We start from the raw sequence: 57671 nt of genomic DNA, 5'->3' as shown, positions 1-57671 counted from the left end.
TCATGGGACGGGTTGCTTCCCATAATGGCGACCCATTGCGCTTGAGTGATTTCAAACTTGCCCATATAAAAATCTTCGCTAATAACAACTTCATGTTGCGGCGCCTCATTGTCTTCATGCCCCGGCTCGCTAGAGTCGCTGCCCATCAGAAACGACCCAGCGGGGATGCGAGCCAACACCAATGGCGCGGCGTCTTGCGACAAGCCAGGCAATTCGACGATCTTCTCTTTGGGCGGCGCAGACGAGCGCCCTCCTGTGCGTTGAGCGGTTTGACAAGCGCACAAAATCAGCAAGCAGCCGATTGCAACAATGGGCGTGTTGAGTTTCATTTATCGTCTCCAAAAGCGTTTGGTTTTTATTTTTTAACCGCCTCTTGGTACCAACGCAAGAGTTTGCTCATTTCCTGATTGCGGTTGCCGCGTTCTTCCACCAATTTCCGGTTGGCTTGTCCCCATTGCTTGCAGGCTTTGGGATTTTTGAACGCGCGGATCATCGCTTGCGTCAGCTGCGCCTCGTGGTTGGGGCGCACAATCATACCGTTGTCGCCTTGCATCACCCATTCGTGCATCGCGGGCAAGTCTGAAACGATGACGGGCAATCGCGCAGCGAAGGCTTCGAGCAATGATAGCGGCGTACTGTCGCTGGACGGGACGCTGATATAACAATCGGACGCAAGCAGCGCGTCGATCATGTCCTTACGGTCAAGCCATCCAGTAAAGGTAATAAACTCCGCCGCGCAAACATGTTCCGCCAGGCGGTGTAAGTCGTCCGTCATTTCATCGTCGCCGATGACGACCAATCGGCTGCCGCGCATCTGCGGCAAGGCGCGAGCAAATGCGCGGACGATAACGTCTATATTGTAAATTGGACGCAATCTGCGATTGCTAATAAAGATATATTCTTCTTGCTGGCGGTATTTTGCGCGAACCTCCGGGGCGAGTTCCCGGTCAAATTCTTTGAGCCGGACGCCCCATTGTAATTCACGAATATCCGCGCCGTTTCGAGATAGATCGTCCGCCGTCTCACACAATGATTTCGCATCGGCGGTTATCACGTCCGCCTTGCGTAAGGCATAACGCACGATTCCGCGCACCAATGCATTGCGATGGACTTCGATCATTAAATCGGACCCCCAGGCAGTGAGAAAAAAAGGATGGAACCCACTCAGTGCGCCCCAGTAGCCGTAGCCGGTCACATTGTGAGCATGGACGATGTCGGGTTTCCATTTTTTGATGAACTTTTTGACTTGCCGCGACGCCCGCCAATGGCGCAAGACGCCGCTGCGTTCTTTGGGAGCGACCTGATGGACTTCACAATGAATGCCCTCGACGGGCGTATCGGTCAAAAACGCGACTTCGTGTCCATTTTTGACAAACCAATCAATCATAAAATGATTGTGGACCGACTCGCCGTCGCCAATATAGCAAATTTTCATTTCGTCCCCACATAGACAAAGGCCCGCGCCCTGGTCTTCCCCGTTGCAACCCACACCCGTATACGATGATAGTCAACGCCATTATCTTCGTAGGCGTCAATTTTCACCAGCGCCGCGTCAGTGATCTCTTCCAGTATTTCGCCTTCGATTTTTTCGCCTGTTTTTGAAACAATCACCGGGTAACCGTCTATCGGCGCCCCAAACTGGTAATCATGCAGGACGGCCTCGCGGCCAGCGGGCTTTGGTTCCCCCACAACATTAAAGTAGACGCGCGCATCGCGCAATGAGCCGTAGACGAACAGGCTGTGGGTCAAGGCTTCGCCTCAAGCCGCACCGCAAGCGTGTAGTAATCCTGACGGGTGAAGCGATAGCCCATCGCGGGCGGATTGCTGGTCATCATCGGCGGCGTCACCATGATGTCAGGCAACAGCGGCGTTGACGACGAGCGCCAATCGCCGAGTTTCTGCAACTGAAAGCGCTGGCTTAGATATTCGAATTCTTCCGCTATGTCTCCACTGGTGTTGTGCAAAACAATGATGTCGCCGACTTTCGGTTCTTCTACTGGATAATACAACACCTCACGTTGCGACCAGAATTGCATCTTAAACGGGATGGGGTAATGCCCGTATCGTTCATTGGAGAGCAGACGCGCATCTTTCCAGACATCACTAAAATACGTTCCGCATTGGGCGATGTCGCCAAAGGCGCCGCGTTGCATCAATAACACCGCGCTGGTCATGATTAATAGATTTGCTGCAACCAGCCCCGTCACAATTGATTTTGAATAAGGCATTTTGATCTTGCTTATCACATAACCGATTCCCCGCCCCGCCGCGACGCACCATAATGGAAGCAAAGGAAGCAGGTATCTGTATTGAAAAGATAAAAACGCGCTCTGGGCAACCAAAAACACAAGTGAAGTGATTAACGCAAACCAAGCGAAGCGTTTTTGTATTTCAGTCCCTTTTGCGAAAACGAACCAGCCAATCACGCCAATGACGAATAACAAATGGGTAATTGCCCACGGCCAATATATCAGGAAGGTTTCGAACATGTTGTAATACAACAGCGCCGTCAGCCAGAAGCCAAACGACCCGCGCTCAACAAATTGCTCCGTATGTCCAAAGCCGCGATAGGCGATCCAACCCACAAGCAGCGCCCACGGAACGACGCTAATAATCCAGATCAGAATTGACCCAAATTTCTTATTCGAAGTTGTCTTAAGTTGTAAAAAGATCAGTACCCCAACCCAGGGGATAAAATAGAAACCTTGGTAACGAACCAACGATGCAATTCCCGCAACGCCCAGCAACCATGCAGCGGAATTCGCCTTGCCTTTCAGCCCGCGAACAATCAGCCAGCATCCCAAAATGAACCAGGGAAGAAAGAAAGCATCGGTCATCACCCGAATCGCCCATCGGTTTAGGATGGGTGACAGAGCAAGAAATATCGCCGCCCAAAAAGACTCGCCCTCATCGTCGAGAACTTCGCGGGCAAGAAGGTATATCAACGGCATACAAGCGGCGGAAGCCAAGATCGATACAAGCTGCCCAGCGATTAAAGAAGACGCCCCCAGCGACTCAAACAACCACACGGCGGCGGAATATCCCGGCGGAAAGAACACCACCGGGCTGTCCCACACATTTAATTGTATAATACCGTCAGTATATTCCGTCTGGTTGAATCCGATGAGAAAATATCGAACCAGAAGCGATAGGAACGTCAACGCAACGACCCCAGTCCAGCCGAAAATCTGCTCTGGTGCGTTTGTTTGCGTGTGAGTCGTTTTGGGGCCAATGCTTGACATTCGATGACGCTCTAAGTACCTTTTGGGTTGATTCGCGTTGCTTTAAGCGGCGCGTTTTGTTTTCTAAGCCAGGGGCGCATTTTTAAATAATCCGTCACCGCCAGCCGCTGTGCTTCGTTAGGGAAAGAATACTCTAAACCAAGCGGCGCCTGAATGTTACTGTAAGCCGACTTCGCCCTTGGCCCAACGCAAAGCGAGAATAATAGATGACAAGTCTTGAACCCTTTTTCGGTGGTTTGATTAGTTTTGGATATTTCCTGGTTGTACTCGGCCTGGCAGTAATCATACACGAATGGGGCCACTTTATCGTCGCTAAACTGTGCGGCGCCAAAGTTGAGCGCTTCGCCGTCGGGTTTGGCAAGTCGCTTTTCACCTACACATGGCATGGCACCGAATACGCTCTCTGCGCCCTGCCCCTGGGCGGTTACGTTAAAATTACCGGCATGGACCCCGAAGATGAACTCACCGGGGCCGATTGGGAATACCTGCAACTCTCTCCCTGGAAACGCATGGCGATTGTCGTCGCCGGGCCGCTGATGAATTTCGTATTAGCGTTCATTTTATATGTCTTCATCCTCGGTTGGTTCGGCGAAGCCTACACCGCAACCACCACCGTCGGGCATGTCCCCAAAGGCTCATGGGGATGGGAACTCGGCCTGCGCGACGGCGACAATATTCTCGCCGTCAATGAACGCCCGGTCACTTCATGGGACGAAGTCAGCGCCTATCAACGCAATTCTGACTCCACCCGGCTGTCCGTCAAAATTGAACGCGACGGTCAGCAGATGACCAAAGCAAAAGATATCCCGCCGGGATTCTGGGACGCGCTGCAAGACGTAGAAGCCCCCGAATTTGAACAAGGCATTCTGGTCACCCGCATTCTGCCTAACACGCCCGCTGAAAAATCGGGCTTGAAATCCGGCTGGGTCGTCACTGAAGTTGACGGGCAAACCTTTGGCGCCCTCGATCAATGGACGGATTACCTAAGCCAGCGATTAGAAAAAACCGAATCGGGCGAATATGTTTCTAACCCCATCGCCCTGAAAGCCATTGATTCGCAGGGCGAAGAACATCAAATCGAAGTGACGCCCGATGTATTGCTTCCCGCAGAAGACGCGCTTCCATTTGAGCCTGTAGCCCGAATCGGCGCGGTTTTTCAGGGTGAAATCTCACTCGAAGATTACCTCACGCCCTCGACGGGACTGATCGGCGTTGCGCCGAAACTGCCGCCGGTGATCGGAACCGCCCAAGAAGGCAGCCCCGCCGCCAAGTCGGGCTTGGATTCAGGCGCCCGCATTGTTGAGATCAACGGCGAAGCCATCGACGACTGGACGGACGTTCTGCTCACTATTCAAAATTCGCTGCAAACCGAAGAAGATGGGACCGTCACCGCCAAGCCGCTCGACATCACCTGGCTGACCGCAGACGAAACTATGCGGACCGAAGCAATCACCCCGACCGTGCGCAAGACGCCGATCCTGACGCCGTCCAGCATCAAGACGGGCAAAGAATATAACATCGCCCAAATCGGCGTTGACCTCAAACACGACCGCCGCCGCCTGGGCGTGGTCGGCGCCGTAAGCGAAGGTTGGAACCGCACCGTCGGCGTCTCGACTATGATTCTCGACTTCATCGGCAAACTGTTCACTGGCGGCGTCTCGCCCAAACTGATGGGCGGGCCGATTGCGATCTTCCAGATGTCGGGCGAATCCGGCCGCTGGGGGCTGGAAAAGTTTTTGGGCTTCATCGCCATGTTGTCGGCGAACCTCGGCATCTTAAACCTGTTCCCCATGCCGCCCTTCGACGGCGGACACATTATGTTTTATCTCTACGAAGTCGTGCGCCGCAAACCGATCACGCTTCGTCAAATGGAAAACTTCGGCAAGATCGGGTTCATCCTGGTCATGCCGCTGCTATTATTCTTGGTCTTTAATGATCTGAGCCGCATCAACTTTTTTAGTTGGATTGCAGGACTTCTAGGACTCTCATGAAACAATCATCTGGATTCTTCCCGACTCTGCGCGAAGCGCCTAAAGAAGCAGAAGCCAAAAGCCATATTCTAATGTTACGCGCCGGCCTCGTCCGCCAATTGGCGGCGGGCCTTTATATTTACCTGCCGATGGGGTGGCGCGCCTTACGCAAGATCGAACAAATTGTTCGTGAAGAGATGGACGCCGCCGGCGCCATCGAAGTGCTGATGCCCAGTATGCAACCCGATACGCTCTGGAAAGACTCGGGCCGTTTTGAGTTGATGGGGCCGGAAATGATGCGCCTGCGCGACCGCAACGAACGCGAGTTCGTGCTAGGGCCAACTCACGAAGAGGTCGTCACCAATCTGGCAGCGAATGAGATTCAATCCTATCGCGACTTGCCGAAAAACCTCTATCAGATACAGACCAAATTCCGCGATGAGATTCGCCCGCGATTCGGCATTGTCCGCGCGCGTGAGTTCATTATGAAAGACGCCTACTCGTTTGATTGCGACGATGCGGGCGCAGAGAAATCCTACAAGGCGATGTACGACGCCTATGCGAATATTTTCCATCGTTGTGGATTAACCGCTGTCCCCGTCGAAGCCGACACCGGCGTGATGGGCGGTTCGCATTCGCATGAGTTTATGGTTCCGGCGGATATCGGCGAATCAGAAATTGTCAGTTGCAGCGACTGCGACTATCGCGCCAACCGCGAACTGACGGAATGCGCAACGCCGGACGCCGTTTCTGACGACGGCGCCCCCGCGATGGAAGAAGTCCATACGCCGGAGCAACGCACCATTGAAGACGTCTCCGCATTTTTGAAAACCACGCCCGACAAGATGATTAAGACCATGATCTTCACGTCGGAAGACGGGCCGTTCGTCGTCTTGCTACGCGGCGACCACACCGTAAACGAAATCAAAGTCGCGAAAGCCATCGGCAAGCAAGTTGAACTCGCCGAACCGGAAATCATTCAAAAAGTCACCGGTGCGCCAGTCGGCTTCGCAGGCCCAGCGGGTCTCAAAGGCGTTAAGATTTACGCCGATTATTCCGTACGCTCTATCGGCGCGGGAACCACTGGCGCCAACAAAGGCGACTACCACCTTCAAAATGTCGTTCTCGACCGCGATTACAAAGTTGACCATTGGGTGGATTTACGCCTCGCAAACCCGGATGACGTCTGCCCCAAATGCAGCCAGGGCAAACTCAGCATGGCAATGGGCATCGAAGTGGGGCACGTTTTTATTTTGGGAACCAAGTACAGCGAAGCGCTGCACGCCCAATTCACCGATGAAGACGGCAGCCGCAAGCCGATGGTGATGGGATGCTACGGCATTGGCGTCAGCCGTACGTTGGCCGCCGTGCTTGAAGAAAACGCCGACGATAACGGCATCGTATGGCCCGTTTCGACCGCGCCGTTTCATGTGCATATTTTGAACTTGTCGCCCAAGAGCGAAACCGTCACCCAAGCAGCGAACGATTTGGAACAACAACTCACGCAAGCGGGATTCGAAGTGTTGGTTGACGACCGCAACGAACGCCCCGGCGTAAAATTCAAAGATTCCGATTTGATGGGGCTTCCCTACCGGATCGTGGTCGGTGAAAAGTCGCTTGCAAACGGTCAAGTTGAGTTCGTTCAACGCAGCGTATTAGAAAAAGAGTTGATCGCGCCCGACCAGGCCGTCGCCCATATTCAGACTTTATATAACCAAGAGATGGAACGCCTGCGCCCCTGACGCCGCCCGCATGATTGAACTGACAACGATAGCGAATTGCCCGTTTCAACCCAGCGACGGCGTGGTATGCGCACTGGGTTTTTTTGACGGCGTCCATCGCGCCCATCAGCGCATTATCCAAACCTGCTGCGAACGCGCCAAACAACGCGGCGGCGTCTCCGTCGTCTTCACCTTTCAAAACCATCCCAGCGATGTGTTGCAACCAAACGCGCCCACTCCATTACTGACGCCCTATGCGCTCAAAAAACGATGGATCGAAACGCTGGCGCCCGACTATCTGGTCGCTGTCCCGTTTACAAAAGAACTCAGCCAGACCCGCGCGGAGCAATTTATTCAACAATCGTTGATTGATTGTTTTCATGCGCGAGAAATCGTGATCGGGTTCAATTTCACTTTTGGACGCAACCGCGAAGGTACGCCGGAAGCGCTAAAACAGAAAACACCAGCTGCGTTTGAGCACGTTACGATCATTGAACCCATGTCTCACAACAACGAACCCATCAGCAGCAGCCGTATCCGCCAGTCAGTCAAAAACGGCGACCTCGACCATTCGGCGGATTTATTGGGCCACACAGTGCAGATTGCGGGCAGCGTGGTTCAGGGCGATCTTCGAGGACGCTCGATTGGCTTCCCAACGGCGAATATTGATTACAGCAACCAACTGCTGCCGCCTAACGGCGTGTACGGCGTCCGCGTAATGAGAAATCAGTTTGACGCAGAGCCGGTATGGGGCGTGATGAATATTGGAGTGGTACCGACCTTCAAAGACACCCCGCAACGCACGGTTGAAATCCATTTGCTAGATTTTAACGATGATTTGTATAATGAATATCTGATTGTCGATGTGTTGATGAATATTCGGGCCGAGCAAAAGTTTGACGGCCCTCAACAATTGATTACGCAAATCCACGCTGATATCGCCGCATTCCGTCAATGGATCATAAACAACAATTAAAGAGTAGAATCAATAAGTAAATTTTATTTAATTAACAAAAAGCCCGGAGCGTGAATCGCTCCGGGCTTTTTTATTGGTATGGAAACAAAACCTACGCAACCAAGCGCTTGATCTTGCGAAAGGCCTTATACATCGAGTTGTCTTCGAGTTGATGGATGCGGAAGCGCAATTGTTGAATGTACTCGTCTTTGCGCACAACCGGATTGCCGTCCTGATAGGTAGCGGAGTAAAGCGCATCCACAAATTTTTCTAATGGCGCCGGGCTTTTACGAAGATGTTGGTCGCCCACCAGCGTCATCATGTCTTGCCGATTCATCTGGTCGAAGTGACCAAGCGTGTGAATCATTTCCCAGAAGACGAAGTACGGGTTGGGCAAAGCCTGCAATGCGTGGACGCCCTTGGGACGCTCCAACTGGTCGATGATGTTTTCCTTGTGCGCGGTGTGGAAAATTTTGTAGTTATCATAAAACGCCATCGGATTAATCTTGATAATGCCGACCGGCTGAGGCAGATCGAGAATCAAATCCAGCGTTTCGAGGTTATCTTCTTCGCGTTCCAGCGGGTTATAACCGATAAAATCGACTAACACCTTGGCGCCGATTGCTTGAATGTTTCTGATGGTCTGAATGGTTTGTTCTTTGGGATGGCGACGGTCGTAATACTCGCGCTGCGTACGCTCACTGCCGGATTGGATCCCCATGATGATGTAACTCAGCCCCGCCTCGCCCAACGGCGCCAACAGTTCGGGGTCGCCGACGTTGGGGTGGGTATAGCCAAAGAACGGCAACGCAACTTCGGTCGCGTAGCGCGGGCCGAATTCATTGACCCAGCGTTTATTGAGCGGCAGCACGTCATCGTAAAATTCGATACGCTCGATCGTCCAAGGCCAGGTGCGAACGCGATAGCGTAGTTCATCAACCACGTTTTCCGGCGAACGGCGCCGCAAGAAGCGGTCGCCCTTATAAATCACATCGTCGTGACCGCTGCAACAATAGGTGCAGGTAAACGGACACCCGCGCGCCGTCATGACGATAAAGTTGGTGTATAAATGGCTCTTGGGCGGAAAGGGCGAAGGGTAAATCTTATTGTCGTGAATAACGATCTTGTCTTCGAGTTCAAAGTCAGGGAACGGATAGTTATCCAGATTCTGCTCTAACTTTTGCGACGCATTACGGATGATTTGACCATCCGGCTTCTTCACCCAGATACTGGGAATATGATCGACGTCGCCGCCGTTGTCCATCGCATTGACAAGATTGCGGATGGGATATTCGCCTTCGCCCATGCAGATCATGTCGGTGTATTGTATGTTCTCGTTGGCGTTGACGGTTGAATCGACGCCGCCCCAGATCACTTTAACGTGCGGCATGGCCGCTTTGATGTGCGCGGTGACAAACTGCGCCAATCCAAAACTGATCGAGGTAAACGAGATGCCCACCAGCGAGGGGTCTTGCTCCGCCAGTTCTTTGAGCAGCAGGTCCATTTCCTGACCGGTGATATAGGTGCACATGCTGTAATAGCCGCCTTCTTCCTGCTCTTCGGGCGGCGGCACTTCCATCGGTGAAATGTATTCAACGCCGTGGTGGACGATGATTTTTACGTCATGTCCCGCTTCTTTGAGAATGGACGACATATAGCGTACGCCAAGACAATACTCATCATAAAGCGCCAGAAAGGTAACTCGTTGCATGTGTGCTCTCCGTAATGGTTTGACGATTAACGGCCGCTTGGACTCGATGGCTTAATTAGAAATGGATGCTTCGCAGGAGGCGGCGGTAAATTCTGTTCCAACGTAGACCAGTTCAAGTAATTTTTCAAGTAAAAACCCGGGTTGTTGGTTTCGGGATGCAAGGAACTCAGCAAGGTAATGGATTCACGCGGCAACTGGTGTTGAAAGAGCTGATGGGCAATCAATTGAAACAGCGCTTTCTCTTGCACTTTGGAAACCAGCCGCTCATCGTAATCGCCTAACAACATGATGACCAGGTAGCCGTCTAAATCTAAATGGTCTGCCGAGTGACGCGCCATGCGCGCGCGGATCAGGTCTTCCCGATTGGGCAATTCGACCTTGCGCTTAGTGAAAGCGTCGCCCTCATAAATTAACGCGGGAGTGATGTACTGGCGCCCCGCATAAGTAATCCCGTCCGTATCAATGAAATAATGCACCGGCAAATCGCCGCGCTTGTCAAAGTTGTATCGCTCTAACAACTCTGCGAGGTAAGTCATGCCCGTTTGGCCTGGATAATCAGCCCCGCTGTCCATGATTAACACGCCGCGCAAAATATGAGAGTCAAACGGACCGCTTGGCGAAGACCCCAATACCGACCGGGGGATTTGACGGGCGGGCAACGGTTGCCCGTGGAACATTTCCACCACCCCATAGTTGCGGTCTTTCGACAAATCGTTGGCGCACGAAAAAATAGTCAATACCGCCAGCAAAAACCACAGCACATTCAATCGGCGGAAAATTTCTCTATAGCGAATCATCATTAGACGATAACGTCTCCTTTTAGGAAAGCTCAAGCCTTTCCATTATGACCATAGAAACCTGATTTGGGGAGTGGAGAATGGTTCGCCGACCCGCTAACGTAACAAGGGCGTAGGTGCGTCTCTGTCAGCGCCTGTGCAAAAAGGGCGGCAAGCCCGCACCGAGGCGAAGAGAGATGTACCCACGCCTTTTACTCACATGCAACGCTTTAAAAATCAACTACTGCTTCGCGAAGCCCATCCGACCAACCATGCCCCACCGACCCGCTAACGCAATCAGGGCGTGGGTGCGTCTCTGTGAGCGCCTGTGCAAAAAGGGCGACAAGCCCGCACCGAAGCGAAGAGAGACGCACCCACGCCCTTGTTTGATAAATCACCCTACAATTCTCTTAGGAATTAAAGAATTTTCGTACGCAGAAGGCCCCGAAGAATAACGCGGATTGCAACAACACAATCACCGCGCCGCTGGGCAGGTCGAGTTCATAGGAAAGCAAGAGTCCCGCAACGGCGCTGCTTGAACCAAGCGCGACAGAGAGCCAAGTCATCTGAAAAAACGTGCGCGCCAACAATCGCGCGGTCGCGGCGGGGATCACCAAAAACGCGGCGATCAATACCACCCCCACCATCTTGACGCAAACCACGACGGTCAATGCAACCAGGATTGAAAGCCAATAGTCGTCGCGGCTCACTTGGATGCGATCCGTCAGCGCCAGTTCCCTATCGAAGGTCGCGTACGCCCAGCGCCGCCAGATCGGCCAGATCGCAAGCGTAAGACAGCATAACAGCGATGTAATCAGCAAGTCAGTATTCGTAACTGCCAGAATCGATCCAAATAGAAACGTGTGCGCTTCGACGGCGTAATCGCGTTTTAATGCAAGAAAGATGATCCCCAGCGCCATCGTTAAAGCGAAAAAGATTCCGACGACAGTATCGCCGCCGAGTTCGGTTTTATCACGGACCCAGGTGATGCCCACCGCCGCCGCGACCGTAAACGGCAGCGCCGCCCACAACGGCGTCACGCCCAACAACACGCCAAGCGCCACCCCGCCAAACGCGGCGTGAGCAAGCCCGTTGCCCATGAAACTCAAGCGGCGCTGAATAATAAAGACGCCGAAATAACTCGCCAAGGCGCCGACCAGAAAGCCCGCGACCAGTGCGCGCTGCATAAAGGGAAGGCTAAGCGCATCCCACATTTAAGAATGCCTCTCGTAGGGGTGGTTATGGCCGATATGCCCGAACGCCTCGCGCGACAGCGCGTCAGCCAGTTCAGGCGACGACTCGCCAAACCCGATTGCTTTGCGGTTCAAGACCAAAATATGACTGGCGTGGTGAACGGCGGTGTGCCAGTCATGGGTAATCATCAAGATCGTCGCCTTGCTTCTGGATTGATAACTTTCAAGTACGCGAAACATGTCCTGCTCGCCCGCCGGGTCGATTCCGGTTGCGGGTTCATCTAACAACACCAAACGCGGCTCGCGAATCAAACCGCGCGCGAGGTAAATGCGTTGCAGTTCCCCGCCCGACAAGCGGCTGAGCGAGCGCGTCGCCAAATGGCCGACGCCCACTTGTTCTAACGCATGAAACACTTTGTCTTTTTTTTCGCCGCGCAACCGCCCCGGCCACGTGCAGCTGACGCCAGTCGCAACCAGTTCCATCGCCAATGCGGGAAAGGTACGGTCCAGCGTCTTGATCTGAGGGACGTACCCCAAGCGTTCTGCAGGAAAGGTTTCAGGCGATTGATTAAAGATTTTTAAGGAACCTTGAATGGGTTGGAGTAATCCCAAACACGCTTTGAGAAAGGTCGACTTGCCCGCGCCATTGGGGCCGAGCACCGCAACAAACGCCGATTCGGGAACCGTAACCGACAGCGCATCCAGCGCGATGTAATCTCCGAAACGTACGGTCAAGCCGTTCGCTTCGATGGCAGGGCCATTCATTGCAACGCCTCAAGCAGTTTTTTCGTATTGTAACGAAGAAGGTCCTGATAGGTGAGGCGCCCTTCGACTCCGCCTAAGGGATCAACTTCTATTAATTTCACGCCGACCGATTCCGCTAATACCCGCGCGGGACTATTGGACAGTTGAGGTTCAGTCAGGATCGCAGAGACGTCCTGCTCTCTCACCAAGTCAATGAGTTGCTTGATACGTTTCGGCGAGGGCGTCTTGCCGGGCGAGGCTTCAATCACGCCAGCGATTTTGATTCCATAGCGCTTCAAATAATACTGAAATGCCGAATGCGTCAGCAAGACCGATTTGCCTTGTAGCGGCGCCAGCGTTTTCTCGATCCATTGGTGAAGCGAGTCGAGTTCAGCGATCAGTTGCTCCGACTGCGTCGTATATTCCGGCTTGAGTTCCGTCTCGCATTGTTGCAGCGCTTTTAATAATCCGGGGACTACGGCTTTGACGGAAAGCGGGTCTAGCCAAAAGTGAGGATCAACAACGCCATGATCGTGGTCATGGTCGTGATGATCTTCTTCGAGAGGTTCCAATTGAAATGATTTTGGTAAATAGTCAATCGCTTGAATTGCGGGTTTTGTGGTCAGGCGCTTGGCCCAGCCGTCTAATTCATTTGAGACAAAAAACAACGCAAGCGCATTATGCGCTTTCTTCATATCAGACGGGCGAGGTTCATAGGTATGAGGCGACGCCCCGCCCGGCAATAAGCGGTCCACGTCGGCTTGCTCACCAACGATTTGCTTAAGAACAGACGCAAGCGGTTGAATGGTCGCGACATATTGCGGTTTGGCGACAACCGGGAATGAGACCAGCGCAAATAAAATGGACAAGTAGAGTTGTTTTATCATTTTCTCAATCGTTAATGGATAGCGTTCATACTTCATCTAATTTCTATTGTGACACAGAGTCAAAAATCGACAAGGCATTTGTTCAATGGAGTTTGAATCGCGTTTCTATATGAATACATTTTACGTCGTCGCCTTGAAGTCAGCGGGGCGATACTGCAAAATGAACTATCTATTTAGAACCCCACAGGAGGCCTCACATGATTCGCAAATTCGTTTTACTTGCTTTAACCGTCGCAGTCTTTGCTTCGGGCGCCGTCTATGCTCAAGACGATGTCGCCAAAGAAAAAATTGAGCCGTATTTAGGCAACTGGGCGCTTGACCTGCCCGGCGGCGCTGGTTGGCTGAATGTCCGTATGGTCGATAACAAGTATCTAGACGGCGACATTCTCTGGATGGGCGGCAGCGTGGTTCCCGTCGCGAACGTCTATTGGTTCCAACGCGGCTTGGTGGTCACGCGAGTGCACAACACCCCGCGCATTTGGGAAGGCGGCAAAGTCGTCCGCAGCCACACCCGCACCCAAGCCATGTATATCTCCATCGACCCTGACGACAAAGACAAAATCAAAGTTACCAGCGGTGAACCCAAATCAAACGGTCTTGGCGTCAACATGATGGAATTCACAGGCAAGCGCATCCCACCGCATCCCGCCGCGCCGGATTTGTCCAGCCTGAAATACGGCGAACCCGTTAAATTATTCAACGGCGAGAACCTCGACGGTTGGAAACTTACCCATGACGGCGCTGTCAGCGGTTGGTTCGTCAAAGACGGCGTCTTGGGCAATGACCCCAAACAAGAAAAAGGCAAGCCGCATATCAACTACGGAAACCTACGCACGGTTAATGAATTTGAAGACTTCAACCTCACCATGAACGTGAAAGTCCTGCCCGGCAACAACAGCGGCGTCTACTTGCGCGGCATCTATGAAGTTCAGGTTGCAGACACCTACGGCAAGCCGCTCGACAGCCATAACATGGGCGCCGTCTACAGCCGCATTACGCCTAGCGTGAACGCGGAAAAACCCGCAAACGAATGGCAAACCTATGACATCACATTGTGCGACCGTCACATCACCGTTATCTTGAATGATACCGTGATTATCGACAATCAACCTGTCATGGGTTGCACCGGCGGCGCGTTGACTTCAGATGAATTCAAGCCCGGCCCTCTCTACTTACAGGGCGACCACACCGGCGTTGAATACAAAAACATCATACTCAAACCCATCATCAAATAAGTCGTCTTTCTCAATACAAACAATCAAGCCCGGAAGCGATCAACGCGTCCGGGCTTTTTTTCAACCTTAATTATATGAATCAAACTTAGATGTTACATCATCACCATGATTTGAGCGGGCGTCTTTCGGCCCAACGGCGTACTATCAAAAGCGTCATTATAACTGACGATGGTCAGGTGATATTTTTCCGCCGCGACATACTGATGGGCGTCGTGATAATCGAGGCCGCATTGGTCCATGGTGCGAAGAATGCGCTTGATGTCTTCCGGCTCCAGATGAATCAACGTACTGCCGCCGTCGACAAACACATCCAAAACAAACCGCGCCAACACATCATCATGTTGATGGCGTTTTAAGATCATCGAAATGCCGTTCAGCGAAAACGCCGTTGCAAATAATTTGTCAGACGAATAGTGATTGAGCAATTTGCCAACATCGTCTGAATGTTCGCTGTCGAACAAGCGCTCCAACCATACATGCGTATCTATCAAAAACATTCGCTTGCTCCTTAGCTGTGGTAGGTGGTCTGTTGCAATTCCAACATGGTTTGTCCGCTTGGCGCCGGGGACAGTTTGCCCGCCCAGTCCTGACGCAATCGCGTTTTGACCCGCTGCGATCCTCGCGCCATCATGGTTTGGACAAATTCGGCGACTTCTTTCTTCTGGTCATCGGTGAGGCTGTCAATGATTTCGTTTAAATTTTCCATATCTGGCTCCTCAAAACACCTACATTCACCATACCATAATTCTATTTTTTATACCAAATGAAAAAACGGGACGCAGCATTCGCCGCGCCCCGCTTGGGTTTCAATGCGACAGATGTTACGCGCCAGCCGCTTTGGCTGCTTCGAGCGCTTTATCATAGTCGGGGTGTTCGGTCACTTCACCGACGATTTCCTGGTACGTCAACTTGCCGTCTTTGTCGACCACAAACACCGCCCGCGTACAAAGGCAGAGTTCTTTAATCAAGACGCCGAAGGTTTCGGCGAAATTGCGTTGTTGGTAGTCTGAAACGGTCACAACTTTGTCGAGGCCTTCCGCCGCGCAGAAGCGTTTTTGCGCAAAAGGCAGGTCGAGGCTGACTGTCAGCACTTTGGCGTTTAATTTGTTGGCTTCTTCGTTGAAGCGCTTGGTTTGCAATTCACAAACCGGAGTATCGACCGAGGGCACGGAAGAAATAATCACCACTTGGCCTTTGAAATCTGACAACTTGACGGGCTGCAACCCATTATCAACCACGCAAAAATCCGGGGCCGCTTCGCCGACTTTGAGTTCAGGGCCGACCAATGTCATCGCGCCGCCCTTAAACGTAATTACGCCTGTACGTTCCATGTTTATCTCCTTCAAATCTTTCACTATGAGTTTTCCCCGCTTGCATCATCCAGGCCGAACCAAATTGTGTAGGGGTTATGGCGGGATCATATCGGCGGACGCCTTGCTGTCAAGCAAGCGGGACAATCAAACATGAAAAGAACGCATTACTGCGCGCCTGTTTCCGAACCCGAATATTCAATGGTACGACGGTCAACACTGGTGGGAACATAGACGCGACGGTCGCTCAAACGCTGGAGGACGTAGGCGCAACGCAACGTCCAGTTGCTTTGGTCGTCATAGAGATATTCCATCCATTCATGTTTAATCAACCGGTCTTTGAGTCCGGTTTCTTTGGCTTCAACAGGAAGCCCAAATTGGTTGACTTTGAACTCCCCGTGATATTCCTGGCCGCCGCGCTTGGTAATAATGCGGCGGTCGATCACATGGCAGTCCTTGTTGCGCCTAACCAATACGCTGCCCGAATCTTCACCGGATTTATCGAAGTAAGTTTCGCCTAAAAAATTCCCTTGGTCGTCATACATTTTCACATGCTTAACAAGGAAATTATCATCCCCGTCATAGTGGTCCATCCACACCAGACGGCCTTCTTGTTCATAGCGGTATTTGACGATTTCCTCACGCGGAGGGCGCGAAAAACGGCGGCGTTCCTGATTTAACACTTCGTTTTCATCATACAAATACTGATGGATTTCAATCCAATCTTCGCTGCCGTCATAGATCGTCCATTCACTTTTGAGGCCCTTCGTATTGTATGAATATGTCTCTTTGCGATTGAGCGCCCCATCGGCGCCATAAAATAAGAGAGCGTTGCGCTGACCGTTTTCTGTGTATTGGATTTCCGTCCGTTCCGTCGCGGAAGCGCCGCGAACACGCGTAATCTCCACTGCGCGGCCTGCATCATCGAAGAGCAGCGTCAGCGATTCATGCAACAGGCCCTGCTTCTGCAAAGGCGCGGCGCCGGGAAAAGTCACGCCTCCCAATGAGGGAACCTCGACCGTCACCAGTTCACCTTGCAGCCACGCCCTGGAATATTCATCGCAAATGATGCGTTCAATCGTAATTTTGGCTGGCTGTCCGGTGATCGCGTCAAGTTTAAATTCATCAAGCACATCACCAAGAATGACCGTTGGAAAAATCAAAGCGAGCAGAGCAATCAATCCATTGAATCTGATACGCATACACAACCTCGTTTCTTGAGCGAAAAAATCCATTCTGCGTATTTTACTAGCAGCAAGCCGAAATGCTGGGGGCGGAATTCAAAACATTCCTATTCATAATTGGATTGTTCTGAGGCGCCCGCCCCAAACGCAACGATACGGTAAATATATTGAAACGGTTTTGATTTCACTTTGAGCATCCTGAGACCCAACGTCGTTTGATGTATAGTAAAGGCAACTCTAGCGAGATAAAATTTACGCCGATGGCATCAAACGATCCAGTCAAAGAACAAATTCTAGAACGCGCCGACATCGCAGAAGTCGTCGGTCAATACGTCCACCTCAAATCGCGAGGCGGGCGCTTGTTCGGGCTGTGTCCATTTCACAAAGAAAAAACGCCGTCGTTCAGCGTCAACGCCGAGCGCGGATTCTATCACTGCTTCGGTTGCAGCGCCGGCGGAAACGCCATCGACTTTGTGATGGGCGTCGAGAACCTGACCTACCCCGAAGCGCGCCGCATGTTGGCCGAAAAGCTCGGCATCGAAATCAAACCCGCGCACGGCTCGTTCCGCCAACATCAAGAGATCGACCGCTATCAAATTATGGAAGCGGCGGCGCGATTCTTCCAACGCAATTTAGACTCCAGCAAACCCGCGATGGACTACTTGCTCGACCGTGGGCTTACCGCTGAAGACATCAAACGCTTCGGGCTGGGCTTTGCGCCGCCGGGCTGGGACAACCTGCTCTACGCCGTCAAAAAGAAAAATGTCCCGGAAGCCGTGATGGACGAACTGGGGCTGATTGTCAAAAGCAATAAAAAAGACGGCTACTATGACCGCTTTCGCAACCGCATCATGTTCCCCATCCGCAACGCGATTGGGCGGGTGATCGCCTTCGGCGGTCGCGCCATGGACCCGGAAGACACCGCCAAATATTTGAACAGCAACGAAACGCCGCTCTTTAACAAATCGAAAGTAATGTATTTGTTAGACCAAGCGAAAACCATCATTAAAGAACGCGGCGCGGTAGCGGTCGAAGGCTACATGGACGCCATCATGCTGCACAAATATGGCTTCACCCAGGCAATCGCGACGCTGGGCACCGCGTTGACGCCGGAACATGTTCACATGCTGCGCCGCTACACCGACCGCTATACGCTGCTCTATGACGGCGACTCGGCGGGCATTCGCGCAGCGCGGCGCGGCGTCGAACTATTTTTTGAACAAGGCCTCGCAGTCAAAGTCGCATTGTTGCCCGGCGGACAAGACCCCGACGATTTTTTGCGCGAAAAAGGCGAAGCCGCTATGCAGCAACTACTTGACGAACCGCTGGACGGCTTCGAGTTTAATTTATTGCAAGAAATGCAAGGACGCGATCCGTCCCTGCCCCAAGATAAAAGCGCCATCGTTGAAGGGGTCACGCCGCTGCTGCTGCGCATCCCCGAAGCCTTCATTCGCAACGACTACGTTCGCATGTTAGCGGAACGCATCGGCTCCGACGCAGGCGCCTTACAAGAAGCGATCAACACCAAAGCGTCCAGAACCCGCGCGCCGCAAATTCGCCAAACCAGTGAAGCGCCTCCCACCCAGCAACAAACAGACGTCGTCGATCCCATGCGTATGCAGAAAGAAGCGCTGGTTCGTCTGCTTGCGTTTCAACACCGCTTCATTTTGCCGGACGGCATGTTAGAAGCACAACGGCCGTGGCTATTTGAAGACGCCGAATGGTCGCAAACTTTGCCCGAATTGACGACAGCCTTTCGCGTCAATTCACGACTGGATCGAATCATCGAAACTTTGTTAGGCGATAAACCCGGCCCGACAAGCGAACCATCGGCGCTCCGGCTGTCTTCTTTATTTCCTGACAACCAAGACGCGGCGGCTTTCCTACGCATCATCGAAAGCGAGGGAATGCCCAACCGCGAAAAAGGGCTTCGCAAAATGCACGATGAAGTAATGGACGGTCTGCAACAAGAATTACAAAAACGAAATTGGCAACAAACAAAATTAGACGCGCAATCAGACCCAATGCAAGCGCTCAAGGCGCTCGATCAACAATTGTTTGCGCAGAAAGACGAACCCACTCCATGAATTTTCAAGGCATCTTTCACCTGTTTATGCAACGCGTTTCAGGCGACGCGATTTTAGAACAAACCGAATCCATCTGGAAAAATAACCACACATCGGATTTTGACGGATGGATGCAGTCGGCCCGGTTCGCTCAACAAGCGTTTCAAGACGCCGGATTGACCGCCGAGGTCCATGAACTGCCCGCCGATGGACAGACGCAATTCGGCGACGCCGTCATGCCCAAATCATGGAACGGTCGCAAAGCGAAATTAGAGATGATTGCGCCCCAACAAAAAGTGATCGCCGAGCGAAAAGACCACAACCTCTTTTTGGGTATGTGGTCTCCGCCCACGGCCCCCAACGGCATGGAAGCGGAACTGGTCTGCCTCGCCAACGACGATTCAATCAATCTGCCCAATATCGACGTTGAGGGCAAGATTGTTCTGACCAAAGGAAAAATCGAAGCCGTCCGAAAAGCGGCGTCAAATAAAGGCGCCTCGGCGGTGATATCATGCTGGTCGAATTCGCCCAACCATCCCGACTGGACGCAGTGGATTCCCTCGAACAGCAACAGCCCCGGCGGCTGGGGAACGCACAAAAACGATGAACAATTGATCGTCCTGTCGGTCTCTCCCGCGCAAGGCGAAGAACTCTATCAGTTAGCGTCCGAAGGCCCGGTCAAGTTGCGCCTGTTCGTTGACGCGCACATGCAGCCCGGCGTCTTGCCGATGGTTGACGCAAAAATTGAAGGAGAGAGCGACGAACAAGAAGCCTGGCTACTCGCGCCGCTCAACGGCCCCGGCGCCAATTATCACGCCGCGTCCGCCGCCGCGCTACTCGAAGCCGCCCGCATCATACAAGACGTTATTAAAGATGGATCGCTGCCCAAGCCCGCGCGTACGCTGCGGTTTTTACTGGCGCCGCGACCCTACGGCGCGTTGGCGTATGCGCATCAATTCAAAGAAAATGCGCAACGCGCCTTATTGACATTCTGTTTGGATTCTGCGGCGGGCGACCCGAATTGCGCCTGGAGCCGCTGGACCTTGCGAACCTCGCCCGCGCCTTTACGCCACTTTAGCGATGCGTTAATCCGCCATATCGCAAAAGATTACCTCAGCAACTGGCGCCCGCAACGAATGCTCGAAAACAAGCCCATGTCTTTGAGCGCCGACATTCATTGGAACGATCCGGCGATCAACATAGCAACTCACTGGCTGCACGGCGGCGCCAGCGACGAAGTACGCAGCACCTCGGGCGACGCCATGGAGGCCGTCAGCCGCCGCTCGTGTATTGACCTTGCGGTGATGACGGCGACGACGGGTTATATCGCGTCCGTATTGGGCGTCCCGGATATTCCAATTTTGTCGCAATGGAATTACCGCCTCGCGCAAGAAAATATCTGGACTGAAGTTGACCACTGGATGGACAAAGCCGACGAAGCGAAAAGCGCGGCGGACTTGCACGAAATCTGGCGTGACGCGCGTTTGCGCTTGGCGGGGCGAAAGAACGCTGAAGCCGCTGCGCTGCAAAGCCTCGGACAAATTGACCCGCACGCGCACGAATGCCCCGAGTGGAACGTAGTACGCGAATTAAACTACACCATTGGGGACCTTACCGATTCGGCGATCGCTGCCGTCAGCGCTCACTTGCAAACCCGCGCCGCAGCGTTGGAAGTTGACTTTTTGCCGGAAGAACCCATCGACCATTCGCACGAAGACGACCGCATCCCAAAACGTATCGGCGAGACAATCGGCGCCATTACCTTAGACGCCTTGCCTTACGACCAATGGACATCGCCGGTCCGGCGCTCGCCTCGCACCAACGCGCCTTACACCTTGGCGTGGTGGCTGGCGAATGGAGAACGCCCGATTGGAGAAATCGAGCGGCTGGTGCGGCTGGAAATCCCTCAATTTCGCGAGTGCATTCCAGCCTGGTTTACCTTTTTAGAAAAACACGGCTACGTTCAATTCATAAATTAAACAAAAAGCCACGCAGCAATCAAAACAGGTCTCATACAGACAGAACCGATCTGGCGCCCACGCCGAGTTCAATAACGGCGCAAGTAACGGCGCAAGTATTGTTGAGATCGTTTCTAGAGATTAAGCGCTTTCGAGCCGCTTCCATGCAATCGCGGCGGCGCCGAGAATGCCTGCGTCATCGCCCAACATCGCGGGGACAATCTCGCATTTTTCAGACATGATCGGGAAGCAATTGCGCTCAGCGTGGTAGCGAATGTCCGGCATGATCTGGGCCTCAAGCGCTTCGACCAAACCGCCGCCGATGACCACCATTTCAGGGCTGAGAATATTCATCAAACTGCCGACCGCAACGCCCGTGTATTTTGAAGCGCGATGAATTTCATTGACGGTGATTTTGTCGTTGGCTTCAATCGCCTTGACGAATACGCTGCTGGTGAGTTTTGTCCAATCGCCGTTCGTCAGGTCCGTTAGAATTGACTTTTTGCCTTTACTGATGCGTTTTTTAATCCGTTTAATCATGGCGGTTTTGCTGGCGTACGCCTCGAGGCAGCCCCGGTCGCCGCAGCCGCATTTGTCACCGTACGCAACAATTTTGGTGTGGCCCAATTCTCCCGCATTCAAACTCGCGCCGTGAAACGGCTCGCCGTTTAAAATCACGCCGCCGCCGACGCCGGTTCCAAGAAAGATGCCAATGACATGCTGTTTTCCTTTGGCGGCGCCATAGGTGAATTCACCGAAAGTGCCCACGTTTACGTCGTTATCGAGAAAAACGGGCATGGCTAATTTCTCAATGAGGTAGGGCGCAATCGGCGCATTGCTTAAGTTCAAATTCGGTGTTTCGAGAATACAGCCTGTGATCGGGTCAAGCGGACCGGGCGAACCGATGCCCACAGCGGCAATTTCACTCGCCGGGACGCCGGAGGCTTCAATCGCTTCGCGGCTGCATTCTTCGAGCCGCAGCAAAATTTCATCTGAAGTGCGCTGCGCCTTGGTTTTCTTTTTGGCGCGTGAAAGAACATTGCCTTCTCGATCAACAACGGCGGAGAGGATTTTGGTCCCGCCCAGGTCAATTCCAACCACATGATTTTTTTGTCCGGCGCTTGCAGCCATTCTCTACCCCTCGCTTTTTGGCGAATTATTCTGACAACACAGCCAACACTTTTTCCTGCAACTCTTTCCCAATTGCGGTTGCAGACCGGTTTCCATTGATGACTTCAAAATCATAGCGGTCTTGTATTTTCGCAAATTCCATTTGAATCAGCCGCTGATATTTTTTAAAACTTTCAAACATATCGAGCGAAAGCCCGATGTCCATGCCCGATTCCCAATAATCGAGCGTACGGCTCTTTTGAAACGTACGCTCCAGTAAATTGTCAGGGCTTACGCGCAAATAAAATACTGCATCGGGTATGATCGCAATCCCATATAGCGACTCGATCCAATCCGATTCAAGTTTACGGACAATATCACGAACCATCAGCGTATAGATATAGCGGTCGGCAATGACGATATACCCCGAACGCAGCGCAGGGATAATAACATTTTCGAGTTGGTCGCAAAAGTCGGTCGCATAAAACAGCGCCATCGTACGGCGCCCCAACACATTGCCGTCTTTGGCTTTTTCGAGTTCCTCACTCACCAAAGTCGAGCGGCTCAGCCCAACGTGTACGGTCGCGTAGCCCTCTTTTTCTAAACCATCGCGCAACATGTTGATTTGCGTCGAACGCCCCGAGCCGTCAGCGCCTTCGATTGCGATCAATTTGCCGCTCAGCTCTTTCAAATTGACGGCGGGAATGCCGCGTCCATAGAATTTTTTCTTGGATTTCGTCGAGGACTTCATGCTTTTGTCCTCCATTGGTAGTTGGAAAAGTCGATGCGCTTTGATACAACTTCACGCATTTGTTCCTGCAACTCTTCGATGGGCGTTCCAGCATTCACAACCTGAAATTTATATTCAGAAATCATGCCTTCATATTCTTTTTGCAGTTCTTTTTGCAGCAGCGAAAAACTGGTGTTGGTGTCGTCGGACAAATTCAGGTCCAGCCCCGCCTCGTGATATTGAAACTCCGGCTTGGCGGCCATCACGCGGTCGAGAACAATCGAAAGCGGCGCTTTAAGATAGAAAGTGATATCCGGCGGAGTCGCAAAACTATAGAGTTTTCGCACCCATTCTTTGTCGCAGCCGCGCACGGCATCGCGAGCGAACGCGGTATAAATATACCGGTCGCAAAGAACAATATACCCCGCCTTTAACAGCGGCAGCACCTGACGTTCATAGCGGTCGGCAAAGTCGGTGCAATGAATCAGCGAGAATGTCGTTGGAGTAAGCAGGTTACGTTTCTTGCCTTTGTTGGTCGCGCGCTTAACCAAGACAGACGAGTCCCACTCCGTAAAGAAGACTTTAACGCCGGACAATTCCATCCAACGTTTCAATAGATAGACCTGGGTTGACTTGCCCGCTCCGTCGAGTCCTTCGACGGCGATGAGTTTGCCCTTCATGTTTGCCATTGATGGTTCTCAATTCGATACACGGTTTTGGTTATCTTAATGGCAACCCATCGGTTTTTGTAGTACCAAAAGATTTACGAAAAATGAAAAACGCCCCAGACTATCATCTGAGGCGTTCATTTATTGCTATTCAAAGGCTTCTATTAGGATTCCCGCAGAGGCGCCACATTCTGAAAAACCTCTTCCAGGCGAAATCCACGGCATTCCAACACCCGGTCGATCACTTCGCCGACCACTTTATCAGGAGTCGAAGCGCCTGCGGTCACGCCCACCGTCGCTTTACCTTGCGGCAGCCAGCCTTCGGTTTGAATTTCTTCTTTCTCGCCAAAGGGTTTATGACGAATCACATCGCTTGAGAGAATGCCATCGACATCGCTAATGTGATATGTAGGCCCATACTTCAAACCAATCTCACACAGATGATTGGTGTTGCTGCTGTTGTAGCCGCCGACAACCAAAATCAAATCCGGTTTTTTGGAACCCAATTCAATGATGGCGTCCTGGCGCTCTTGGGTCGCGCTGCAAATGGTATCAAACGAGCGGAAATGCTCTTTGATGTGTTCCTTGCCAAAGCGGTCTTCCATCGCTTTTTGAATCATCTTGGCGATATGAAGCGACTCGCTGCTCAACATGGTAGTTTGATTGGCGACGCCCATGCACTTCAAGTCTGTATCAGGATTAAAATTGGGGCTGATCGCTTTTTCAAACTTCCTTAAGAAAATATCTCTGTCTCCGCCGTTGAGAATATAGTCGCAAACAAACTGCGCTTCTTCTTCATCGCGAACGATAATGTACTTCCCGTCTTTAAATTTTGTCGCGTGCGAGGCGGTGGCGATGGTTTCTTCATGATAATATTTGCCGTGAATAATTGCCGTGAAATTATCTTTCGCGTAGCGCTCCACCCGCTTCCAAACGTGCATCACTGAGCCGCAGGTGGTATCGACCATCGTACAGCCGATTTGCTTCAACTCATCCATTTTTTCCATGCTGGCGCCAAACGCAGGGAGAATCACCACATCATCAGGCGTCACGTCGTCAACGCTGTAGTTTTCGTCTTCTCCGCCCGATAAAAAACGCACGCCCATTTCGCGCAATTTAGAATTGACGCGCGGGTTATGAATGATCTGATAGGTGATATACAACGTTTTGTCGGGAAACATCTGGCGCGTTTCGTAGGCGTAATCAATCGCCCGGTCAACGCCGTAACAAAAACCGAACTCTTTGGCTAACAAGATTCGCAGGTTGTCCACTTGCACTTCGAAGCCATTATCACGCAAATGTTGGATCATCGCGCTACGGTATTCTTTTCGTAATTCGCCCGCAACATCTTCTTTGAGGCCGAATCCTTTACGATAAACTGGTACATCCGGGGCCTGAGGCAGCATACCTGTCTCCTTGATTGGTTCCATATCTCAATAGTGTAAACGCCTCCGAGGAACGATACAATGCCGTGTTCCGGGCAAATAGATTTTCAGACCGTCATCGGGCCAATCGAATCAACGATTTTTAGGAAACCATGGTATGAATGGACTCGTTGTATTTTGATAATCTCGATAATCGCCTCCCCGACTGCGGAGAGCCTGAGTCTCTGATGTCGGAATTCCCGTAACAAATACAATAAAATATAGCATCATGGCAGGCGCAAGCAGCGTTAAATACCAATAGGGAGAACCAACCGCAAGCAATGGATACACCAGCCATTGAAGCCATTCAAAGAAATAGTTTGGATGTCTGCTATATTGCCATAATCCAACTCGGCAGGTTTTCCCACGATTGAGGGGATTTGAACGAAATTTTGAAAGTTGATAATCAGAGATTGCCCCTCCTGTGAATGAAAGCGCCCATAATACAATCGCTATACCGTCAAAAACATCTAAAAATGGCTTGGGGTTGATTGCGACAATAAGAAAAGAGATTGAAAGCAGCGCATCAGCCAGCGCTTGTAACTGAAAAAAACCGAGAAAAAAGAATTGAACATTCCCTTTATATTCTTTTCGTATACTTTGATAACGTCCGTCTTCTTCTTTTCCCATGACTCGATCAAAAAGCAAGTGCAATGATAAACGAATATACCAAATGCAGACCAATGCAAACAAAACATTTTGTCTCAACGCATAACCATCGAGAAAAAAAGCGTATATTAAAACAAGGATTGCTAAATTTGCAGACCACGCTACATCAACAATGCTTGCATCCTTCGTCTTCCATTGAATGAAAAATACAACAAGCATAATGAAGGAAACAAGTAAACTACAAAAAAGAAAAATCATAAATGGATTCATTATTTTATCTAAAGAACTTCAGGTCGTTTAAAGACAATTTGATAGGTGTTTAATATTCGAGTGAGAAAGCCCGCTTCACAATAAGAAAAATAATATTCCCACTTTCGGATAAATTCATCATCAAATCCCATATCCGCTACGTTTTTCTTTTTAGATAGAAATGTCTGTTTCCACTCACGCAACGTACGAGCATAATCCATTCCAATATTTTCTACATGGTCGATAAAAAAACGTGAATTCTTCATTGCATTTTCAGCAATAACATGTAATGAAGGCGCAACGCCCCCAGGGAAAATATGTTTCTGGATCCAATCGCTCTCTCTTCTGTATGATTCATAGTTTTGATCTATTACAGCAATTGCTTGTATAACAACTGCCCCATCCGGATTTAATAATTTGTCGAGTTGCTTGAAATACTCGCCCAAATACTCATGGCCAACGGCTTCAATCATTTCAATTGAAATAATTTTATCAAAGCGCCCCGTCATATTACGATAATCACAATTCAGGACGTCAATCCGATCATGCAATCCTTCTTCTTTAACACGGTCTCTTGCCATTTTGAGTTGCTCAGCAGATAACGTGATTGTTGTAACGCGGCAACCAGTTTGCTTTACCGCCTGAATCGCAAAACTTCCCCAACCGGAACCAATCTCTAAAACGTGATCATTGGAGGTAATTTTCGCTTTTTCAATCATTAAATTTATCTTATTGATCTGGCCTTGCTGTAGGTTTTCTTGTTCACTATTAAACTGAGCGCATGAATAAGTCATCGTATCGTCAAGAAAGATTTTAAAGAAATCGTTGCTTAAATCATAATGCGCTAGAATATTCTCGCGACTTCTCACAAGAGTATTTTTTCGAAAAGAATGCATAACGCGATTCGCTGCACGTCCAAGCCAGGCAGACCTTAAAACAAAGTTGTTTAAATAAGTTTGGTTTTCCAAGAAAAACACAAGTAATTTCGTTAAATTATCCGTATCCCAATCTCCAGCAACATACGATTCTCCGAAGCCGATATTTCCACCCAAAACAGCCTTGCGAAAAAAACAAGAATGGTTCACTTTTATACTTACGCGTTGTCTTGAATGTAAATCACCATAAAACTCAACAGAATGGTCAGTTAGAATCAATTGCAAACAACCATTCTTAACATTAGTTAAAACTTTTTTGATCATTATTGCGCAGCATTTGTCTATCAAAGGCATTTGAGCATGGCGCACTGTCATTACATTGCTTGGATTGGGTTTTGAATACACCTTTAACTTCCTTCCATAATAGAGTTTCGCAGCTTGCCAAACGATTCTTGGCATTGTAAACCAGGGAACAAATGGCTGTTGTATTAAAGTAAAAAACAAGTTCTTTGCCGTAAGTGGAACGGTATTTCCCCACAACCGCGTTTTAAGAGACGCTTGGCCTTGTTTCATTAGGTCAAGATGGATATCGATTGAATCAGTGACATCCGCAAAATGAAATTCGTACGCCCCTTGCATATCATTAAACGGCGACACATGAAATTGCTTATCAACTGAATAGCGCGTGTATTTTTTCAAATTGCTCTCTTGGCTTCTTGAAAGAACATACACATGCTTTTCTTTGAATGTGTTATTCACCTCTGCGACGACGCAAGCAAGCGATCCATCATTTTTATAGCAATAATAAAAACTCACTGGATTAAAGACGTAATTAAAATACCGAGCCGACGTTAATAGAACGACTTGCTTTATCTCTTCAGAGAAACCATGTAATGATAAAAGCGTAAATAACTTTGTTTGAATCGAGCCGTCTTCCTTGTTTAAATAATCTTTATCGTAAATCGAAACAGGCCGAAAGCGGTTATATCCAAACAAAGGGTTTTCATTATCAAGTCGCTCCAATTCATTCAAATCAAGAGCATACATATAAAGCGGATACACAAAATGGTGCTCCATTGGATGAAGACGTGCATGCATGACCTGACAATGAAAAATTTTTGATTTCATAAATCTAAACCAAACAGGTTCGCGACTTGCAGACCTGACTTGACCGCATCTTCATGAAACCCGTAACCAAAATAACTCCCGCAAAAATATGTATGGTTTATACCGTTCAGTTTGTGTAATTCACTTTGCGTGTGTACAGAATCGAAATCATACAATGGGTGTGTATATTCGATTTCCTTGATTATCGTTTTATGATCAATTTTCTTATGGCTGTTCAATGTAACAAAATATTTCTTCTTTGAATCTAACCCTTGCAAACGGTTCATATAATAGGTCATTGAAAGCGCATTATTGCCATCTTCAATGTATTCTCGTTTATAATTCCACGAAGCCCAGGCTCGATGATTGGAAGGCATGACGGATGAATCAGTATGTAGTACGACTTTATTTTTGACGTACCTCCAACCGCCTAATAATCTCTGTTCATCGGGCGTTGGATCGTTGAGAATTTTAAATGTTTCATTTGCATGAGACGCCATAACGGCGCAATCAAATTCTTGTTTCTCGCCATTGGATAATTCAAGCGTAACGCCATTATTGTTTCTAACAACTTTGTTGATTGAATGATTTAAATTGAAGCGGCCCTTAAATTGTTCAATAAATTTTTTGATGTATGTATGGCTGCCTCCAATAACGGTTTGCCATTGCGGCGGCTTAAGCGAAAGCAATCCATGATGTTTAAAAAACTCCAAAAATGTTTTGGCAGGAAAACGCATCACCTCTTTACTAGGCGTAGACCAGATGGCTGCGCCCATTGGAGCAATATAGTTTTCAATAAAGCTGTCTGAAAAACCACATTTCTGCACAAAGTCGCCTAATGTAAGTGAATCAATATTATTGTTTTCTAATTGTTCACACCCAACTTTTCCGAATTTTTGAATATCAAATAACATTTTCCAATGTTGAACATTCAATAGGTTTTTTCTTTGCGCAAATATTGAATTCAAATTATCTCCGCAATATTGCAGTCCGGTTTTCTCACAATGAAATCCAAATGACATATCACTATTGCGAACCGGCGCACCGAGTTGTTGAAGCAAGCGATGAAAGGTCGGATAGGTCTCGTCATTAAGCACGATAAATCCCGTATCAACCGCAACGCCAGCGTCTGGGCCGTCTTGAATAACGATTGTATTGGTATGGCCGCCCAAGTAATTATTTTTTTCAAAAATTGTTACGTCATATTCTCGTTGAAGAACATGCGCAGCAGTAATGCCCGCAACGCCTGCACCAACGACCGCTATCTTTTGTTTATTTTTTGTCACTTTTTTCTTTCCTGGTTTTCATTCTCATTATTTGCATCAAATGTCGCCTTGATCCATTCAATTTCTACCGAAAAATCACCCTGCTGAGAATCTGCGATCATTAATCCGACCGACGCGATGTTTTCTGCTTTCAACATGGGCGCATTCCCGACTGTGCGGCCTCGATATTTTGCGACAAAGTTTTTCAATGGCGCAACAATGGTTTCTTTTTGATCCGTCTTTGTGTCGAACTCAAAATAGTAATAAACACCGCTCTGGCGTTCGTTTGTTCCAATTGATAGCCTGTAACGCTTACCGTCTCCAATAATGCTTGCGCTTAGATAATTTTGGCCCTTCAATTCAAAATCAATATTTTTTGATCGAAAGGACGCAAATCCTCCATTGTTTTCAAGCGAAACGTCTCCTGTAAATGTCAATCGCCCTTGATCGTTCCATGAAAGACGACTCTGAGACTTTCCACCCATTACAGAATCATTGGTAATGAAAAATACATTGATCATTTCTTTGTGTTGAAAATCAAATAAAACCGTTTCGGTTTCGACTGTACGCATCGTTTCCCGCCCTTCTATCGAGACGCTTAGAATGAGAATGAACAAAACGGCGATCCTAACCATACTCATTTCATCATTTCCTTGCTCTGGTATTTAATCCACAACCAAAACGAACGAATAAACGTTCACTCAATGTGTATAAAGTACCTAGAATTGTAACAAAGTCAAGTTATAATCACAAATATATTAGCCTCACGCCGCCTTGCATGGTTGTAATAACGTTCATGCAAAGAGATAAACATCCGAAAAGGTTGAAGATATTGCGATCGATCCTGTCCCCAAAAGAATTTTCAGCAGCAATCAATCGAAGCGAATCGTCGGTTAAACGCTGGGTTGACGACGGTAAAATCCAAGCGATAAAGACAATCGGAGGCCACCGCAAAATTTCGCTGGAAGAAGCAATCCGCTTTGTACGAAGTAATAAAATTCAATTAGAGAACCCTGAAATATTCGGATTTTCGGACTTACGGCATGTCGCAAATGAAGTTTGGGTTCCCGGCACAGAAAATGACCGCTTCTATGCGTTCTTAGAAAACGGCGAGTTAGAGAAAGCCCGTGGTTACATCATGCTGCTATATCTAAGTGGAATGAGCGTTGCAGAAATTTGCGACAATACGATTCCCTATGCGATGGAACGAATTGGAGAACTCTGGAAGCATAACGAGAACGGCATTGGAGTCGAACATCGAGCGACGGATATCTGTATTAACGCCTTAAGCGTTTTTAAAGCGATGTTTGAAACAAAGCGAAATTCCCCAGTCGTTTTTGGAGGGGCGCCTTCAAGTGATCCCTATATAGTTCCTTCGTTTCTGGTCGCTACGACTTTATTATCCGAAGGGTTTGCCCCGATAAATTTTGGGCCCAATACGCCATTTGAAGTCTTTCATACCGCATTAAAAGAACACAAACCCTTTATGGTTTGGCTTAGCATCAGCTATTTAAAACGTGGAGTCAGCATTAAATTAGACATTAAAAAACTGGCGGAAGCCACAGAAAAATGCGGCGCCTATTTAGTGATTGGAGGTCGATTTTGGGAGAGCGCAAATCTTCAGTCCATTTCAGACGAGACCCAAAATGTATTCTTTGTGAATTCTATGATTGAACTGGTAGCATTGATGAAAGGGTTGCAAAGTAACCGTTAGTTTTTATTCAGGAGCCTGAGGCAGCATACCGGTCTCCTTGATTGGTTCCATATCTCACTAGTGTAAACGCCTCCGAGGAACGATACAATGCCGCATCCGAAATCAAACCTCATACGACTGAACAGCGTCTTCGACAGTATCGTAGAGTTCAAAGATGCGGTCCATCCGAACCAGTCTGAACAAATCCAGCGCAGGCGACTTAAGCCCGGCAAGTTTTAAATCACCGTCGGCTTCTTGTTGACGACGCAAACAAGAAATCATCGCGCCCAGACCCGAACTATCCATAAAACGGATGGGAGACAGATTCAGCACTGCTTTGGGATAAGGCTCAAGCACTTTCAGTATCTCAACCTTAAAGCGCTTGGCGTTGCCTGCGTCGATATTTTCTTCGAGAAGATCAATGACTAAAACGCCGTTTTCAGCGCGAGCATTATAATCCATGCCGTGCCTCCCCCTTTGTGATGAAAGTCGCATTGATGTCATAGACGAGATGAGATACATCGCAGTCTAGCTGCTGATAAAGGTAAGTTTGACCTCAGCGCCCCAAGATTCAATAGCCGCCCTAATAACCAATGTCATTGACTTAAGACTTTTAGCCCCCTTTTTAAGGGGGGACGGCGCTGAAAGCGCCAGGGGGGATTCGGGCGCAACGCGTTGCGCCCCTACATAGCTGATATGTTTTAGTTTTGTTGCATCAAGGGCTGCCGTCGCCTGCCTGCGTCAGGCAGACTTCGCGACGCCTTGCCCTTGCCACCCCTTAAATGACATTGCCCTTATAACGCCCCTGCGCGTTATCCACACAGGGGCGAGAGCAATTCAATTTTCTGGTTCTTCCGTAAATTTGGATACTTTTTTTATAAATTGAATTGAGATTTGGCTGCATGTGGCATGGGTATGACTCTGCTCGCTTCAGTGCGGGCTTTCAGGCCCTTATACACAGGCGCTCTCAGAGTTGCACCCATGCCTGAACACGTTTTCGTAATCATAGCCATCCAACAATGCAGTACTCACAAACCGGATGAACCATTTTTTTATCAATTAGACAACGCTGCGCACCGCAGAAGCGTTGAGGTTTTTCTTCACCAGTCCAGGTCGTTGTTTGCCGCGCAGGTGAATCATGTTGCTATGGTCGCAGACCAGCATTTTTTGCGGGCCGGGAATCGCCGATTGCAAGTACGTCGAGAAGTTAAACACCTGTCCATCCGGCGCCGTCAAATGAATCTCCAGCCGGCTTTGAGGTTCGAGAGGAACATGGATTGTGCGCTTCTTACCCTGCAGCCGCACCATGATTCCCTTGGCAATGCCATCAGTCAACCAATCGGTCTTCTCTCCCTTAAATGAAATGGAGTTAATCGACAAAACCAAGCCATCGTTGTCAACACTGGCCAGAAAGCCTTCAACCAATGACTCGCGATGACCGCTAACCCTCATGGACATCCGCCAGCCAGGGTCGAAATCTCTGGTTGATTTCCATCCTCTTGATTTTGATTGGGCGCCGAACAGTTTTTTACGCAATGCCTCAATGATGCGACGTTCTTCGGGGTTGCCGTTTGCTTCAAAGCGCGACATCCAACGGTCAAATTCGCTAGGGCGGCGCAGCAAACGGTTGGGATCATGCAGATTGCCCGCCATCGCCGCTTGGAGCAAGTAGGTCTTCTCTTTGCGGGAGAGGTTCATACGCCCCACGTTTTGGTCAAAGCGCGTCCGTTTCGCAGATTTATCGCGGTTCATCGAAACCAATTCAAACACGATCCAGGCGGATAGAATGAACGCAACGATAACTGCGAGTCCAAGCAATATAGGAGTATACGGACCAAATTCGTGGACCGGTTCAAAGATATTTTCTAAAATTCGTTCTGCGACAGTCATGGCCTTAATCTCCGAAATCCCAATGCCCTCGATCTGTAGAACTTCAATAATCATTCCAGTTTCTCTATTTATGCCTCAAGGGCGTTTTTGACGATCTAACTGATTCATTCATCTACGATTTCGTTCACTATCTATTTTCGGACAAAAAAATGGGAAATTGAGGGAAATGCACATCTCTCTCTATTTGAGAGAGAAATGCTTTCAATTTGAAAAGACTAAACTTAGGAATACAGGGGGATTAAGTCGAGAAATTTAGTCGGTAATTATGGGCGACCTCCACGTATTTCGCGGCGTATACAGCCTGTTGCTGGCGTTCGTCGTCTTTCAACTCGCGCTTGACGGTTGCGGGCGAGCCGACCACGAGGCTGTTTGGGGGGATAATTGTTCCTTGCGTAACCAGGGCGCCTGCGCCAACCAACGAGCCGCGACCGATGACCGCCCGGTTCAACACAATGGCGCCCATGCCGATCAGACAATCATCCTCAACCGTGCAACCATGCAAAAGCGCCTGATGCCCGACCACCACGTTTTCACCGACGAAGCATGGTTCGTCATCACCGACATGCAAGACGGCGTTGTCTTGGATGTTGCTGCCCCGCCCGACTGATACGGGAGCGATATCGCCGCGTAGTACCGCGCCAAACCAGATGCTGACCTCATCGCCAAGCGTAGTCTCGCCAATGACCGACGCATTGGGCGCAATAAACACATTTTCGCCCAGCTGCGGTTGATGCTCTAAATAGGGAAACACCAGCCCGCCTCCATACGCGGAGGCGGGGACAGTGATATCCATTGGGTTCTGTAGTTTCATGTGGATTTAGTTTGATGCTGGCTCTTGATGAAACTGCTCGGGCGATGGGTTCGCATCTTTAACATGGGCGCGCCCCCAATAATCCGAGAAACACTCGCCTTCGTTTCGGTTGCTGACGTATTCATCAAGATAGCCGCGAACCAAACCGGGAATGTCTTTGATATCCGCCATTTTTTTGTCTAACGCAGCCAAACGGTCTCCGCGATGCGACCCGCCAACAAAGACGACATACTTACCCGGCGATTTGCCCACGAACGCAATGTCAGCGTTATACGGACGCGCACACCCGTTCGGACAGCCCGTCATGCGGATCAAGATCGGGTCTTGGTCCAGGCCGAGTTCCCGTAGGTGAACGTCAATTTCATCCAGAACGCCTTGAAACACGCGTTCGCTTTCTGCCAGCGCCAAACCACAGGTAGGCAAGGATACGCAAGCCATCCCTAGGCGACGCGCTTCAGAAAAACTATCGTCCAAGGTTACGTTATGTTCTTTCAACAGAGCGTTGATTGCGTCTTTATGTTTGGGATCAACATCGCAAAAAATGATGTTGCAATTCGGGGTCAGGCGCACAGGCGTCGAATAGGTTTCAACTATGGCGCGAATCGCGCTGCGGTAATTGCCTTCATCGCTGTCGATGATGCGTCCTTCGGGGACCCATAGGCCAAGAAAAAGTTTGCCGTCGCCCTGTTCGTTCCAACCCAACAAGTCGCCGGTTGTGTTCCAAACCAATGGCTTGGGTTCAGACACTTGAATGCCGTCATCAAGGCGCGAGACCACTTCTTTTTTAAAGGCTTCGACGCCGAGTTTTTCGACTAGATATTTCATCCGCGCCTGCTTGCGGTCTTCGCGGTTGCCGAGGTCGCGCTGCGTCAACACGATGGCCTTACACAGATCGACGACATGGGCGCGTTCAATATAGAACATGGGTTTGCCCAAAATGGGGCGGGTATTCTTTTTGGCGTGGCTCATGCCCATGCCGCCGCCGACGATCAGCGTATAACCAACCACTGCGCCGTTTTCAACATGAGGCGCCAAGCCAACGTCATTGGTATACAGGTCGGTATCGTTGCGCGGCGGGACCGCGACGCCAAATTTGAATTTACGCGGCAAGTAAAACTCGCCGTAGATGGGTTCGTCTTCGCTGCCGGGCGTATCGAGTTTTTCACCGTTCAACCAGATTTCGCTATACGCCTGGCTATGGGATTTGAATGTTTCCGCAAGTTCGGAAGACAGTTTCCAGATATCCTGATGCGCGGCGTCTTGAATGGGGCTAGACGCGCCCATGACGTTGCGCACCACGTCGCCGCACGCGCCCCAGGTGGTGATGCCGGATTCATTGATCGCATGGACGCAGTCTTTCAATTCACCTTTTACGACAAAGTGAACTTGCAGCCCCTGGCGCGAAGTAATGCGCAAACTGCCGTTGCCAAATTTGCCGACCACCTCGTCATGAATCAAATATTGCTTGGCTGTCACTTGCCCGCCGGGGATGCGGCTGCGCACCATAAAAATGTGTTCGCGGTCGAGACCTTGCTTGCGGCGTTCAACGCGGGCGTCGCGGTTGTCTTGCTGATAAATGCCGTGAAACTTCAGCAACTGGTAATCGTCTTCTTCAAAATGGTCAACGGAACCTGCCAAAGTCTGATTGATGCCGCCTCGAAGCCGTTTGCTCTCTTTTTTGATATCTTCTACGGACATACGTTTGCCAACTCCTGCTCGTTTCTGTGTGAACGCCGAATAGCATAGCACATTGCACCAAAGCGGGAATGCGCTTTGGCATATCCAATGCGCGCCCACCTTTTATTCTACATTACATATAGAATATAAATTCTACCACCAGGCATTTTGTGATAAAAGGGAACATCCCCGGTAAAATTGATTACGTTGATACAAAAAATGAAGAATAAATGAATAACTGAATTGAATTTCCATATTATTGTGGTTAAAATCTAATAAATAGGCGTAATTCTTTTGTTATGATATGTTTGAATCAGCATAAATTCAAATAAAACAGCACAATAGGGCTCTTCTGGCGAATGAGCGCCCGGTTCAAATTTAAACAGGATATTTTTAGACTCTTGACATGGATGATTTAGCGCGGCTGCAATGCTCATTCTGGAACCGTTTTTTTCTTCAATTGACCGCTAATTGTTTATTGGCGTCATCCATTTGTTTATCCGTACAACCAAAACAAAACCTGACACGAAAGAGGCTTCTATAGGAGCCTCTTTTTTTTGTTGAAAAACCGTTGCCGTAAACTGTAAGGGACGATAAAAACATGGATTCTTTGGATTTTGTCAATCGCGCCAATTCAGATTACATCGAAGCGCTCTACCAGGAATATCAAAAAGACCCTCGTTCGCTGGATGAACACTGGCGCGCCTTTTTCGCCGGCATCGAACTGGCGAGCGACGTATCGGGCGTTCTTCCCAACAACGGCAGCGGCGTACGCATCGAGAACCTGCCGACAGATGTTCAACAACAAGTTACGTCTGAAACGAAACCCGGGCAGGCGTCAACCAAAGGCGTGTACGCTCTCGTCCACATGTATCGCGAATTAGGCCATTTGATTGCGAACCTTGATCCACTCGGTCACAACCGCACCACCCACCCTTTGTTGAAATTGTCTGAATTTGGACTGACCAATGCTGATCTCGACCATCATGTCAGCCACGGCGGTTTTCTCGGCAAGACGGATGGTACGCTGCGCGACCTCATCGACAAACTCCAGAAAACCTACTGCGGTACGTTCGCGGTGCAATACACCGAAATTCCCGACTTGGTGCAGCGCGTCTGGCTCGAACAACGCATGGAGCCGATCTACAACCAGCCCAAGTTTGACTCTAGCATCTGCCACGACATTTTAAAAAGCGTGATCGAAGCTGAAGAGTTTGAAAACTTTCTTCAAACCCGCTTCTTAGGCAAAAAACGGTTCTCGCTCGAAGGCGGCGAATCCTTGCTGCCCTTGCTGAACACCCTCATCGAAGTCAGCGCTGACAAAGACGCCGATGAAATCGTCATGGGCATGGCCCACCGCGGGCGCCTGAACGTACTCACTCATGTCCTGGGCAAACCCTACGAAATGCTGCTGAGCGAATTTGAAGAAAGCAAATTCGTGAAACCCACCGAAGGCGACGGCGACGTCAAATATCACATGGGTTATTTCTGTGAAAGAATGACTGCCAACAAAAAGCAGGTTCGCTTGAGCCTCAGCGCCAACCCCAGCCACCTGGAATTGGTCAACCCCGTCATTGAGGGCATTGTCCGCGCCAAACAGCAATACCGGGGCGACGTTGAGCGCAAGAAAGTCGTCCCCATTTTAATTCACGGCGACGCCGCGTTCACCGGACAAGGCGTCGTCACCGAAACATTGAGCCTCTCCGAACTGCCGGGCTACAAAACCGGCGGGACGATCCACATCATCGTTAACAACCAGTTGGGCTATACCGCAACGCCGTTGCAAACGCGCTTTACGCCCTACCCCACCGACGTTGCGAAAACCATCCAGGCGCCGGTGTTCCACGTAAATGCAGACGACCCTCAAGCGGTCGTTCACGCTTCGCGTTTGGCGATTGCGTTTCGTCAGCAATTTAAGGTTGACGTGTTGATTCACTTAATGTGCTATCGTCGCTACGGTCACAATGAGACCGACGACCCCACTTACACTCAACCCATGATGTACAAAGATATACGCAACCATCCCACCACGGCGAAACTCTATGCGGACCGCTTGGTCCATGAGGGCAAAATCACGCCGGGCGAAGTCGAGAAAATTCGCCTGGATGTTCGAAAGCGGCTGGATACTGCGCTTGAAGACGCCCGTGAAGCGCGACCGCTCGACCATACCGCCTCAAGCGACGAGCGGTGGGACGGCATTGGAAAAGCCAATGGCAAACACTGGAGCATGGATACCGGCGTTGAACAAGACGCGCTGATGTCCATCACCGCCAAAGCGACGCGGGTTCCGCCCGGATTTACCATTCACCCCAAATTGCAGCGTCTGCAAGGGCTCCGTCAAAAAATGGTGGAAGGCGAAGACCCAATGGACTGGGGATGCGCCGAAATGTTGGCCTTTGGAACACTGTTGGCTGAAGGCGTCGAAGTCCGCATCGCCGGACAAGACAGCGAACGCGGAACATTTAGCCACCGCCATTCGGTCTGGTATGATTACGAAAACGGCGAACCGTATGTGCCGCTGAAAAATCTCGATAAGAACCAAGCCAATTTCACCGTCGTCAATTCCATGCTCTCCGAACTGGCAGTGTTGGGATTCGAATACGGCATCAGCACCGCAGACCCCCATCAACTGGTCATTTGGGAAGCCCAGTTCGGCGATTTTGTGAACGGCGCCCAAGCGATCATCGACGAGTTTATCGTGAGTTCCGAATCAAAATGGCAAAAAATGAGCGGCATCGTTCTGCTGCTGCCGCACGGGTATGAAGGCCAAGGCCCCGACCACTCCAGCGCGCGCTTAGAGCGATTCCTGCAAATGTGCGCCGATCAGAATATTCAGGTTTGCTACCCGACCTCGCCCGCGCAAATCTTCCACCTGCTGCGGTTGCAAATGAAACGCGACTTCCGCAAACCGCTCGTAATTATGAGCCCCAAAAGTTTGCTGCGTCATCGGCTGGCGGTCTCATCCGTCACGGAATTGACCAAGGGCGGGTTTCAAGCCGTGATTCCCGACGGGAACCATCTCGACCCGGAAGCGGTCACCCGCTTGATCGTCTGCAGCGGCAAGATTTATTATGAGTTGCAAAGCGAGTGTGAAGACAGCGACAATAAAACCGCAGCAGTTGTACGAATCGAACAGTTATATCCGTTCCCGCTTAAAGAAATGAAAAAAATATTGCTTGAACACAAACAACTCAAAGAAATTTTCTGGGTGCAAGAAGAACCCAAAAACATGGGCGCCTGGACTTTCATTCAACCGCGTTTACGCCGCATGTTGCCCAAGGGGGCCAAACTGCGATACGTAGGCCGGGACGCCGCCGCCAGCCCGGCCCACGGCTATCTGTCCATTCACTTGGGCGAACAAAAAGAGATTATCCAGACTGCGTTCAAAGATTAAACTTTGGATGATTCTGGTTCGGCGATATGCTGTTTAAGGGAAGAGCGATACCAAGGAGCGATACGAATGGCCACTCCAGTTAAAATACCCCAAGTAGGGGAATCCGTCACAGAAGTTACGTTAATCCAATGGCTCAAACACGATGGCGACAAGGTGGATAAAGACGAGCCGCTCTGTTTGATGGAAACCGACAAGGCGGACTTTGAGCTGCCTTCGCCCTCGGCAGGCGTATTGAAAACTCTGCACAAAGAAGGCGAGACGATTGAGGTCGGCGCTATTGTTGCAGAGGTCGATGAATCGAGCGCACCGGCGCAAACAGCAGCGCCCGCGAGCGAGTCGAGCAGCGACTCAGGCGCAAAAGCCGATCTCAGCCCCGCCGTCAAACGCCTGATCGAAGAACATAATCTAAATCCCGCCGACATTCACGGCAGTGGGCGCGGCGGACGCATCATTAAAGAAGACGTGCTTTCATTTCTCGAAACTAAACAAAAGAAATCTCCCAAAAAAGAAGAACCGGCAAAAGGCAAGCCTGCCAGCGAAATGAAAAAAGCGCCCGAACCTCATCTGGATGAATCCGCTCCGGCGCCGGAAGCGGAAATCCCAAAAATTTCGACGCAGACCCAAATCAAGCATTCGATGGAGTTCCCTGAGGACGGCGTCAAGCGCGTTCCAATGACGAAGATTCGCCGCCGCATTGCGCAACGATTGGTTTCCGCCCAACAAACAACGGCGTCGCTTTCCACGTTCAATGAAATCGACATGTCAGCGGTATTGGCGTTGCGCGAAAAATACCGCGAGCGCTTTGACGAAGTCCACGGCGTCTCGCTCGGCCTGATGTCATTCTTCGTCCGCGCCTGTGGGATTGCGTTGCGCGAGTTCCCGCGCATAAACTCCAGCATCGAAGGCGACGACATCGTTTACCACCAGCACATTCAGCTCGGCATGGCGGTCAGCACCGAGCGTGGACTGGTCGTCCCCGTTTTACGCGATGCGGAAAGTTTGTCATTCGCCCAGATCGAATTTGAAATCAAGCGCATGGCCAAAGCCGCCCGCGCCGGCAAACTCAACATTCAAGAGCTCAGCGGCGGCACCTTCACCATTACCAACGGCGGCGTGTACGGCTCCATGCTGTCAACGCCGATTTTGAACCCGCCCCAAGCCGCCATCCTGGGAATGCACGCTATTGAGCGCCGCCCCGTTGCCGTGGGCGACGAAGTGGTAGTCCACCCCATGATGTACGTTGCGCTGACCTATGACCACCGTCTCGTCGACGGCAAGGAATCGGTTTCGTTTCTGGTGAAAATTAAGCAACTGATCGAAGACCCGGCTCGCATGATGTTGGAAATTTAACGGAGGCGAATCTTGAGTAATACGCAATATGATCTGATCGTGATCGGCGCCGGCCCCGGCGGATACGTCGCCGCCATTCGCGCCGCACAGTTGGGCTTCAAAACCGCTTGCGTCGACAAACAATACCTCGGCGGAACCTGCCTAAACGTCGGCTGCATCCCCAGCAAAGCGCTGTTGGATTCAAGCCATCATTTCTATGAAGCAAAAAATTCTCTGCATAAACACGGCGTTAAGATCGGCCAGTTAGACTTTGACGTGAGCGCCATGATTGGGCGCAAAGAAAAAATCGTCAAAATTATGACTGGCGGCATCAACGGTCTCTTTCGCAAAAACAAAGTCGACAAATTGATGGGATTGGGGTCAGTGGTTGGCGCCACCACCGTTGAAGTCGAAGACGGCAAAGAAAAGAAACAATACAAGACCAAACGCATCCTCATCGCCAGCGGCAGCGTTCCGATCGAATTGCCGAACCTGCCTTTCGACGGCGAACGCATTGTCAGTTCAACCGAGGCGCTATGCTTTGGCGAAGTTCCAAAACGCATGGTGGTCATCGGCGCAGGGGCGATTGGGTTAGAACTTGGCTCGGTCTGGAACCGGCTCGGTTCGGAAGTCACCGTCATTGAATTGACGCCCAATATCATGCCGCTGATGGACCTTGAGATGACCGTCGCGCTGAAAAAATCGCTGGAAAAACAAGGCCTGAAATTCAAGATGGAAACCAAGGCCGATACCGCCAAGGTCACCAAGAACGGCGTCAAACTGTCGCTCAAAGGCCCCGACGGCGACGAAACGCTGGACTGCGACAAACTGTTAGTCGCGGTTGGACGCAAGCCCTGCACCGACGGGTTGAATCTTGACGCAGCAGGCGTAAAGGTCAGCGACCGGGGACGCATTGAAGTTGACGAGCATTATGAAACCAACGTCAAAGGCGTGTTCGCCATCGGCGATGTGATTGCAGGGCCAATGCTCGCCCACAAAGCCGAAGAAGAAGGCATGACCGCCGTTGAGCGCATGGCGGGGATCGCGGCGCACGTCAATTATGACGCGATTCCAAACGTCGTGTATACCCACCCCGAAGTCGCTAGCGTCGGCATTACCGAAGAGCAAGCCAAAGACAAAGGCGTCGAATATAAAGTCGGCAAGTTTCCCTTTATGGCGAACGGGCGCGCCCGCTGTATGGACGAAGAAGAAGGCATGGTCAAAATCATCAGCGACGCCAAAACCGACCGCATGTTAGGCATGCACATCATGTCGGCGCGCGCGTCGGATATCATCGCCGAAGGCGCCATCGCGATGGAGTTTCATTCCAGCGCCGAAGACATCGCCCGTTCGGTTCACGCGCACCCGACCTTACCCGAAGCCATCAAAGAAGCCGCGTTAGCGGTTGATGGCCGCGCCATTCATATTTAGACAAATGAAAGGGGAGGGCGAGTCTCCCGACGAGCCGCGAAAATGAGATTGCTTTTCGCTCTCATGCGGCTCACCAGGAGGTTCGCCCTCCCCACGTTCTTACGTTAATTCCCGATTGATATCGTTAATACAACGACCAAGCCTCAATGCCCACTTCGTCGATCACCTCTCCCGGCGTCGGCGCTTTTGCCTGCCACGCGCTTGGATCGTTTCCCGCCCGGTCTCGAGTAATTCGCTCCAGCGACATACCCGAACCGTCGGCCTCATCGGGCCAAGGCGATTGATCAAAGTAAGTGATTTCATCAATCAAAACCCACGCCAGCAAATCAATGGCTTCGGCTACGATTTGCGGCTTTTCCAAACGGATACGATCCGTGTTGTTCGCGAGGCGTCCTTCAAACGGACCTGCGATTGTTTTTCCCGAGGCGCTCTCTTGATATGTTTCAAAGAACGCTTGCTTCAACGCATTGAACGATGGATCAAACCCAACCACGACGAGCGTACTCTTGGGAGCGAGTTCTAATCCCAAAGGAATATCAAAATCAACGCCGCCGCGAATGCGATATGCGCCGCGATCATTCCACAGTGCAATCGTCTCATCGCTTGCATTGTATAGTTCAATGAACTCAGCGTTCTCGTTTGACGATGCGTCTTGCGCATCGCTGGGGTGGAACATCAACTCGCTAATGCTAAGTTGCGCCGCGCGTTCGGTGTTCGCGGTATTCTGCGTAGGCGCCATCGACGCCCAATACGAACCGCCGATTACGCGCCCGAAGGTCACGCCCGGTTCTTGCGCTTGAAAACGCAGCGCATCCACCACGCGGCCTACGCCCGGCGTCGTCGGTTGATATGAAAGGTAAAGGCTTTCGCCGTCTTTGCTCAAACCAAAACCTGTTTCATCTGAAGCGCCAAAGTCGTCGGTTTGCGTGAAAATTTTAATCGAGCCGCTGCCAAGTTGTTGAGTTGGGATCGCCCATTTTTGTAGATCGCCGCCGCTGTCAGATAAATAATAACCGCTGAGTGATATCGGATCAGAACCAGCGTTGGCAATTTCGATCCAATCGCCGCTTTCATCTCCGTCTGCGCTCAACGCAAGAAATTCGCTCAGTTGAATCCCTTCCGCAATGGTTGGACCATCCGCCGCAGGCGACCCGCCGATCAGCCCGCTGGCGCGCCAGTTGCCGGGATACTCCAGCACTCCATTTTCTTGTTGGAGCGAAGCATCCGCTTTGGGAACCAACGAGTGGCCCGCCCCATCAGCCGCCAGAGGCCAAAGCCCTTCATCATCATATTCAAACTGAACAATAGAGGCGTCAGCGGTATTGTCGCGCAGTTCCAATTGTTCGCCGTTATTCGAGAGCCGCCCGTCAAACGGGCCAAACATGACTGCGTCATCGCTCAGCCCATACACGACGCGAAATTGAGCGCGCTCGGAAAGGTTCAGCGATGAAGTCAACAAACCATACGTTTGCGGCGCCAACACGTCATTCGTCCCAAAGCGAAAGTCAATTCCGTTACTGAAGATCAAATTACTTAATGCAATCGAATCGGTCCCGCTTGCGTTATACAGTTCGATATATTCATATTCCGAACCGCGCGGCGGATTGTACATGACTTCGGTAATTTTCAGATTTTCACGAATAAACGCGATGTTGTCCTGCGTACTTTGAATCAAGAACGTCGCGTCATCAATCGCGCTCCACTCATCTCCACTTTTTGCGCGGGCGCGAATCTGAGCAGCGCTATTGATTGCGATAGGAGCCTGATATCGAACCGCTTTCGATGAAATCGCTCCACCTTCTAACCGCGGATCGGAACCATCAAGCGTGTAATAAATCGGGACGGGAGCATCATCAACTTGAACGGGCAATAGCGTAGACATTTCCAAACCAAACACAACATCAGAACTATTGGCGTTGGTCTGGTGAACTTCAATGGCAATCACATTCTTGCCAGCGCGCAACATAGACGCATCAATTTCAAACGGCCCTTCATACGTCGCGTTGCCAACGGTGCGGTTTGCAAACGTATTATACGAAATGTTTCCCGCAGGCATTCCAAACCGCAGCGCTTCAGCGCCATTGATATAGATGACGGCGCCGTCATCCACAAAGGGACGGAGAGTCGCCTTGGCTTCGCTTAAATCGTAATCGGTTTCAATGGTGAATACTTTGCGAAAATAATAGGTCCTCCGCCCCAGTTGCAACGCAGTGCGTTTTGCTTCTTCTAAACCCGACGATTCAACATACAACAGTGAGCGGCCCGTATCCCAGCCCGAATCGTCGTAATCAACTTCACGCCATTCCGTTCCCAGATCAACGCCATCCTGGTTATAACTCCACAACGAGAGGTAGTGGGTTATATCATCCGTTTCATATTGCTGCTGGCGTATCGAGGTGAGTTCTAATGAAATGGGAGAATCGATCAATCCGCCGCGCTGACTAAATTCCGGCGCAGGAATCGAGGGGAACAACCCCGCGGTCTTTAATTGGTCGATTACGATGCCCGAACGAACCGGGAGATACGTTTGTGAAATACGGTTAACTTCGTCCAACCAATGCGGGTCGCGCATACGCGGCTGACTGAAGCGCTTGTCACCCCAGCGGGCGGATTCGCCTACGATGGCGCGGTCAATTTGATTTGCAAGAGCAAGATAGCGCGCCGTTGATTCTTCCGCTGAAAGCGGCCCGTCATTGAAAAAGTGTTTTTGAATACGGTCCGCGACATACATGCGAAATTCCGGCAGTTCGCGCAGCGATTGAAAGACCAACGCCGGATTGTCGCGACCGCGATGGAATTCAATCACGTTCGTCGTCGGTTCTTCTAACGACCATTCCGAATCCCACAAGTAATAATAAAAACCATCGGTTTCGGTTCGGCGGTAAGAGGAATAATAATTCCAGGGCGTACCGCCGCCGCCAATAACGGTAGGCGCATCACGGTTGCCGATAAAATATACGCAGAGCATGTAATCAATCATGCTATCGAGATTGACATAATCTTGAATTTCATCGTACCCTTGCGGCGATTCATATTCTCTGCGGCTGACCATTTGCATCAAGCGGTTAAATCCCGTTTGGTCGCCGGCTTTCACTTGAATGGCATTGTACCCGCGCGTACCGCCGGTAATCACGTCCCATTCGTCCTTACCGCCGCCAAGATGATCCGCCGAAAAGGCGTCGTCCGGGCGCTCAACCAGATCATACAATCCCCAATACATACCGTTTAAATAAAGATGAACATACGTCCCATGCGATGCGGGTTGGCCCAACGCCAGTTGCGTTTTTCGCGCAAACTCGTCACGGATGTATTCCGCTTTGCCAATATTGCTGCCGAAGCCGCCTTCACTTGAATGCCAGGAATAGTTATAAGACCCACGCAACGTGAGCGTATTGAACTTTTCAACTTTTGAATCAGGAAAAACCGGAAATTGCAGCGTCGGCTCCCCATAATCGCGTTTGAATAACATGCGAAATGAATATTTCTTATTCCCTGGACTCCGGCTGTATCCTCCCTGAATCCGCAACCCGCAATTGATTTGAAACCCAGGTGCGCCGCTCGGATCAATCCATTCAACAGAAACGGCCCGTTCCCATTCGACGCCTTTATTTTCAGGGAACATATAGATGCCTTCCCGGCGGTCAAATAAGCGGTCCTGGTCTGTCACAATAGACAACGATGGAATTGTTTTCAGGTCGTCCCGAATCGTATCGCGATAATCTGAATGATCGACGACGTCCGGGTCCATTTCGTAATCGCCAGACTGGCCTCCGCCCCATGTTGAGGGATAGCCGGTTGGGCGTTCTTGTTGAAGAACGTCATCAAGAAAAATATAAGTATGAGAAATAGCATCACTCGGCTGATACGCATCTCGATAAGCAGACGCGCGCAGTATCGTCGTTGTGTTTATAGAAATAGGCGCCTGATATAATTCGCCGTTCTCAGGCGTTGGGTCATCGCCGTTGGTTGTGTAATAAATCACAGAACCGGGTTCGGCTGACAATTCAACCGTAAACGGATCATCATAAAACCCGCGCTCGACATTCACCGAAACGGGACCCAAAAAGCCTTCAACGCTTTCGCCATTCACTTCGCCCGGCGTCGGTAGAACGAAGTAAACCCGCTCCCCACTCGCATCCAATCCAAACGAAATGTTCCCGCGCCAAACGTCTAAATTGGGATACATCGGCGCGTATTCATCAACGATATTTCCACCAGCATCGGCAAGCGCCAAATATTCGCCTTCGACAGCAAGAGTAAAATTTGTATGCAACGCCTGGGCAGAGTCCATGCGGTCTTTTTCAGATGCAAATACGACCAAAAATTCACCCGGCGCAATCGAAACGTCAGGAAACGTCCATTGAGATACATTAGAAGGGTCGTCACTTAAAGACCAACCATTTAATGAGACAGCGTCGCCGCCCACATTCCACAATTCGATCCAATCGGGGTCATCGCCGTCTTCATCAAAAATGACGCCTGAATTGCTGGCCATGAACTCATTGATAACAACTTGCGCAAACAGATTTGAGGTATTCAACAGAGTAAGTGCTATAATAATGAATAAACGAATTGGCATAAAATCACATTGCGCACGCTGTGCGCTTCTCCCTATCGCTAACAGAATTTTAATAATTAGTAATGTATCATACATTGCCTGATTTGTAATGTTAAAAGACATATCCATTTACAAGAATCTACGCAGCCATGACGGAATACAAACAAGGAGCACAACATGTTAAAAGAAACCTACCCCTATTATTTAGCGGGCAAACCCGAATCGCCAAATGCTGACCTAGAGGTCGCAGATAAATTCACTGGTGAAACGGTCACACGCGTTGCACGGGCAAACGCGGATGTCATTCGTCAGGCAATCGACGCAGCCCAAACCGCAGCCAAACCCATGCGCGAAATGGCCGCCTATGAACGCCGCGAAATACTTTTGCACTGCGCAAAACGCTTCGAAGAACGCGCCGAAGAACTCTCACAAAGCCTTTGCATCGAAGCAGGCAAGCCCATCCAACACAGCCGGGGAGAGACCCAACGGCTGATTGATACCTTTCAAATCGCGGCGGAAGAAGCCGTCCGAATCAACGGTGAAGTGACCCCGCTTGACCGCATTCCCCGCGCCAAAGGCTACACTGGCTTTACCCAACGCGTCCCCATCGGGCCGTGTTCGTTCATTACGCCGTTTAATTTTCCGCTGAATCTGGCCGCACACAAAATCGCGCCTGCATTGGCGATTGGCTGCCCGTTTGTTTTGAAGCCAGCCAGTTATACGCCGCTGGGGGCGCTTATCATTGCAGAAACGCTCGCTGAAACCGACCTGCCGCCAGGCGCATTCTCGGTCTTGCCTTGCAAAGCAAGCGACGCAGGGCCATTGGTCGATGACGACCGCATGAAATTGCTGAGTTTTACGGGCTCCGCCGAAGTGGGTTGGTCATTGAAACAAAAAGCGGGCAAAAAGCATGTTGTGCTGGAACTCGGCGGCAACGCAGGCTGCATCGTCGACAAAGACGCTGATATTGAAGACGCCGTACAGCGCATCGCCTTCGGAGGCTTTTATCAATCGGGGCAGAGCTGCATCAGCGTCCAGCGCGTGTATATTCATCAGAGCATTTATGAGGCATTCAAAGCCGCGTTCATCGAGAAAGCCCAATCTCTCAAAGCAGGCAAACCGCAAGACGAAGAGACCTTCATCGGCCCCGTCATCTCTCAACAAGACGCCGAGAGAATCGAATCGTGGATACAATCCGCCATCGCAAGCGGAGCGAACCGTTTATGCGGCGGTCAACGTGAAGGTTCCATCGTCGAAGCGACGGTTCTTGATAATGTTCCAACAAATGAATCCGTCTATTGTGATGAAGTGTTTGGCCCGGTGGTTTGCATTGAACCGTTTGATGAATTTGGCAACGCCATCGCGAAAATGAATGAAAGCCGCTTTGGGCTGCAAGCGGGCGTATTCACCCGTGATATTCATAACGCCATGAAAGCATGGAACCAGCTCGAAGTCGGCGGCGTGATGGTGAACGAATCGCCGTCCTGGCGCGCCGACCAAATGCCCTACGGCGGCGTCAAAGACAGCGGATTTGGCCGTGAAGGCATCCGCAACTCGATTGAAGACATGAGCGAATTACGCCTGATGGTGTTGAGATCAGCCTGAAACAATTTATTTCTACACAGCAAGATTGTTTGCATCGGCATTGTTAATCACTGATTTTAAAACACTTACCCCATATTGACTCATAAGGGGTATATTGATTTTCACTGAGACTATGATATAGTCCAAAGATTGATTCCATACATATTATATGTTGATAATGAAATCTATTACTTTTTGATAAGCAAACTGGGACAGGACAATCTGAAATGGGTGAGCACAATCCAATCACAGACATCTCGTATGTCAGTAAAATTAATAAAAGCAAAATACTCTCTCTCATCCGTTCACGGGACGTAATCTCCCGCGCAGAAATCGGCAAAGAGATGGGGTTGAGCCTTCCGACCGTTTCCCGGTTGGTAGACAGCCTTATCCATCACGAAAAGCTGGTCCTCGAAATCGGCACTGCAACCCCAAGCCGGGGCCGCCCCCCTCAGTTGGTGAAATTTGCTGGAGACGCCAATTATGTCATCGGCCTCACCATCGGGCCGAAATACATCTATGCGCTATTGTCAAATCTAAACGCCCACATCATCACTGATATTCGCATTCCCACCCAGGCGGAAGACGGCATCGAAACGATGGTCAAGCGTATTGCAAGCGCCATCCAAGACATGAGCCGCCAATCGGGCGTCAATATTGATAATGTGTTAGGCGTTGGCATCGGCGTTGGCGGTTTGATTGATTCAAAAAGAAACCTATTGGCCTATTCATCAGCCTTCGGTTGGGAAAACGTCGACATCACGGGCGAACTCAGCCGCTATTTAGACATTCCCATCAAATTTGACAATGTAGCCCGCGTGATGGCGTTGGGCGAATTGTGGTACGGCATTGGTCAATCGGTCAAAGATTTTTTGAGTATTTATGTGGGACACGGCATCGGCATGTGCGCCGTGATTGACGGCAAGCCCCATTACGGCTCAACGGGCATGACCGGCGAATTGGGGCATTGTACATTTGAAATGCCCAGCGGCGGCAGCATCTTTCTCGAAGAGATCGCCGGTGGACGCGGCATCGCCCGCGTAGCAAAAGAACGTCTCTCCGAGTTTCCCGACAGCCTGCTGCATCAGTGTTGTGAAGGGCGCCCCGATACAATCACTGCTGAAACCGTCGCATTGGCCGCCAATCGCGGCGATGAACTTTCGAAAGATATCTTTGCCCGCGCGGCGAATTATTTAGGCGCGGCGGTGTCAAATTTGATCCACTTATACAATCCGCAAGCCGTTATTATCGGCGGCGGCGTGGCGCAAGCAGGAGAGTTTTTCTTTGATGGAATTAAGAATGCGGTAAAAGAACGCGCCCTGCCCCGTCTCGCGGAAGACGTCATTATTCAACCGGCCTATCACGGCGCCCGCACCAAAGAGATGGGAGCGGTTGCGTTGATTTTGAACGAAGTGCTTTCGCTGGATATTTCGAATCACAAAGAGAAAGTGACTGCAACGTAACGACAAACCATAACCAAACATTCAATTAACTGGGGGTCTTGGCTCCCAGTTTTTTTATGACGTTCTCCAGCCAGTTTTGATACGTCCAGTCTTTTGAAACCCTCAGGTGCGCGGCATGGCGAATCTCGTCGCGTTCATCCTTCGCCGATAAAAAGTGCTTCACTTTACCAGCGAAATCATCCACGCTGTTTGCATAGACCGCTTCTGTTCCGTCCGTGAGATATTCATCAAATTGCGGGCGGTCGCTGATTTGAAATCCGCCCATGCCGCATACATTGAAATAGCGCATATTGGGCGCCGTTTGGTGGCCGATTGAATGGATGTTGACGAACACCGAGCCGCGCGCAAACGCTTTCGGTTCTTCCGTCATCGGCAAATACCCTTTCAAACAGCGCCGCAAAATAGAATTCTGAGGCAGATACGCGTCCCAGTCTGAGCCGAATAACGCCAGGCCCATTGGCGCCAATTTCTCCAACACCGCCCTCCGACGCGCAGCGGTGCCCTGGCTCAGCAAATAACGAAAGATCGAATACCATTCATCTTCGTGATTGATATCAGGCAAGGGGTTCTCATTTAAATACGCATAAAAATCAACATCCGCATCGAAGTCGCTCAGTTCTTTCTCGGCATTCCGAATCGCCTGGAGTAAGCGATCACGCCCCTGCCATTGCGCCCAAAACGCTTGTTGGCCTGCGAGCGGCAACGCCAGCGAATTACCCACCATGATAATAGGAATCGAGTTGTCGGTTGGCGTGGGTTCAGGAGAAACGAAATCCGCCATGATGGGTTGAAACAAACACTGCGTATATCCGCGTCGTTCAAATAGAGGGATCAAGTTTCTGTCAATCGGAACGCACAGTTCGCCGGGATACTGGGTCTGGTCGTAATAGGCGATGTTTGAAACCGCCTGCACCCATCGCGCGGGCAATGACGCATAGACTTTTTCCGAAACGAACTGCGGCGCATGATAGCCATAACTAATGACCATATTGGGCTGTGCGCGTTGAAAAGCGTCAAGCAGCAACGGCTCGGCGAGGCGTTGATATTCGCGTCCGGCGGCGTCCATACGATAGCGGTTGAGAATAAGCCAATGTGTCTTGATCCCCCATTCATTGAGATATGTTTCAATGGATTTCAGATGCAACTCGCCGGGCGCATTCTGCCAGCAATTGACGATCAACACATTGCGAATGACGTCTGCGTCAGGCTTCGCGCGGCTCGTACTGGCGAGAACCGATTCACGCTCACGACGCCAGTGTCCGCGGCGCGCATCCAATTGCGCGTTGAGAGAATTGAGGTCAACCAATGCTTCACACTCTGGAGACGCGGTGAAAGTGATTGCGCCGTGTTCGAATAAATTATACGAAACCAGTACGTCAAAAACCGCCTCGGGGGTGAATGCAGCCACGCTAAAATGCAAACGCTCCGTCGCTAACCCATTGCGCAAATCAACCATCGTGAAGCAAGCCATCAAACGCGCAGCAGTCGGTTCAATCACAACCACGCGCACCCCTTCATTGGCGATCACTTGCGCCGCCGCTTCCGCAGCCCCGTAGCCAACGCCGCCGCCAAGAATCACCCACACCCCTTCTGTTGGCGCCTGGCTACGCAGGCGAGAGCGAAGCGTCGCGATCTCCTGCTCAGGGTTATGCTCTCCAATGATCCATAACGACTCGTCCGCCGTCCGGCAGCGAATCGAAGCGCCGCTTTGCTGCAAGGTAAGCGCTTCGCTTTCGTAGGCGTTCGACAACCATTGCATGGCTTCATGCGAACGTGATTGCAGGTATTGCAAATTGTTCTGCAAGTTCGGCGTTTGGATTTGATGAAGCGGAACCCAAGTATCTGTCATAGAAATTCTCAGTATGAATTCAAATCACTCAATAAGCGCTTGGTTTTGTTCATTAGAAACGCCTTCAAGTTAAGTGGCAAGGGCAAGGCTGACACATGCCTGATGCATAAATTTCCATTGTGCAGAAAAAGAAAAAGACCCAACCCGACGCAGCGGATTGGGCCTGATTGTTGATGGAAACAATTCTTAAGTCAATTCGTAACCAGAGCGATACGAACGTTTGACGAACTGATTGGCTTCTGGATAGTTGGTGACGCGCATGTGATCGCCGTCCCAATCCAGTTTTTGGCCCGGGCAGCGAATTGACAAGTTGCCCAACAAGACCATTTCAGTGAACGGCCCAGCATAATCAAAGTTGCCGCTGGGTTGTTTTCCACTTTTGATTCCCCACGCCCATGCGCGGTAGTGGTTTTGGTCGGCAACGCGAGGAATATAACCGCCCGGCTTTTTGTAATTCTGGAACTTGCGTTCCGGCAACAAGCGCGGACTGCTGTTTCCATAGGTGCCCATGGTGATGTAGCCTTCGTCGCCGACGAACAACGAACCGCTTTCGCTGATGTTGCCGTCGCGTCCCAAATCGCCCAGACGAATATCTTCGTCAATGTCTTTGGGGCGTTTGGGTTTCAAGTTGCCGTCATACCAGTAGAAGGTCAACGGAGCGAAACTGCCGCGCGCCGGGAACTCAAACCGAATGATGGATTCGGTCGGAGGCGATTGGTCAGTGCCGCCTTTTTGGTGGATGCATTCGACGCTGGTCGGGTAACCCAATTGGAGAGTCCAGTAAGGGGCGTCGAGAATGTGGCAGGCCATATCGCCCAACGCGCCGGTGCCGAAATCCCACCAGCCGCGCCAGCTGAACGGCGCATAGCCTTCGTTAAATGGACGCCAAGGGGCCGGTCCTAACCACTGGTCCCAGTCGATACCCTCAGGAACGGGTTGTGCGGGCAGCATGTCTTTCATGCCCTGATTCCAGATGGGGCGGTTGGTCCAGCAATGAACTTCACGAACCTGGCCGATAGCGCCGTCCCAGATTATTTCACATGCGTCGCGGATGCCGTCGCCAGAGTGGCCTTGGTTGCCCATTTGGGTAATGACGCCATACTTGCGCGCGGCTTCAGTCAACATACGCGCTTCATACACGTTGTGGGTCAACGGTTTTTGAACATAGACCGCCATGCCTTTTTTCATGGCGCGCATCGCCGCCACAGCGTGCATGTGGTCAGGCGTTGAAATGGTAACGCCGTCGAGATCGTTTTCTTTGTCAAGCATTTCGCGAAAATCTTTGTACTTGCGCGCATCCGGGCATTTACGGAATGTGCCGTCGGCGCGACGCCAGTCGGCGTCACACAACGCAATGATATTCTCATAGCCTTCGTGTTCGAGAATATCGCCAGAGCCCTTACCACCGGCGCCGATAGCGCCCAAGTTTAATTTATCATTGGGTGAGCGATACCCTAACTTCTTTAATGATGGAACTCTTCCCGTCGCGCAACCCGCCATTAACGCAGAGCCGCCCGCCAGGAAAAAGCGACGTGAAACGGTATACTTACTCATCGTAATCCCTTTCCAAACGAGTTTGACAACTCAGAGATTGTCGCCGCCCTGGTACAAAAAAAGCGGCATGACCAATGTATAGTAAGGAAAAACACTACAGCTCTCAAGCCGTAGAGTATGGTTATTCTGTACGATCAAACGGCCTATCGCTCATAATTATTTTCATATTACATTTGCAGAACGCAAATGTATCTAATAAATCGCGCTTCGAACCGCAGCAATCACGCGCTCGACATCCAGGTCCGACAATTTAGGAGAGAGCGGCAGGCTCACGGTTTGCCTGCCGGTTTGGAAGGCATGAGGGCAGTCGGCGTTGGTCCAGCCAAAGCGTTCTTGATAACAGGGGTGTTCAGTCATGCTTAAATAATGGATGCCTGTGCCGATGTTAAGTTGGTGCAACTGTGAAGCAAACTCATCTCTTGAGATTCCCGCACTCTTCTCATCAATCAGCAATGTATATAAATGGTAAGCGTGGCGCGTATTGTTCTCAGGCGGCGCCGGGAGCGTAATCGGCAGATCACGAAACGTATTGTTGTATGCCTGCCAAATTTCCTGGCGGCGCTTCCAACGGCTTTCGATCCGCTGCAATTGATGAATGCCCAGCGCCGCCTGGATATCCATCATGTTATATTTGTAGCCGACGTCAACAACGTAATAGTGCTTAAAGCCTTCATCCGAAAAGCGCTTCCAGGCGTCTGCTGAAAGCCCATGCAGCGCGAGCGTTTTGACGCGGTCAATATCTTGCTTTTGTTTTGCGACGACCATGCCGCCTTCGCCAGTGGTCATATTCTTCGTCACATAAAAACTAAAGCAACCAAAATCGCCGATGGTCCCGGCCCTGCGTCCATGATATTCCGTCTCAATCGCATGAGCGCAATCTTCAATAATTTTTAGATCATACCGATCAGCCAGTTGAATGATCGAGTCCATCTCGCAAGAGCGCCCCGCAAAATGGACGGGCAGAAGCGCTTTGGTTTTTCGGGTGATTTTTTTTTCGATCTCAGCGGGATCAATATTCATCGTCCGCGGATCAATGTCCGCCAGGACGGGCGTCGCGCCAGAGTGAATAATCGAGTTGATCGTCGCGCAGAATGTTAACGGAGTGGTTATCACTTCATCGCCAGGCTTGAGGCCAGCGGCGAGTAAACTCAGGTGCAACCCGGCTGTGCATGAATTGACTGCCGCCGCCTGTTCGGTTCCCTTGTACGCCGCAAACTCTTGTTCAAAGCGCGCGACTTTCGGGCCGGCGCCGATCCAGCCTTTGCGCAAAGAATCAACCACTTCATTGATCTCGTCATCTTCAATCAATGGAGAACCAAAGACGAGATAATCATCATGGAATGGGTTTGGAGAATCGTTCACGGAAAAACCAAAATTTGAGATTAGCCTCTCGCGCTTAAAGCGGCGCGGCGCTGTTCATACTGTTGGGCCTGCTGGTAAAAGATTTTTTTCTTGTCTTGTGGAATCACGCCCAACTCGTTCATCATTGTAGGCAAGTCGGCGGTGTTCTTTTTCCAATCCAAATGCGTTTCGGCATACGTACGCGCTGCGCGTTTCATTTCGGGCATCTGGTTTTTATTGTCAACATAATACTGCATCTGCCGGGTCAAATCTTCAATGTTCACCCGGCATTGCGGCCAATAGTAGCCGTCGTTACGCGCATACAAACGGTCGATCTTCACCACGCGGCCATTGGTTTCATCGACGAATTCATTCATTGGTCCATTGTCGCTGACGATCAACGGCAGCCCGCACGCCAACGCCTCCGCCTGCGTCAATCCGATGCCGTCCAAGCGCGATGGATACACATACACATCGCCTACATGATACAACCCCGGCGCGGGCACCGTCTTCTCTTCATACACCAGCCGCCCCTCTTGCTGCAACGCATTCACCAACGGCGCCAATTCAGGGAACTGCAACTGCACAGGCTTTTGAGTGTGAATCACCAAACGCGCCGGGCCTTTCACATCGCGAAACGCCGCGACCAGAAAATCCGTTCCCTTACGGCTGGGGTTATATCCCGCCGAATGGAAAAACGTCACAACATCAGGATTCACCAACTCGTATTGAGTCGGCTTGTATAGATCAGTGTTGGTTCCCCAAGGAACGTATTTCGCTTGCGGGTGCCAATCGAAGGCCGAGAAATGCCGCTTGGTATTGCACAATAAAAAATCATAGCAGCCAAAAATGGGGATGGTCAGTTCGGTGTAATAATCGACGTACGCGCCGGTTTTGATCCCCATTTGCGAGCAGCCCACCACGGGCGCCCACCAATGTTGTTCGTTAAAAATGACGGTGTTGATCTGACATTTTTGCAGCCAGGCGCGAAAGTCGTTCAAGTCAATCGCCGTTGGCACGCTGGTTTGCACCGGCTTGCCCCACGTGACGCGGTCGTCGTCCCAATTCGGGTCGCCCTGACCTGATGTCTCGCCGCCGCGCGCATAGATGAAGACTTCGTGATTTTCTTGTAACGCCTCGCGGTATTGCTTCGAGACATAGGCGGCGCCGCGCTCAAACCATGTGGTCACAATTCCAATCCGCAATGCGCCCGGCTTGGTTTGAACCGAAGCCGCCGCTGCGGCTGAGGGCTGCGGCTTTGACTGAGGCGCGATCAGTCGCTGAACCGCCTCCCGGTTCAAGGCGGGCTTCGACCAATCTTTTTTTTGGCCCAACAAGCGCTGCATGTGTTCTGCGATTTCTCTTGCGCGGGCGAAATAACTGTGGTTCGCAACGGCTTCTTTACGGCCCGCATCCGCAATGCGAGAGCGCTCTTCATCGTGTTCCAGATAATAAGAAATTTTTTCTTCCATCTCGTCAATGGATGAGACTTCGACAAAATGTTGGTCTGGCTGAAAAGGGTTTTCGTTTGACAGGGTTTCTGAAATTAAAAACGCGCCTGATCCCAAACATTCAAACACGCGGGTTTCCGTATCGAGAAATTCCTCTGCATGAATATTGACGGCAATCTTCGCCCGGTTGAACATTTTCGCCATATCGGCGCCGTACGCCTGACAGGCGACGATGTTAAATGATTTTTTTAATCGCGTAATGATTTCACGGCGGCGCTGGGTGACGCCGCCGACAAATAGCACATCAATATCACGCTCGATTCCCTCCAAAGGCCGGTGCGTTTGTTCATCAAATGCGCTGAGGAACACCGTTATTTTTTCGCCCGGCATCCACCCCTTGTCAATAATTGCTTGCTTACATGTAGGCGTACGGACAAGCACATGATCAAACAGATTGCTTTGAAATAAATGTAACTGGTCGGTGCAACGCGAAACCAATTCGCTGGAATAAAACAAGCGCGGGCGCTGGCAGGCGTCAACTAATTCTAATGGAAAATAATCGCCGCGCTGTAAAAGAAAGACATCGAAATCAGGCGCGTTAAGAAAGGCCTGTGGAAGCGCTTGGCGATATTTGCGATAATCGAGCGTATGTGTTTCATGCCCTTGCTGCAAAAAAGCGCGGTTCATAAAAACTTCCGCGCCGTAGGTTGCATTTTGCTCGATCGCATTGAGGTAAAAAAATTTCATATCAACTCACTTCCCTCAAGAAGCAGGTTCTGCCTAAGCCGTAATTTCAAACAGTATAAAACCTACATTTGGAATCAAAGGATTCATCACTTTCTCAATGATACGCGCGGAAACGGCTCGCTTCTGAATTTCAGCAATATGATCGCGAAATAACATGTGAGCGGTATTATCTGAACGGGGCGTGGCATTAGCATAAATTAATATCAATCCCGAATGAGATACCAAACGGTTCAGATAGAGGCCATATTGGTCTGGCTCAACCACATGGTACAAGACATCCAGCGACATGGCCAAATCGTACCGTTCCATTTCAATTTCATCATACACATTAAATGAAAAGGCGGGTTGGTTCTCATATAATTTGCGGCATCGATTAACGACAGACGCGGATATGTCTACGCCTTGATAGGCTTCAACATCAATTTCTTTAATTTGATATCCATCGCCGCAACCCAGATCGATAACAGATTTCACTTCAAAGCGGCGAACGACTGCATTGATATAATCTCGCTTAAACATGTAGTTCGCGCCATAACTCCCCGCACCGCTATTCCCACCTGTCGCATAGCGGGAATCCCACCAGTGTTCTGCATTAAAGTTTGGGTCGATAGGCGTTTTTTGCGCTTCAGCATCTGAACTTTTCCCGGTGAGTTTTGCTTGGAGTTGCTCGAGCCGATAGGTTCCTTGGCTCGACTGCGCTGCGCGTTGCACTAAATTTCGGAACCGCTCGGACTGGCCCTCCAAACGTTCGATTTTCTCAGCCGCCTGGCAGAAGATTTCGGTCATTGAATACGGGCAATATGTTTTCACAACTTCATCGTGAGAAAATATTTCTAATAAACGGCTTTGATATTCAAAGCGCTTTTTACAATCCATCAGGGTGGATTCCACCGTCTCTTCTTGAGCGTCATCCGCACCATCCATGACGCCAATTTCAGTCTGAGCAACCACGATCGGAACGTCATGCATCATCCACGAAAAAACCATCCCCAACATGCTTGCTTCCACACTCCATTGATGAACCCGCCCGGCGCACAATTGTTTTGCAAAAAAGAGTGTTTCTATCGGGGGAAGACGATCATAACGAATCAGTGGAATCAAATCATAAGGATCAAACGGAAGCGGGCCATTTTGAGATAACAGCCGAGACTGGGCGATCAGTGTTCCACACTGGGGATATTGAGCAAAGACAGACGCCGCGTAGAGAAAGGCGTCCGCCGCATATCGAATCTCGGGCGAGGCGAAGACAATGATGTCGCCGCTCGCTTGCGCAAACGCATCCTTATACCAAAGCGTGTTTTGACTGGAAGAAGAGATCGGCTTGATCGAAATCGAACCAATGTTATTTTTTTCCTGAACACAAGTGAATAATGCTTTAGGAACAAGAAGTTCAATCTGCGAATACGTCTGGGCAAGTATCGAATCAAAGAACCCCTGGGCTTGTTCATCAAAACGGTCACAGTTGGCCAGGATGGAAATCGTCGGAGCGGCTTTCATACGGTTACCTCAATCCATACAAATCAGAAAATTATTCTACCCCATCATCCCAGCGTGCAACAACGGGGTTCTTTAACAGCCACAACATATCGAGATCAGGATCGTTCTAAAGCATTGTAAACGGCCCCGCACGATCATAACAGGTAATCGTACCTGAAAAAACCGGTTTTTCACTCGACGATTATCAGCGCAAAGTCGTCATGCGGATGTAAGTTTTATGGTGTTTGCCCTCATTCAATACCCACGGCTTAAGCCGTGATGCTCTGTCGTCGATCTCATAAAAAAAAATTCATCCGGTAATTGAGTACCTAGTATTTATGGATAGCCATAATTTTGTTTCGGAAAACGTGTTCCGGCCTGTCAAAAATTGACAAATCAAATCAGGCATGGATGCAACTCTGGAAGCGCCTGTG

General features: G+C 50.4%; 43 protein-coding genes (1 of these 43 running past the window's edge). 12 read left to right on the top strand and 31 right to left on the bottom strand.

Translation table 11 applies throughout. The features are described 5' to 3' along the window. The 4 genes in view from P9L94_19695 to P9L94_19680 are tightly spaced (at most 26 nt apart) and all read right to left on the bottom strand, a layout consistent with a single transcriptional unit that may run on beyond the window. On the bottom strand, positions 1-329 hold the 5' end (the start) of the coding sequence (locus tag P9L94_19695; protein ID MDP8246317.1) for a formylglycine-generating enzyme family protein. 514 nt of this gene lie to the left of the window's left edge; 329 of the gene's 843 nt are visible here — the first part of the coding sequence; its start codon is at positions 327-329; its stop codon lies off the left edge, out of view. 26 nt (positions 330-355) lie between these two features. Continuing rightward, on the bottom strand, positions 356-1435 hold the full coding sequence (locus tag P9L94_19690; GenBank protein MDP8246316.1) for a glycosyltransferase family 4 protein: 1080 nt from the start codon (positions 1433-1435) through the stop codon (positions 356-358). Next, positions 1432-1749, bottom strand: a complete 318-nt coding sequence (locus P9L94_19685) for a gamma-glutamylcyclotransferase family protein (protein MDP8246315.1) — start codon at positions 1747-1749, stop codon at positions 1432-1434. Before P9L94_19685 ends, P9L94_19690 begins: the two co-directional genes overlap by 4 nt. Beyond that, positions 1746-3242: a glycosyltransferase family 39 protein gene (locus P9L94_19680; GenBank protein ID MDP8246314.1), complete on the bottom strand. Its 1497-nt coding sequence runs from the start codon at positions 3240-3242 to the stop codon at positions 1746-1748. The genes P9L94_19685 and P9L94_19680 overlap by 4 nt, the downstream gene beginning before the upstream one ends. A 206-nt stretch (positions 3243-3448) precedes the next feature. Here P9L94_19680 and rseP point away from each other — a divergent pair, with 206 nt between their 5' ends. From rseP to ribF, 3 genes are read left to right on the top strand one after another with little or no spacing between them, the layout of a single operon-like run. Beyond that, the gene (gene rseP / locus P9L94_19675; GenBank protein ID MDP8246313.1) at positions 3449-5233 is read left to right on the top strand and encodes an RIP metalloprotease RseP; all 1785 of its coding nucleotides are present in this window, start codon (positions 3449-3451) and stop codon (positions 5231-5233) included. Beyond that, positions 5230-6954, top strand: a complete 1725-nt coding sequence (locus tag P9L94_19670; GenBank protein ID MDP8246312.1) for a proline--tRNA ligase — start codon at positions 5230-5232, stop codon at positions 6952-6954. The genes rseP and P9L94_19670 overlap by 4 nt, the downstream gene beginning before the upstream one ends. A gap of 10 nt (positions 6955-6964) precedes the next feature. Continuing rightward, positions 6965-7909, top strand: coding sequence for a riboflavin biosynthesis protein RibF (ribF, locus tag P9L94_19665; GenBank protein ID MDP8246311.1), 945 nt, complete (start codon positions 6965-6967; stop codon positions 7907-7909). Positions 7910-8000: 91 nt separating this feature from the next. On the opposite strand, the gene P9L94_19660 is transcribed toward ribF, so the two are convergent. The 5 genes from P9L94_19660 to P9L94_19640 form a co-directional block, all read right to left on the bottom strand. Next, entirely contained in the window at positions 8001-9599 is a 1599-nt protein-coding gene (locus tag P9L94_19660; protein MDP8246310.1) for a radical SAM protein, read from the bottom strand. Between the two features lie 26 nt (positions 9600-9625). After that, positions 9626-10399, bottom strand: coding sequence for a hypothetical protein (locus P9L94_19655; protein MDP8246309.1), 774 nt, complete (start codon positions 10397-10399; stop codon positions 9626-9628). 386 nt (positions 10400-10785) lie between these two features. Continuing rightward, complete coding sequence (locus P9L94_19650; GenBank protein MDP8246308.1) at positions 10786-11589, bottom strand: metal ABC transporter permease; 804 nt, start codon at positions 11587-11589, stop codon at positions 10786-10788. Beyond that, positions 11590-12333, bottom strand: a complete 744-nt coding sequence (locus P9L94_19645) for an ABC transporter ATP-binding protein (protein MDP8246307.1) — start codon at positions 12331-12333, stop codon at positions 11590-11592. Further along, positions 12330-13235: a metal ABC transporter substrate-binding protein gene (locus P9L94_19640; GenBank protein MDP8246306.1), complete on the bottom strand. Its 906-nt coding sequence runs from the start codon at positions 13233-13235 to the stop codon at positions 12330-12332. The genes P9L94_19645 and P9L94_19640 overlap by 4 nt, the downstream gene beginning before the upstream one ends. A gap of 161 nt (positions 13236-13396) precedes the next feature. Between P9L94_19640 and P9L94_19635 the strand changes: the two genes are divergently transcribed. Continuing rightward, a complete protein-coding gene (locus tag P9L94_19635) occupies positions 13397-14434 on the top strand; it encodes a DUF1080 domain-containing protein (protein MDP8246305.1) in 1038 nt (345 codons plus the stop codon). A 92-nt stretch (positions 14435-14526) separates the two neighbouring features. Here P9L94_19635 and P9L94_19630 read toward each other — a convergent pair whose 3' ends face one another. The 4 genes from P9L94_19630 to P9L94_19615 form a co-directional block, all read right to left on the bottom strand. Then, the gene (locus P9L94_19630; protein MDP8246304.1) at positions 14527-14931 is read right to left on the bottom strand and encodes a PIN domain-containing protein; all 405 of its coding nucleotides are present in this window, start codon (positions 14929-14931) and stop codon (positions 14527-14529) included. Between the two features lie 11 nt (positions 14932-14942). Then, the gene (locus tag P9L94_19625; GenBank protein MDP8246303.1) at positions 14943-15140 is read right to left on the bottom strand and encodes a hypothetical protein; all 198 of its coding nucleotides are present in this window, start codon (positions 15138-15140) and stop codon (positions 14943-14945) included. 115 nt (positions 15141-15255) lie between these two features. Further along, complete coding sequence (gene tpx, locus P9L94_19620; GenBank protein MDP8246302.1) at positions 15256-15765, bottom strand: thiol peroxidase; 510 nt, start codon at positions 15763-15765, stop codon at positions 15256-15258. Between the two features lie 146 nt (positions 15766-15911). Then, positions 15912-16946 (bottom strand): hypothetical protein, encoded by a 1035-nt coding sequence (locus P9L94_19615; protein MDP8246301.1) that lies wholly within the window; start codon positions 16944-16946, stop codon positions 15912-15914. Positions 16947-17188: 242 nt separating this feature from the next. Between P9L94_19615 and dnaG the strand changes: the two genes are divergently transcribed. After that, positions 17189-19015, top strand: a complete 1827-nt coding sequence (dnaG, locus tag P9L94_19610; protein ID MDP8246300.1) for a DNA primase — start codon at positions 17189-17191, stop codon at positions 19013-19015. After that, positions 19012-20973, top strand: coding sequence for a hypothetical protein (locus P9L94_19605; protein ID MDP8246299.1), 1962 nt, complete (start codon positions 19012-19014; stop codon positions 20971-20973). The genes dnaG and P9L94_19605 overlap by 4 nt, the downstream gene beginning before the upstream one ends. A gap of 120 nt (positions 20974-21093) precedes the next feature. Here the strand turns inward: P9L94_19605 and P9L94_19600 are convergent, their stop codons facing one another. From P9L94_19600 to P9L94_19565, 8 genes are all read right to left on the bottom strand, one after another. Then, positions 21094-22083: an ROK family protein gene (locus P9L94_19600; GenBank protein MDP8246298.1), complete on the bottom strand. Its 990-nt coding sequence runs from the start codon at positions 22081-22083 to the stop codon at positions 21094-21096. Positions 22084-22108: 25 nt separating this feature from the next. Then, complete coding sequence (gene tmk, locus P9L94_19595; GenBank protein ID MDP8246297.1) at positions 22109-22813, bottom strand: dTMP kinase; 705 nt, start codon at positions 22811-22813, stop codon at positions 22109-22111. Next, entirely contained in the window at positions 22810-23481 is a 672-nt protein-coding gene (gene tmk / locus P9L94_19590) for a dTMP kinase (GenBank protein ID MDP8246296.1), read from the bottom strand. The genes tmk (P9L94_19595) and tmk (P9L94_19590) overlap by 4 nt, the downstream gene beginning before the upstream one ends. 143 nt (positions 23482-23624) lie before the next feature. Continuing rightward, positions 23625-24866: a 4-hydroxy-3-methylbut-2-enyl diphosphate reductase gene (locus tag P9L94_19585; protein MDP8246295.1), complete on the bottom strand. Its 1242-nt coding sequence runs from the start codon at positions 24864-24866 to the stop codon at positions 23625-23627. A 111-nt stretch (positions 24867-24977) separates the two neighbouring features. After that, positions 24978-25763, bottom strand: coding sequence for a DUF1295 domain-containing protein (locus tag P9L94_19580; GenBank protein MDP8246294.1), 786 nt, complete (start codon positions 25761-25763; stop codon positions 24978-24980). 8 nt (positions 25764-25771) lie between these two features. Next, entirely contained in the window at positions 25772-27745 is a 1974-nt protein-coding gene (locus P9L94_19575; protein MDP8246293.1) for a DUF1365 family protein, read from the bottom strand. Continuing rightward, on the bottom strand, positions 27742-29010 hold the full coding sequence (locus P9L94_19570; protein ID MDP8246292.1) for an FAD-dependent oxidoreductase: 1269 nt from the start codon (positions 29008-29010) through the stop codon (positions 27742-27744). The genes P9L94_19575 and P9L94_19570 overlap by 4 nt, the downstream gene beginning before the upstream one ends. Continuing rightward, complete coding sequence (locus tag P9L94_19565) at positions 29007-29561, bottom strand: CIA30 family protein (protein ID MDP8246291.1); 555 nt, start codon at positions 29559-29561, stop codon at positions 29007-29009. The genes P9L94_19570 and P9L94_19565 overlap by 4 nt, the downstream gene beginning before the upstream one ends. 224 nt (positions 29562-29785) lie before the next feature. Between P9L94_19565 and P9L94_19560 the strand changes: the two genes are divergently transcribed. Further along, positions 29786-30703, top strand: a complete 918-nt coding sequence (locus P9L94_19560) for a hypothetical protein (GenBank protein ID MDP8246290.1) — start codon at positions 29786-29788, stop codon at positions 30701-30703. Between the two features lie 102 nt (positions 30704-30805). On the opposite strand, the gene P9L94_19555 is transcribed toward P9L94_19560, so the two are convergent. The 4 genes from P9L94_19555 to P9L94_19540 all read right to left on the bottom strand — a co-directional run bounded on the left by P9L94_19555 (position 30806) and on the right by P9L94_19540 (position 35081). Then, positions 30806-31144 carry an STAS domain-containing protein gene (locus P9L94_19555; GenBank protein MDP8246289.1) on the bottom strand — a complete coding sequence of 113 codons (339 nt, stop codon included), beginning with the start codon at positions 31142-31144 and terminating at the stop codon, positions 30806-30808. Positions 31145-31741: 597 nt separating this feature from the next. Continuing rightward, positions 31742-32572, bottom strand: a complete 831-nt coding sequence (locus P9L94_19550) for a hypothetical protein (protein ID MDP8246288.1) — start codon at positions 32570-32572, stop codon at positions 31742-31744. A 238-nt stretch (positions 32573-32810) separates the two neighbouring features. Then, on the bottom strand, positions 32811-33365 hold the full coding sequence (locus tag P9L94_19545) for a gamma carbonic anhydrase family protein (GenBank protein ID MDP8246287.1): 555 nt from the start codon (positions 33363-33365) through the stop codon (positions 32811-32813). Between the two features lie 24 nt (positions 33366-33389). Continuing rightward, positions 33390-35081 (bottom strand): NADPH-dependent assimilatory sulfite reductase hemoprotein subunit, encoded by a 1692-nt coding sequence (locus P9L94_19540; GenBank protein MDP8246286.1) that lies wholly within the window; start codon positions 35079-35081, stop codon positions 33390-33392. 580 nt (positions 35082-35661) lie between these two features. On the opposite strand from P9L94_19540, the gene P9L94_19535 reads away from it, so the two are divergent. The 3 genes from P9L94_19535 to lpdA all read left to right on the top strand — a co-directional run bounded on the left by P9L94_19535 (position 35662) and on the right by lpdA (position 41214). Next, positions 35662-38454, top strand: coding sequence for a 2-oxoglutarate dehydrogenase E1 component (locus tag P9L94_19535; GenBank protein ID MDP8246285.1), 2793 nt, complete (start codon positions 35662-35664; stop codon positions 38452-38454). A gap of 66 nt (positions 38455-38520) precedes the next feature. Continuing rightward, the gene (gene odhB, locus P9L94_19530) at positions 38521-39804 is read left to right on the top strand and encodes a 2-oxoglutarate dehydrogenase complex dihydrolipoyllysine-residue succinyltransferase (protein MDP8246284.1); all 1284 of its coding nucleotides are present in this window, start codon (positions 38521-38523) and stop codon (positions 39802-39804) included. A gap of 12 nt (positions 39805-39816) precedes the next feature. Next, positions 39817-41214 carry a dihydrolipoyl dehydrogenase gene (gene lpdA / locus P9L94_19525; GenBank protein ID MDP8246283.1) on the top strand — a complete coding sequence of 466 codons (1398 nt, stop codon included), beginning with the start codon at positions 39817-39819 and terminating at the stop codon, positions 41212-41214. A 124-nt stretch (positions 41215-41338) separates the two neighbouring features. Here lpdA and P9L94_19520 read toward each other — a convergent pair whose 3' ends face one another. After that, positions 41339-45793: a lamin tail domain-containing protein gene (locus P9L94_19520; protein MDP8246282.1), complete on the bottom strand. Its 4455-nt coding sequence runs from the start codon at positions 45791-45793 to the stop codon at positions 41339-41341. 156 nt (positions 45794-45949) lie between these two features. Between P9L94_19520 and P9L94_19515 the strand changes: the two genes are divergently transcribed. Continuing rightward, positions 45950-47377, top strand: coding sequence for an aldehyde dehydrogenase family protein (locus P9L94_19515; protein ID MDP8246281.1), 1428 nt, complete (start codon positions 45950-45952; stop codon positions 47375-47377). A gap of 206 nt (positions 47378-47583) precedes the next feature. Further along, positions 47584-48819, top strand: coding sequence for an ROK family protein (locus P9L94_19510; protein MDP8246280.1), 1236 nt, complete (start codon positions 47584-47586; stop codon positions 48817-48819). Between the two features lie 25 nt (positions 48820-48844). Here P9L94_19510 and P9L94_19505 read toward each other — a convergent pair whose 3' ends face one another. From P9L94_19505 to P9L94_19485, 5 genes are all read right to left on the bottom strand, one after another. After that, on the bottom strand, positions 48845-50668 hold the full coding sequence (locus P9L94_19505; protein MDP8246279.1) for a glycosyltransferase: 1824 nt from the start codon (positions 50666-50668) through the stop codon (positions 48845-48847). A gap of 186 nt (positions 50669-50854) precedes the next feature. Continuing rightward, positions 50855-52222, bottom strand: a complete 1368-nt coding sequence (locus P9L94_19500; protein ID MDP8246278.1) for a Gfo/Idh/MocA family oxidoreductase — start codon at positions 52220-52222, stop codon at positions 50855-50857. A 192-nt stretch (positions 52223-52414) separates the two neighbouring features. After that, positions 52415-53584, bottom strand: a complete 1170-nt coding sequence (locus tag P9L94_19495; GenBank protein MDP8246277.1) for a DegT/DnrJ/EryC1/StrS family aminotransferase — start codon at positions 53582-53584, stop codon at positions 52415-52417. A gap of 20 nt (positions 53585-53604) precedes the next feature. Continuing rightward, on the bottom strand, positions 53605-55761 hold the full coding sequence (locus tag P9L94_19490; GenBank protein ID MDP8246276.1) for a glycosyltransferase: 2157 nt from the start codon (positions 55759-55761) through the stop codon (positions 53605-53607). A gap of 33 nt (positions 55762-55794) precedes the next feature. Next, the gene (locus P9L94_19485) at positions 55795-57258 is read right to left on the bottom strand and encodes a class I SAM-dependent methyltransferase (protein ID MDP8246275.1); all 1464 of its coding nucleotides are present in this window, start codon (positions 57256-57258) and stop codon (positions 55795-55797) included. Between the last annotated feature and the right edge of the window lie 413 nt (positions 57259-57671).

The sequence above is a fragment of the Candidatus Hinthialibacter antarcticus genome, from assembly GCA_030765645.1.
Lineage (GTDB): Bacteria > Hinthialibacterota > Hinthialibacteria > Hinthialibacterales > Hinthialibacteraceae > Hinthialibacter > Hinthialibacter antarcticus.
The sequence above is the reverse complement of the archived record's forward strand: the minus strand, read 5'-3'. Positions and strand labels throughout refer to the sequence as shown.

Bases quoted from the DNA above. Each gene is read 5' to 3' on its own strand.
- P9L94_19690 (MDP8246316.1), bottom strand. From the start codon at position 1,435: ATGAAAATTTGCTATATTGGCGACGGCGAGTCGGTCCACAATCATTTT.
- P9L94_19680 (MDP8246314.1), bottom strand. From the start codon at position 3,242: ATGTCAAGCATTGGCCCCAAAACGACTCACACGCAAACAAACGCACCA.
- rseP (MDP8246313.1), top strand. From the start codon at position 3,449: ATGACAAGTCTTGAACCCTTTTTCGGTGGTTTGATTAGTTTTGGATAT.
- P9L94_19670 (MDP8246312.1), top strand. From the start codon at position 5,230: ATGAAACAATCATCTGGATTCTTCCCGACTCTGCGCGAAGCGCCTAAA.
- ribF (MDP8246311.1), top strand. From the start codon at position 6,965: ATGATTGAACTGACAACGATAGCGAATTGCCCGTTTCAACCCAGCGAC.
- P9L94_19660 (MDP8246310.1), bottom strand. From the start codon at position 9,599: ATGCAACGAGTTACCTTTCTGGCGCTTTATGATGAGTATTGTCTTGGC.
- P9L94_19655 (MDP8246309.1), bottom strand. From the start codon at position 10,399: ATGATGATTCGCTATAGAGAAATTTTCCGCCGATTGAATGTGCTGTGG.
- P9L94_19650 (MDP8246308.1), bottom strand. From the start codon at position 11,589: ATGTGGGATGCGCTTAGCCTTCCCTTTATGCAGCGCGCACTGGTCGCG.
- P9L94_19645 (MDP8246307.1), bottom strand. From the start codon at position 12,333: ATGAATGGCCCTGCCATCGAAGCGAACGGCTTGACCGTACGTTTCGGA.
- P9L94_19640 (MDP8246306.1), bottom strand. From the start codon at position 13,235: ATGAAGTATGAACGCTATCCATTAACGATTGAGAAAATGATAAAACAA.
- P9L94_19635 (MDP8246305.1), top strand. From the start codon at position 13,397: ATGATTCGCAAATTCGTTTTACTTGCTTTAACCGTCGCAGTCTTTGCT.
- P9L94_19630 (MDP8246304.1), bottom strand. From the start codon at position 14,931: ATGTTTTTGATAGATACGCATGTATGGTTGGAGCGCTTGTTCGACAGC.
- P9L94_19625 (MDP8246303.1), bottom strand. From the start codon at position 15,140: ATGGAAAATTTAAACGAAATCATTGACAGCCTCACCGATGACCAGAAG.
- tpx (MDP8246302.1), bottom strand. From the start codon at position 15,765: ATGGAACGTACAGGCGTAATTACGTTTAAGGGCGGCGCGATGACATTG.
- P9L94_19615 (MDP8246301.1), bottom strand. From the start codon at position 16,946: ATGCGTATCAGATTCAATGGATTGATTGCTCTGCTCGCTTTGATTTTT.
- dnaG (MDP8246300.1), top strand. From the start codon at position 17,189: ATGGCATCAAACGATCCAGTCAAAGAACAAATTCTAGAACGCGCCGAC.
- P9L94_19605 (MDP8246299.1), top strand. From the start codon at position 19,012: ATGAATTTTCAAGGCATCTTTCACCTGTTTATGCAACGCGTTTCAGGC.
- P9L94_19600 (MDP8246298.1), bottom strand. From the start codon at position 22,083: ATGGCTGCAAGCGCCGGACAAAAAAATCATGTGGTTGGAATTGACCTG.
- tmk (MDP8246297.1), bottom strand. From the start codon at position 22,813: ATGAAGTCCTCGACGAAATCCAAGAAAAAATTCTATGGACGCGGCATT.
- tmk (MDP8246296.1), bottom strand. From the start codon at position 23,481: ATGGCAAACATGAAGGGCAAACTCATCGCCGTCGAAGGACTCGACGGA.
- P9L94_19585 (MDP8246295.1), bottom strand. From the start codon at position 24,866: ATGCTGCCTCAGGCCCCGGATGTACCAGTTTATCGTAAAGGATTCGGC.
- P9L94_19580 (MDP8246294.1), bottom strand. From the start codon at position 25,763: ATGAATCCATTTATGATTTTTCTTTTTTGTAGTTTACTTGTTTCCTTC.
- P9L94_19575 (MDP8246293.1), bottom strand. From the start codon at position 27,745: ATGAAATCAAAAATTTTTCATTGTCAGGTCATGCATGCACGTCTTCAT.
- P9L94_19565 (MDP8246291.1), bottom strand. From the start codon at position 29,561: ATGCGTACAGTCGAAACCGAAACGGTTTTATTTGATTTTCAACACAAA.
- P9L94_19560 (MDP8246290.1), top strand. From the start codon at position 29,786: ATGCAAAGAGATAAACATCCGAAAAGGTTGAAGATATTGCGATCGATC.
- P9L94_19555 (MDP8246289.1), bottom strand. From the start codon at position 31,144: ATGGATTATAATGCTCGCGCTGAAAACGGCGTTTTAGTCATTGATCTT.
- P9L94_19550 (MDP8246288.1), bottom strand. From the start codon at position 32,572: ATGACTGTCGCAGAACGAATTTTAGAAAATATCTTTGAACCGGTCCAC.
- P9L94_19545 (MDP8246287.1), bottom strand. From the start codon at position 33,365: ATGGATATCACTGTCCCCGCCTCCGCGTATGGAGGCGGGCTGGTGTTT.
- P9L94_19540 (MDP8246286.1), bottom strand. From the start codon at position 35,081: ATGTCCGTAGAAGATATCAAAAAAGAGAGCAAACGGCTTCGAGGCGGC.
- P9L94_19535 (MDP8246285.1), top strand. From the start codon at position 35,662: ATGGATTCTTTGGATTTTGTCAATCGCGCCAATTCAGATTACATCGAA.
- odhB (MDP8246284.1), top strand. From the start codon at position 38,521: ATGGCCACTCCAGTTAAAATACCCCAAGTAGGGGAATCCGTCACAGAA.
- P9L94_19520 (MDP8246282.1), bottom strand. From the start codon at position 45,793: ATGCCAATTCGTTTATTCATTATTATAGCACTTACTCTGTTGAATACC.
- P9L94_19515 (MDP8246281.1), top strand. From the start codon at position 45,950: ATGTTAAAAGAAACCTACCCCTATTATTTAGCGGGCAAACCCGAATCG.
- P9L94_19510 (MDP8246280.1), top strand. From the start codon at position 47,584: ATGGGTGAGCACAATCCAATCACAGACATCTCGTATGTCAGTAAAATT.
- P9L94_19505 (MDP8246279.1), bottom strand. From the start codon at position 50,668: ATGACAGATACTTGGGTTCCGCTTCATCAAATCCAAACGCCGAACTTG.
- P9L94_19500 (MDP8246278.1), bottom strand. From the start codon at position 52,222: ATGAGTAAGTATACCGTTTCACGTCGCTTTTTCCTGGCGGGCGGCTCT.
- P9L94_19490 (MDP8246276.1), bottom strand. From the start codon at position 55,761: ATGAAATTTTTTTACCTCAATGCGATCGAGCAAAATGCAACCTACGGC.
- P9L94_19485 (MDP8246275.1), bottom strand. From the start codon at position 57,258: ATGAAAGCCGCTCCGACGATTTCCATCCTGGCCAACTGTGACCGTTTT.